The organism is Microbacterium faecale, from assembly GCF_014640975.1.
Taxonomy (GTDB): Bacteria; Actinomycetota; Actinomycetes; order Actinomycetales; family Microbacteriaceae; genus Microbacterium; species Microbacterium faecale.
This window is the reverse complement of the sequence record NZ_BMHO01000001.1, coordinates 253837-311081: the sequence shown is the minus strand read 5'-3', so window position 1 is coordinate 311081 and position 57245 is coordinate 253837. Positions and strand designations below refer to the sequence as shown.

General features: G+C 68.8%; 52 protein-coding genes (2 of these 52 only partly in view). 41 read left to right on the top strand and 11 right to left on the bottom strand.

Annotation, left to right across the window (positions count from 1 at the left end; all coding sequences use genetic code 11):
* From IEW87_RS01390 to IEW87_RS01375, 4 genes are all read left to right on the top strand, one after another.
* Nucleotides 1–545, top strand: the 3' portion of a protein-coding gene (locus IEW87_RS01390; protein ID WP_188710534.1) for a 3-oxoacid CoA-transferase subunit A. Its footprint begins 202 nt before the window's first position; the window shows 545 of its 747 coding nt (coding positions 203–747); the start codon falls outside the window, past its left edge; it ends in the stop codon at nucleotides 543–545.
* Nucleotides 542–1189, top strand: coding sequence for a 3-oxoacid CoA-transferase subunit B (locus IEW87_RS01385; protein ID WP_188710533.1), 648 nt, complete (start codon nucleotides 542–544; stop codon nucleotides 1187–1189). The genes IEW87_RS01390 and IEW87_RS01385 overlap by 4 nt, the downstream gene beginning before the upstream one ends.
* A gap of 1 nt (nucleotide 1190) precedes the next feature.
* On the top strand, nucleotides 1191–2360 hold the full coding sequence (locus IEW87_RS01380) for a thiolase family protein (RefSeq protein WP_188710532.1): 1170 nt from the start codon (nucleotides 1191–1193) through the stop codon (nucleotides 2358–2360).
* Nucleotides 2361–2462: 102 nt separating this feature from the next.
* Nucleotides 2463–3224, top strand: a complete 762-nt coding sequence (locus tag IEW87_RS01375; protein WP_188710531.1) for an IclR family transcriptional regulator domain-containing protein — start codon at nucleotides 2463–2465, stop codon at nucleotides 3222–3224.
* 10 nt (nucleotides 3225–3234) lie between these two features.
* Here the strand turns inward: IEW87_RS01375 and IEW87_RS01370 are convergent, their stop codons facing one another.
* Entirely contained in the window at nucleotides 3235–4314 is a 1080-nt protein-coding gene (locus IEW87_RS01370; RefSeq protein ID WP_188710530.1) for a phage holin family protein, read from the bottom strand.
* A gap of 213 nt (nucleotides 4315–4527) precedes the next feature.
* On the opposite strand from IEW87_RS01370, the gene phnD reads away from it, so the two are divergent.
* From phnD to IEW87_RS15205, 7 genes are all read left to right on the top strand, one after another.
* Nucleotides 4528–5451, top strand: a complete 924-nt coding sequence (gene phnD, locus IEW87_RS01365) for a phosphate/phosphite/phosphonate ABC transporter substrate-binding protein (RefSeq protein ID WP_188710529.1) — start codon at nucleotides 4528–4530, stop codon at nucleotides 5449–5451.
* A gap of 5 nt (nucleotides 5452–5456) precedes the next feature.
* On the top strand, nucleotides 5457–6260 hold the full coding sequence (gene phnC / locus IEW87_RS01360) for a phosphonate ABC transporter ATP-binding protein (RefSeq protein WP_229730821.1): 804 nt from the start codon (nucleotides 5457–5459) through the stop codon (nucleotides 6258–6260).
* 3 nt (nucleotides 6261–6263) lie between these two features.
* Nucleotides 6264–7103: a phosphonate ABC transporter, permease protein PhnE gene (gene phnE / locus IEW87_RS01355; RefSeq protein WP_188710527.1), complete on the top strand. Its 840-nt coding sequence runs from the start codon at nucleotides 6264–6266 to the stop codon at nucleotides 7101–7103.
* Nucleotides 7100–7852, top strand: coding sequence for a tyrosine-protein phosphatase (locus IEW87_RS01350; RefSeq protein ID WP_188710526.1), 753 nt, complete (start codon nucleotides 7100–7102; stop codon nucleotides 7850–7852). Before phnE ends, IEW87_RS01350 begins: the two co-directional genes overlap by 4 nt.
* Nucleotides 7849–8466, top strand: a complete 618-nt coding sequence (locus IEW87_RS01345; RefSeq protein ID WP_188710525.1) for a TetR/AcrR family transcriptional regulator — start codon at nucleotides 7849–7851, stop codon at nucleotides 8464–8466. Before IEW87_RS01350 ends, IEW87_RS01345 begins: the two co-directional genes overlap by 4 nt.
* A gap of 134 nt (nucleotides 8467–8600) precedes the next feature.
* Nucleotides 8601–9386: a hypothetical protein gene (locus IEW87_RS01340; protein ID WP_188710524.1), complete on the top strand. Its 786-nt coding sequence runs from the start codon at nucleotides 8601–8603 to the stop codon at nucleotides 9384–9386.
* A gap of 171 nt (nucleotides 9387–9557) precedes the next feature.
* Entirely contained in the window at nucleotides 9558–9878 is a 321-nt protein-coding gene (locus IEW87_RS15205; RefSeq protein WP_444543207.1) for a type II toxin-antitoxin system PemK/MazF family toxin, read from the top strand.
* Here the strand turns inward: IEW87_RS15205 and IEW87_RS01330 are convergent.
* The 3 genes from IEW87_RS01330 to IEW87_RS01320 all read right to left on the bottom strand — a co-directional run bounded on the left by IEW87_RS01330 (nucleotide 9868) and on the right by IEW87_RS01320 (nucleotide 12543).
* A complete protein-coding gene (locus tag IEW87_RS01330) occupies nucleotides 9868–10782 on the bottom strand; it encodes a hypothetical protein (protein ID WP_188710523.1) in 915 nt (304 codons plus the stop codon). The two genes, IEW87_RS15205 and IEW87_RS01330, sit on opposite strands and share 11 nt — an antisense overlap.
* A 75-nt stretch (nucleotides 10783–10857) precedes the next feature.
* Nucleotides 10858–11232 carry a DUF488 domain-containing protein gene (locus IEW87_RS01325; protein WP_188710522.1) on the bottom strand — a complete coding sequence of 125 codons (375 nt, stop codon included), beginning with the start codon at nucleotides 11230–11232 and terminating at the stop codon, nucleotides 10858–10860.
* Between the two features lie 81 nt (nucleotides 11233–11313).
* Nucleotides 11314–12543: a mechanosensitive ion channel gene (locus IEW87_RS01320; protein ID WP_188710521.1), complete on the bottom strand. Its 1230-nt coding sequence runs from the start codon at nucleotides 12541–12543 to the stop codon at nucleotides 11314–11316.
* 280 nt (nucleotides 12544–12823) lie between these two features.
* Between IEW87_RS01320 and rpsF the strand changes: the two genes are divergently transcribed.
* The 8 genes from rpsF to IEW87_RS01280 all read left to right on the top strand — a co-directional run bounded on the left by rpsF (nucleotide 12824) and on the right by IEW87_RS01280 (nucleotide 18797).
* A complete protein-coding gene (gene rpsF / locus IEW87_RS01315; RefSeq protein WP_229731161.1) occupies nucleotides 12824–13168 on the top strand; it encodes a 30S ribosomal protein S6 in 345 nt (114 codons plus the stop codon).
* Nucleotides 13169–13177: 9 nt separating this feature from the next.
* Nucleotides 13178–13699 carry a single-stranded DNA-binding protein gene (locus IEW87_RS01310; protein ID WP_188710520.1) on the top strand — a complete coding sequence of 174 codons (522 nt, stop codon included), beginning with the start codon at nucleotides 13178–13180 and terminating at the stop codon, nucleotides 13697–13699.
* A 27-nt stretch (nucleotides 13700–13726) separates the two neighbouring features.
* Nucleotides 13727–13981 (top strand): 30S ribosomal protein S18, encoded by a 255-nt coding sequence (rpsR, locus tag IEW87_RS01305; protein ID WP_188710519.1) that lies wholly within the window; start codon nucleotides 13727–13729, stop codon nucleotides 13979–13981.
* 11 nt (nucleotides 13982–13992) lie between these two features.
* Entirely contained in the window at nucleotides 13993–14448 is a 456-nt protein-coding gene (gene rplI / locus IEW87_RS01300) for a 50S ribosomal protein L9 (protein ID WP_188710518.1), read from the top strand.
* A 436-nt stretch (nucleotides 14449–14884) separates the two neighbouring features.
* Entirely contained in the window at nucleotides 14885–16270 is a 1386-nt protein-coding gene (gene dnaB / locus IEW87_RS01295) for a replicative DNA helicase (RefSeq protein WP_229730819.1), read from the top strand.
* A 71-nt stretch (nucleotides 16271–16341) separates the two neighbouring features.
* Nucleotides 16342–17220 (top strand): SMP-30/gluconolactonase/LRE family protein, encoded by an 879-nt coding sequence (locus tag IEW87_RS01290; protein ID WP_188710516.1) that lies wholly within the window; start codon nucleotides 16342–16344, stop codon nucleotides 17218–17220.
* An 89-nt stretch (nucleotides 17221–17309) separates the two neighbouring features.
* Nucleotides 17310–18254 (top strand): CPBP family intramembrane glutamic endopeptidase, encoded by a 945-nt coding sequence (locus IEW87_RS01285; RefSeq protein WP_188710515.1) that lies wholly within the window; start codon nucleotides 17310–17312, stop codon nucleotides 18252–18254.
* A 63-nt stretch (nucleotides 18255–18317) separates the two neighbouring features.
* Nucleotides 18318–18797 carry a hypothetical protein gene (locus tag IEW87_RS01280; protein ID WP_188710514.1) on the top strand — a complete coding sequence of 160 codons (480 nt, stop codon included), beginning with the start codon at nucleotides 18318–18320 and terminating at the stop codon, nucleotides 18795–18797.
* Here IEW87_RS01280 and IEW87_RS15200 read toward each other — a convergent pair whose 3' ends face one another.
* Nucleotides 18798–19157 (bottom strand): ATP-binding cassette domain-containing protein, encoded by a 360-nt coding sequence (locus tag IEW87_RS15200; RefSeq protein ID WP_188710513.1) that lies wholly within the window; start codon nucleotides 19155–19157, stop codon nucleotides 18798–18800.
* Between the two features lie 111 nt (nucleotides 19158–19268).
* On the opposite strand from IEW87_RS15200, the gene IEW87_RS01270 reads away from it, so the two are divergent.
* Both IEW87_RS01270 and IEW87_RS01265 read left to right on the top strand, forming a co-directional pair.
* Nucleotides 19269–20123 (top strand): TniB family NTP-binding protein, encoded by an 855-nt coding sequence (locus IEW87_RS01270; protein ID WP_188710512.1) that lies wholly within the window; start codon nucleotides 19269–19271, stop codon nucleotides 20121–20123.
* 68 nt (nucleotides 20124–20191) lie between these two features.
* Nucleotides 20192–21190 (top strand): hypothetical protein, encoded by a 999-nt coding sequence (locus tag IEW87_RS01265; RefSeq protein WP_188710511.1) that lies wholly within the window; start codon nucleotides 20192–20194, stop codon nucleotides 21188–21190.
* Nucleotides 21191–21192: 2 nt separating this feature from the next.
* On the opposite strand, the gene IEW87_RS01260 is transcribed toward IEW87_RS01265, so the two are convergent.
* Entirely contained in the window at nucleotides 21193–21882 is a 690-nt protein-coding gene (locus IEW87_RS01260; RefSeq protein WP_188710510.1) for a nucleotidyltransferase domain-containing protein, read from the bottom strand.
* A 51-nt stretch (nucleotides 21883–21933) separates the two neighbouring features.
* On the opposite strand from IEW87_RS01260, the gene IEW87_RS01255 reads away from it, so the two are divergent.
* Nucleotides 21934–22413, top strand: coding sequence for an NUDIX domain-containing protein (locus IEW87_RS01255; RefSeq protein WP_188710509.1), 480 nt, complete (start codon nucleotides 21934–21936; stop codon nucleotides 22411–22413).
* Nucleotides 22305–23207, top strand: coding sequence for an HAD hydrolase family protein (locus tag IEW87_RS01250; RefSeq protein WP_308420905.1), 903 nt, complete (start codon nucleotides 22305–22307; stop codon nucleotides 23205–23207). Before IEW87_RS01255 ends, IEW87_RS01250 begins: the two co-directional genes overlap by 109 nt.
* 180 nt (nucleotides 23208–23387) lie before the next feature.
* Here IEW87_RS01250 and IEW87_RS01245 read toward each other — a convergent pair whose 3' ends face one another.
* Complete coding sequence (locus IEW87_RS01245; RefSeq protein WP_188710507.1) at nucleotides 23388–24152, bottom strand: aminotransferase class IV family protein; 765 nt, start codon at nucleotides 24150–24152, stop codon at nucleotides 23388–23390.
* Between the two features lie 112 nt (nucleotides 24153–24264).
* On the opposite strand from IEW87_RS01245, the gene IEW87_RS01240 reads away from it, so the two are divergent.
* From IEW87_RS01240 to IEW87_RS01230, 3 genes are all read left to right on the top strand, one after another.
* Complete coding sequence (locus IEW87_RS01240) at nucleotides 24265–26370, top strand: chorismate-binding protein (RefSeq protein WP_188710506.1); 2106 nt, start codon at nucleotides 24265–24267, stop codon at nucleotides 26368–26370.
* 109 nt (nucleotides 26371–26479) lie between these two features.
* Nucleotides 26480–27343 carry an Fpg/Nei family DNA glycosylase gene (locus tag IEW87_RS01235; RefSeq protein WP_188710505.1) on the top strand — a complete coding sequence of 288 codons (864 nt, stop codon included), beginning with the start codon at nucleotides 26480–26482 and terminating at the stop codon, nucleotides 27341–27343.
* A 48-nt stretch (nucleotides 27344–27391) separates the two neighbouring features.
* Entirely contained in the window at nucleotides 27392–28171 is a 780-nt protein-coding gene (locus tag IEW87_RS01230; RefSeq protein ID WP_188710504.1) for an LLM class flavin-dependent oxidoreductase, read from the top strand.
* A gap of 46 nt (nucleotides 28172–28217) precedes the next feature.
* Here IEW87_RS01230 and aztD read toward each other — a convergent pair whose 3' ends face one another.
* From aztD to aztB, 4 genes are read right to left on the bottom strand one after another with little or no spacing between them, the layout of a single operon-like run.
* Nucleotides 28218–29420: a zinc metallochaperone AztD gene (gene aztD, locus IEW87_RS01225; protein WP_188710503.1), complete on the bottom strand. Its 1203-nt coding sequence runs from the start codon at nucleotides 29418–29420 to the stop codon at nucleotides 28218–28220.
* A 26-nt stretch (nucleotides 29421–29446) separates the two neighbouring features.
* Nucleotides 29447–30403: a zinc ABC transporter substrate-binding protein AztC gene (gene aztC, locus IEW87_RS01220; protein WP_188710502.1), complete on the bottom strand. Its 957-nt coding sequence runs from the start codon at nucleotides 30401–30403 to the stop codon at nucleotides 29447–29449.
* The gene (locus IEW87_RS01215; RefSeq protein ID WP_188710501.1) at nucleotides 30400–31590 is read right to left on the bottom strand and encodes an ABC transporter; all 1191 of its coding nucleotides are present in this window, start codon (nucleotides 31588–31590) and stop codon (nucleotides 30400–30402) included. Before IEW87_RS01215 ends, aztC begins: the two co-directional genes overlap by 4 nt.
* Entirely contained in the window at nucleotides 31587–32465 is an 879-nt protein-coding gene (gene aztB, locus IEW87_RS01210; RefSeq protein ID WP_188712601.1) for a zinc ABC transporter permease AztB, read from the bottom strand. The genes IEW87_RS01215 and aztB overlap by 4 nt, the downstream gene beginning before the upstream one ends.
* A 48-nt stretch (nucleotides 32466–32513) precedes the next feature.
* Here aztB and aztA point away from each other — a divergent pair, with 48 nt between their 5' ends.
* The 15 genes from aztA to IEW87_RS01135 all read left to right on the top strand — a co-directional run.
* On the top strand, nucleotides 32514–33134 hold the full coding sequence (aztA, locus tag IEW87_RS01205; protein ID WP_188710500.1) for a zinc ABC transporter ATP-binding protein AztA: 621 nt from the start codon (nucleotides 32514–32516) through the stop codon (nucleotides 33132–33134).
* 61 nt (nucleotides 33135–33195) lie between these two features.
* Nucleotides 33196–33801 carry an acyl-CoA synthetase gene (locus IEW87_RS01200; RefSeq protein WP_188710499.1) on the top strand — a complete coding sequence of 202 codons (606 nt, stop codon included), beginning with the start codon at nucleotides 33196–33198 and terminating at the stop codon, nucleotides 33799–33801.
* A complete protein-coding gene (locus IEW87_RS01195) occupies nucleotides 33798–34169 on the top strand; it encodes an amino acid transporter (RefSeq protein WP_188710498.1) in 372 nt (123 codons plus the stop codon). The genes IEW87_RS01200 and IEW87_RS01195 overlap by 4 nt, the downstream gene beginning before the upstream one ends.
* 138 nt (nucleotides 34170–34307) lie before the next feature.
* Nucleotides 34308–40541, top strand: a complete 6234-nt coding sequence (locus IEW87_RS01190) for an Ig-like domain-containing protein (RefSeq protein WP_188710497.1) — start codon at nucleotides 34308–34310, stop codon at nucleotides 40539–40541.
* Nucleotides 40542–40580: 39 nt separating this feature from the next.
* Nucleotides 40581–41561: an AAA family ATPase gene (locus tag IEW87_RS01185; RefSeq protein WP_188710496.1), complete on the top strand. Its 981-nt coding sequence runs from the start codon at nucleotides 40581–40583 to the stop codon at nucleotides 41559–41561.
* Nucleotides 41562–41563: 2 nt separating this feature from the next.
* Nucleotides 41564–42856: a DUF58 domain-containing protein gene (locus tag IEW87_RS01180; RefSeq protein WP_188710495.1), complete on the top strand. Its 1293-nt coding sequence runs from the start codon at nucleotides 41564–41566 to the stop codon at nucleotides 42854–42856.
* Entirely contained in the window at nucleotides 42853–45279 is a 2427-nt protein-coding gene (locus IEW87_RS01175; protein ID WP_188710494.1) for a transglutaminase TgpA family protein, read from the top strand. The genes IEW87_RS01180 and IEW87_RS01175 overlap by 4 nt, the downstream gene beginning before the upstream one ends.
* Before the next feature lie 2 nt (nucleotides 45280–45281).
* Nucleotides 45282–46799 carry an RDD family protein gene (locus IEW87_RS01170; protein WP_188710493.1) on the top strand — a complete coding sequence of 506 codons (1518 nt, stop codon included), beginning with the start codon at nucleotides 45282–45284 and terminating at the stop codon, nucleotides 46797–46799.
* Nucleotides 46800–46801: 2 nt separating this feature from the next.
* Entirely contained in the window at nucleotides 46802–48547 is a 1746-nt protein-coding gene (locus IEW87_RS01165; RefSeq protein WP_229731160.1) for a serine/threonine-protein kinase, read from the top strand.
* Nucleotides 48548–48556: 9 nt separating this feature from the next.
* Nucleotides 48557–49342 (top strand): hypothetical protein, encoded by a 786-nt coding sequence (locus IEW87_RS01160; RefSeq protein ID WP_229730815.1) that lies wholly within the window; start codon nucleotides 48557–48559, stop codon nucleotides 49340–49342.
* 108 nt (nucleotides 49343–49450) lie between these two features.
* A complete protein-coding gene (locus IEW87_RS01155) occupies nucleotides 49451–50896 on the top strand; it encodes an RDD family protein (protein ID WP_188710491.1) in 1446 nt (481 codons plus the stop codon).
* A 3-nt stretch (nucleotides 50897–50899) separates the two neighbouring features.
* Complete coding sequence (locus tag IEW87_RS01150) at nucleotides 50900–55399, top strand: type VII secretion EssC family protein (RefSeq protein ID WP_188710490.1); 4500 nt, start codon at nucleotides 50900–50902, stop codon at nucleotides 55397–55399.
* Between the two features lie 117 nt (nucleotides 55400–55516).
* Nucleotides 55517–55816, top strand: coding sequence for a WXG100 family type VII secretion target (locus IEW87_RS01145; protein ID WP_229730813.1), 300 nt, complete (start codon nucleotides 55517–55519; stop codon nucleotides 55814–55816).
* A 108-nt stretch (nucleotides 55817–55924) separates the two neighbouring features.
* Entirely contained in the window at nucleotides 55925–56626 is a 702-nt protein-coding gene (locus IEW87_RS01140; protein ID WP_229731159.1) for a WXG100 family type VII secretion target, read from the top strand.
* Nucleotides 56627–56754: 128 nt separating this feature from the next.
* Nucleotides 56755–57245, top strand: the 5' portion of a protein-coding gene (locus IEW87_RS01135) for a hypothetical protein (protein WP_188710489.1). Its footprint extends 61 nt past the window's final position; the window shows 491 of its 552 coding nt (coding positions 1–491); it begins with the start codon at nucleotides 56755–56757; its stop codon lies beyond the right edge, outside the window.

Here is a 57245-nt window from a genome sequence, read left to right as displayed (position 1 = left end):
CCGGCCGCGTTCGCAAGATCGTGTGCTCGTTCCCGCGCCAGACCGACTCGTGGGTGTTCGACGAGCTCTACCGCGACGGCAGAATCGAACTCGAGCTCGTGCCGCAGGGCAACCTCGCCGAGCGGATCCGCGCCGCGGGCGCCGGCATCGGCGCCTTCTTCACCCCGACCGGCGTCGGCACGCAGCTCGCCGAGGGCAAGGAGACGCGCGAGATCGACGGCAGGACGTACGCGCTCGAGTACCCGATCCGCGCGGACTTCGCGCTCGTGTCGGGCCTCGAGGCCGACCGCTGGGGCAACGTGATCTACCGCGAGACGGCCCGCAACTTCGGCCCGATCATGGCGTCGGCCGCGGCCACGAGTGTGGTGCAGGTCGACCGCGTCGTCGAGCTCGGATCCATCGACCCGGAGCGCGTCGTGACGCCGGGCCTCTTCGTCGATCGCGTCGTCGCGGTCGGCGAGCGGCGCTGGCTGAACGATCGCGAGTTCGTGGGCGGCGTCGATATCGAAGGCCGGTCGCTCGAGGCGAAGGAGGACGCACGATGAGTGAGCTCACCCGCATCAGTCGCAAGGATCTCGCGGCACGGATCGCCGCGGACATCCCGGAGGGCGCGTATGTGAACCTCGGGATCGGGGCGCCGACCCTCGTCGCCAACTACCTGCCGGAGGACGAGGAGATCATCCTCCACACGGAGAACGGGCTGCTCGGCATGGGCGCGGCTCCGGAGGACGGATGGATCGACCCCGACCTCATCAACGCCGGGAAGCAGCCGGTCACGGCCGTGCCCGGCGCCGCGTTCTTCCATCACGCCGATTCGTTCGGCATGATGCGCGGCGGGCACCTCGACGTGTGCGTGCTCGGCGCCTTCCAGGTCGCGCAGAACGGCGATCTTGCGAACTGGTCGACCGGTGCTCCCGGCGCGATTCCCGCCGTGGGTGGCGCGATGGACCTCGCGATCGGCGCCAAGAGCGTGTACGTCATGACCGACCTGCTGACGAAGACCGGCGAGTCGAAGCTCGTCGCGGCGTGCACCTACCCGCTCACGGGCGTCGGCTGCGTCACGCGCGTCTACACGGATCACGCGATCTTCGACGTCACGGACGAGGGCTTCCGCGTGCGTGAGGCGTTCGGATCCAACACGGTCACCGAGCTCGAAGAGCTCACCGGCCTCGATCTCGGAGGGGAATGACATGTCCGGCACCTACATCTATGACGCCGTTCGCACACCGTTCGGCCGGGCGGGTGGCGCCCTCGCGGGCGTGCGCCCGGATGACCTCGCCGCGACCGTGATGAAAGCGAGCGTGGAGCGCACGGGGATCGACCCGGCGCGCATCGCCGACGTCATCTTCGGTGACGCGAACCAGGCCGGGGAGGACAACCGCAACGTCGCGCGCTTCGGCGCGCTGCTCGCCGGATTCCCCACCTCCGTCACCGGCGTGACCGTCAACCGCCTCTGTGCCTCGTCGCTCGAGGCGGTCGTGCAGGGATCCCGCGCGATCGAGGCGGGCGACGCCGACGTGATCCTCGCCGGCGGCGTCGAGTCGATGACACGCGCGCCTTTCGTCGTCGAGAAGTCGCCGAAGCCGTTCCCGGCGGGCGGCAACCCGACGATGTGGAACACGTCGATCGGCTGGCGCATGGTCAATCGGAACCTGCCGACGCACTGGACGATCTCGAACGGCGAGGCCGCGGAGAAGACCGCCCGCTCCTGGAACATCAGCCGTGAGCAGCAGGACGAGTTCGCGGTGCGCAGCCACGAGCTCGCCGCGCGCGCGTGGGCGGAGGGCGTGTACGACCGCGAGATCGTGCAGGTCGACGGAGCCGAGCTCGCGCGCGACGAGGGGATCCGCGACGGCAGCACCGTCGAGAAGCTCGCCGGGCTTCGGGCCCTGTTCGCGAGCGACGGATCCGTGACTGCCGGCAACTCGTCGTCGATCAATGACGGCGCCTCCGCGGTGCTGCTCGGCGCGGAGGGCGTGCTTGACGTCGAGCCGCTCGCTCGCATCACGGGTCGCGGCGCGCACGGCGTGGATCCGGACGAATTCCCGATCGCGCCGATCGAGGCCGCGAACAAGGCGCTCGCACGCGCGGGCCGCACGTGGGCCGATGTCGACATCGTCGAGCTGAACGAGGCGTTTGCTTCGCAGAGCCTCGCGTGCATCGCCGGCTGGCCCGACCTGGACCCGGAGAAGGTCAACATCCACGGCGGTGCGCTCGCGATCGGCCACCCGCTCGGCGCGTCCGGCGGGCGCATCATCGGCCACGCCGCGCACGAGCTCGCGCGCCGCGGATCCGGCGTTGCCGTCGCAGCCATCTGCATCGGGGTCGGCCAGGGACTCGCGGTGGTTCTCGAACGATGACGCGGGGGGCACGGCCCCCTTATGGGTCGCCAGAGTTTGCAGGTTTGTGCGCCGCACACCTGCAAACTCTGGCGACCCATCGTCGGTGGGCGGGGTGATCCGATGACCGAGCAGGGCTCTCGCGAGTTCGTGCAGTCCCTCGCCCGCGGGCTCAGCGTGATCCGCGCGTTCGACGCGACGCACCCGGTGCTCACGCTCAGCGAGGTCGCCCAGCGTGCCGAGATGACCCGAGCGGCCGCGCGGCGCTTCCTGCACACGCTCGTCGAACTCGGCTACGTGCGCGAGAGCGGGCGAGACTTCGCCCTCACCCCGCGCGTGCTCGAGCTCGGTCACAGCTATCTCTCGGCGCTGAGCCTGCCAGACATCGTCCACCCGCATCTCGAACGGCTCTCACGGCAGGTCGACGAGAGCGTGTCCGCGGCCGTCCTCGACGGCTCCGACATCGTCTACATCTCCCGTGTGCCGACCCGGCGCATCATGAGCGTCGGCATCACGATCGGCACGCGCTTCCCCGCGCACGCGACGAGCATGGGGCGCGTCCTCCTCGCGCACGCCGAAGATCCGGGCGAGGCGCTGACGGGCTCGCTCGCACGGGTGACCCCGACGACCGTCACGGATCCGCGAGCCCTCGCACGCGAGCTCGAGCGGATCCGCGAACAGGGCTACGCCCTCGTCGACGGCGAGCTCGAAGAGGGGGTGCGGTCGGTCGCCGCGCCGATTCGGGGTCGCGGCGGTCGCGTCGTCGCCGCCGTCAACGTCTCGACGGCCGCCAGCCGCGTCGACCTCGAACGCCTGACCGGCGAACACCTGCCGGCACTGCGCGACGCGACGCACGCGATCGACGCGGAACTCGCGCTCGTCTAACGCCGCCGCGTCACGACAGGCGCGAGACCACCTGGAGGACGACGAAGACCGCGATGATGATGAAGGTCACCCAGGTGAAACCGCGGCGCTTGAGGCGCTTGCCGGGATCCGCCACGCCGGACGGCGGACGCAGCATCTCCGGGTTCTGTACGGCGGGGATGTCCGAGGAGCCAGCGGCGAGCGGAGCGGCGTTCGCCACGCGCAGGCGTTCGTCGCGCCAGCGCCCCCAGCGCTCGATCTTCTGAAGCATCGCCCCGACCACGGAGAACAGCCACGCCCACCGATCAGCGTTGAGCGTCGAGACGTCGTCGCCCGTGTAGAAGAACAGCCAGTCGTCGACGATCTCGACGTCGAGCTGAGCGGCGTTGCGGATGAAGCGCTGCATGATGTCGGGCGTGAACAGGTACAGGGCGTCGGCCTCGTAGCCGACAGGTGCGTACAGGCTGAAGTGCTCGTCGAAGTTGCCCTCGAGGCTCAGGCGCTGGTCCTTCTTCAGCCCGATCGGCAGGTTCGACCCGAAGAAGCTGTTGTTCCCCTCGGCGTCGAGGACGATGTGCGGCAACGGCGAATCGAGCTGGACGGCGATGTACCCCCACGTGTGGGTCGTGGAGTTCTTCCCGGAGCCGGTCGTATAGCGGTAGTTGCCGAACTCGACGAAACGGGGCGTGTCGCCGCGGACGAGGAGCTGCGAGTTGCGCTGTCGGCCGATGTCGAAGAGCATGCCGGGCAGCTTCGGGTTGTTGAACCCGGGGTGGAACTGCATGCCGTTGGCACGCGCGAAACGATCGAGTCGAAACTGCCGCTTGTCGCTGTCGCCCACCACGAGCGTGCCGATGCCGAGGGCCGCCAACACGAGACCGACGACGGTGAATATGCCGCCCGTGATGAGGCTGGCATCGGCCGCCAGCATCACGATGCCCGCGACGAGCATCGCGACCCCGATGAGGCTGAGCACGATCAGCGCGAAAATGCTGCTGGAGGATTTCCCCTGATGCGAGTGCGGGAACCGCTGGGCGACGGAGGCCTTGAAAGCGCGAAGCTCGTTCCGATCGATCGGCTCGCTGAGGGCGCTCGCGTCGAAGTTGTGCATGCCTCCACGGTACGTAACCCACGCGGTCGATCGCGCCACTGCCGAACGCGGGTCGCGCGTGATGCCGCCGCGCTCGTCACAAGACCGGCGGTTCTGTAACCTGCCGTTCACCGACTCTTCTGTTCTGATACCACCAGTCTCGTAATTCGACGTCACCTTGAGCGCCTTTCATGAGGAGGTCCCCACCCGGAGAACACCTCTGAAAGGCCCTCCATGCGACTTCGTGCTCCTCTCGCCCTCGGCGCTCTCGCCGCGGCGTCCGCGATCCTCCTCGCTGGCTGCTCCGGCACGTCCGCGGATCCTGCTGCAGCCGAAGACGACGTCATCCGCTTCGCCACCCTTCCGCTCGTCGATGACCCGTCGGTCGAAACACCGATCGATGAGATCGCCGCGCTCCTCGAAGAGGAGACCGGGATGAGAGTCGAGATGACCGACGTCCCCAACTATTCAGCGGTGATCGAGGCCGTGCGCGCAGGTCATGAGGACATCGGCATCATGAGCGCTTTCCCCTCCGCGCTCGCCGTGAACACCGGCGAGGTCGACGCGCTCGTCGCGTGGCCCGGCGTCGACGAACCCGTATCGACCTGCCTCGTGCTCGACGATGCGGACATCCAGTCGTTCGACGACATCACCGCCGACACGACGATCGCGTTCGCCGACCCCAACTCGTCGAGCGGCTTCTATATGCCGACCTACATGCTGAACGAACACGGCCTTCGCGAAGACGAAGGGGACTTCACGGTGCTCTTCGCTGGCGGACACGACCGCAGCTTCATCGCGCTGAAGGAGGGCCAGGCCGATATCGCCTGCACGTCGACGATCTTCCCGGCGATGGCTGGCCAGGGGGATCCGATGTTCCCGTTCGACGAGGGAGAGACGCGTTCGATCGGTGAGAGCATCTCGATGCCCGTCTCGATGGGAGTGCTCGGCAGTCAGCACATGAGCGCCGAGAAGCGCGCGGCGCTCGTCGACGCCATCCCGCGCGTCTTCAGCGACGAGAACCGAGACGTTCTGGGGATGTACATGGACGGCATGCCGGAGGGCATCGAGCCGATCGCGGAGCCCGGCACCGATGTGTTCCAGCCGATCGTCGACATCGCCGCCGCAGCGGGCGTCGACATCGGGGACCTCGAATGAACGCCGTGAGTGACACCGTCACCATGCGTCCGGCGGCGGCCACGGGCACCGCGCTCGTCCACCTCCGCGATCTGCGAGTGCGGTACGCGCCTGACGAGCCGTTCGTACTGGACGGCGTCGATCTCGATCTGCACGACGGCGAGATGGTCGCGCTCCTCGGCGCGAGCGGATCCGGAAAGTCCACGCTGATGAAGTCGCTGACGGGCTTCGCTCCCGTCACGTCCGGGACCGTGCGTATGGGCGAGATCGACGTGGCGAATCTGCGTCGCGGGCAGTTGCGCGACCTGCGTTCGCAGACCGGGCAGGTGTTCCAGCAGTTCAACCTGATCGGACGGCTCAGCGTGCTCACGAACGTGTTGACCGGATCGCTGCACCGTGCGGGAGCGGTCAACGTGCTCGGCACGTTTCGGAGCGCAGACCGCAAGAAGGCGCTCGACCTCCTGGACCGCGTCGGCATCGCGCACAAGGCGAACGCCGAAGCGCGGACGCTGTCGGGCGGTCAGCAGCAGCGCGTCGCGATCGCACGCGCGCTCATGCAGAATCCGCGCGTGATCCTCGCGGACGAGCCGGTGGCGTCGCTGGACCCGAAGATGAGCCGCACGGTGCTGGAACTTCTGCAGTCCATCGCGCGCGACGAGGGGATCCCCGTGCTCGTCAGCCTGCACGTGCTGCCGCTCGCGCTCGCGCATTCCGATCGCATTGTGGGGCTGCGTCACGGTGAGATGGTCATCTCCGGTCGAACGGCCGACCTCGATGCCGAGCAGCTCGCGCCCGTGTACGAGCTCGACGACGAGGGCGAGGACGACTAGATCATGCTGACCGTTGAGGAGAAGCGGCGCCGCAAACCTGCCCCGCAACTCGACCCGCGTGCCCGCGAGCGCATGGAGAGAGCGTTCCGCATCCCGCGTGCCCGTTTCATCGTCGGAGCGGTGCTCGCCGTCGCGATCTTTCTGTGGTCGGCGAATGGTGCGCAGTTCGACTTCCTGAAGCTCGGGGACGGCGCGGTGAACATGGGCGAGTTCATCCTGCGCATGTTCCCGCCGGACTTCTCGAAGATCGGTCTGATCCTCGCGCTGCTGACCGAGACGCTGCAGATGGCGATCGTGGGCACGGCGATCGGCGCCGTGCTGTCGCTGATCATGGCCTTCGGTGCGGCGAGCAACATCGCTCCGACATGGGTGTATTACGCGTGCCGATGGACGATGAACATCATCCGCGCCCTCCCGGATCTCGTGATCGCCTTGATGTTCGTCTCCGCCGTCGGCCTCGGCCCGTTCGCGGGCATTCTCGCGATGACGATCGGATCCATCGGCTCGATCGGCAAAGTCTTCGCGGAAGCGATGGAGGCCGTCGACCGCGGCCCCATCACCGCGATGGAGTCGGTCGGCGCGTCGCGACGCCAGATCATCCAGTACGCGATCGTGCCGCAGGCGCTGCCCCTGCTGACGAGCTACACGCTGCTGCTGTTCGAGGGCAACGTGCGCGGGGCCACGATCCTCGGGCTCGTCGGCGCCGGCGGCATCGGCCTCGAACTCACCACCGCCATGAACCGCTACGAATACGGCCACCTGTTCGCCATGGTCATCTGCATCATCGTGCTCGTCACCATCATCGACCAGGCGAGCGCCATCATCAGAAAGAAGATCACATGAGCATCGACACCATCGAACTTCCGCTCACCGCCCCCGTCAACCTGCGCGACCTCGGCGGGATCCGGGTCGCGGGCGGATCCGTGCGCCGCGGGTTCGCGATCCGCGCGGACGACCTGTCGACCTCCGACGCCGACTCGGCCGCCGACCTCGTCGAGCGCGGTCTCACCTCGATCATCGACCTGCGCTCGCACGCAGAGGCGACGTTCACCGGGCGCGGCCCGTTCGGCTCGATGCCCGTCACATACCACCACGTGCCGTTCCTCACGTCGCTGGAAGACGCCACCGAGGACGCGATGAACCAGGCGTCGTTCGAGCGCCTCTACGTGCGCATGTTCGACAGCGCCGCACCGCGCATCGTGCAGGCGCTCGCCGTGATCGCGACGTCGCCGGGCGCCACCGCCTTCCACTGCGCAGCCGGCCAGGACCGCACCGGCGTGCTCGCCGCGGCCCTGCTGCTCGTGCTCGGCGCCTCGCACGACGACATCGTCGAGGACTACACGCACACGGGTCAGAACTCGCCCGCGATCGTCGAGCGCATCGCACCCGTGATGGGGCCGCTCATGGCTGAGCGGGGGATCGACCTCGAGGCGGCGGCGAAGGCCGCCTCGCGCCCCGAGTTCTCGCCGGCGCCGATGGAGGGGCTGCTCGCCCATCTCTCGCGCGAGGACGCGGATCCGCTTCGCCGTCTCCGCGAGGCCGGACTCACGGACGGCCTCATCGAGACGCTCCGGTCCCTGGCGGTCGTGTGAGTTCAGGGGTCAGGGACGCCGGGGCCGCCGTGCGCGGCCCCGGCCGCCCGCGCGCCGAGGGGCATGACGAGAAGATCCTCGCCGCTGTCGACAAGCTGATCGACGCGGACCGCCCCGTGACGGTAGGCGCCGTCGTCGAGGAGAGCGGCGTGTCCCGCGCCGCGCTGTACCGGCGTTGGCCGAGCCTGCCGGATCTCGTCGCCGCCGCCCTCGACCGGGGGCGCTTGGCGCTCGAGGTCGACACCTCCGGCGACATCAAGGAGGCGATCGTCGCCCTGTACTTCGGCGATCCGCGGGCGGCGCGCGGGTCGACCTACAGCGACCGGCGGTTCCGCGCGCGGTTGGCCCTCGTGATGCAGAATCCAGACCTGCAGCACGCGTACTGGTCGTCGCACGTGCGCCGGCGCCGGGTCTCGGTGCACGCCGCGCTCACCGAGGCGATTCGCCGGGGAGACCTGCGCGACGACGTCGACGTCGACGCCGCTATCGACCTCATCAACGGCGTCTTCTACTATCAGTCGGTCGTGCGCGGTGCGACGCTGCGCGACGATGCGGCGCTCGAGCGCTGCCGCCGCGCGTTCGAGATCGCCTGGCGGGGCATGAGCGCGCGCTGACGCGGTCGCGCCTTCGCCGAGCGTCTGGAAATTCGGCGAGCATCTGACGGATTCGCCGGATCCGGCCGAATCTGGCGAGGTTCCCAGATGCTCGGCGGACGAGATGGCGAGAACGGCGCCGATAACCTGGGGGCATGAGGCGGCAGCGGATCACGTGGGGGCGTGCACTCGGTTTTAGCGCACTCGCGGTCGGAGCACCGTGGGCGATCTGCGCCGCGATCGCCGTCCTCCTGACGGTGCTTCCCGGGGACGTCGATGGGTTCCCCGCATTCGTGCTCCTGATCTCGCCGGCGGCCGCCGCGGTCGGAATCCTCGTCGGCGGACTCCTCGCGTTCGCGTGGCCGCCGCGGACGCGCACTGGTGCCGCAGCGCAGACGCTGGCCGCCTGCGTCCTCGCGATCGGAGCGGTCGCTCTCGTCATCGGGGTCATCGTGGCCCCCGGGTCCAGATCTCTGGGCGCTCTCCTCCTCTCTGTGTATGCCTTCGCATACGCGTCGGGTATCTTCCTCGTCGGCGGTGGCGGGATCTGGGCCGTCGCGGGAGGTATCGTCGCCGCGCGGGTGCTCCCCGGACGGCATGCACGTCCACCGGGCTGGGTTCCGTACGTATGGATCCTGTTCGGCGCGCTTGGGGCGATCGGATCCGTGATTTACGCCGTTGCGGCACCCGCCCCGGATGTGTCACCGGCGGGCCCACAGGACCTCCCGATGAGCTCACGTGGTCCATGGCGGTGGTTCCCGCTCGGCTGGGTGTGGTCGCAGGGAGTCCACTACGAGAATCCCGGATGGATCCCGACCCTGGCGCTCGCGAGCGCGCTCGGCATTGTCGCGATCGGAATCGCGATGCGCTTCGGCCGCTCCAGGTCCGTGGGCCATCGCGAGACAATCGAACTCCCGAGCGAGAATCGCCTGGTGCCGTGAGGAGTCGCCGCGCTCGCCGCTGCCGTGCAGCGGTTGCGATTCGGTGATCTCGTGTCGCAATACACGGAGGCGGACAGCGAATGGGGCGACTCGGAGGAATCACTTCTCTGGAGCAACACCGATGCCGACGGTCTGTAGGCGTGGAGACGTCCTGCTGACGATCCTGGATCCATCGGCCCGGAGCGAACAAGGCAAAGCTCGACCCTGTGTCGCTGCGTCGCTGTGTCGAACGATGCCCGGCATGCGTCGATCGCTCAGACCGGGCACGGTGTGATCACCGTCGTACCCCTCACCAGCAACGCTGACCACGTCCTCGCGTGTCAAACGCTCGTCCATCCGGCTCCGTCCAACGGCCTCGCACGCCCGAGCAAGGCACAGGCGGAGCAGATTCGCTCGAGCTCACCCCAGCGGGTTCTGCGAAAACTCGGATCTGTCAGCCGGGAGACGATGGCCGCCATCGATGAGGCGCTGCGCGTTCACCTCATGTCGTGAGGGGGATGTCCTCGCCCGGGCGGATCGCATGCGCCTCGATGGCGGGATCCGTGCAGATCGCCCGAACGAGGTCGGGCGTGCCGGCGACGATGGTGGAGGCGAGGTCGATCTCGGTCACCAGCACCCATTCCCGGCCCTCGGGCCAGATCAGGCTGGGCGAGCGGGTGTGCCCGTCTTCGCTCCACGGCACCGTCTGCGGCCACGACGGATCCGCCCACGCGCGCGGTGCCGCGCGGAACAGCACGTGCTCGCGATCGGGGAGCTCGAGGTGCGGACCGCGCGAGGCCTCGTCGCTGAGGATCCCCGGCTGCCAGGTCTTCTTGCGGAACACGTTGTTGAACGCATCGCGGTAGCTTTCGCGTAGCAGGTTCGCGTGGTGGGAGTCGTCCGTGTATGCGGCGCTGAGCCCCACGCGGGATCCGCGCGTTCCCATGAACCCGACGAGGCCGCCCCATCCGGCCCACACCGCCGCGTGTCCGTCGTCGGGCGTCGCGGTGTGCTCGGCGAGGTGCGCGCCGACGCTGGTGAGGACGTCGGGCTCGAGCGTGCCCTCCTCCGGAGCGTCGTAGCGCCAGCCGTCGGCGTCCACCGGTGTCTCGCTCGGCGGATCCGTCAGGGCGATCCGGTGCCACGCTGCTCGCGCGTGCATCTCGGTGCCGAATGCGGTGGCCGCGTCGCGCCAGCCGATGCGTTCGGCGTCGATCTCGCGCCCGTGCAGCTGCTCCCACACCTCGGTGTCTCCGTCGGCGGGCCAGTCGGTCCCGACCGGCCGCTCGCGATAGGCGGGGTGGAAGATACGTGCGTAGGCGGGAAAGCCGCGCGGCACGAAGTGGTGCAGCGTCCACGCAGTCTCAAGCCTCTCGCGGATCCAGTCCCCGGCCGCGACGTCGCTCGTCCACTCCATGTGCCCAGCGTACGCCGAGCCGTTCAGAAGGAGACGTGTCGTTCCGGCGGATCGAGAGCGCGATCGGATCCGTCGTTACGGCGACTCTTCTCCTGAAGCGCCTGCCTCGCGGAGGTAGTCGCGCAGGATGCGAGCGTGATTCACGTCAGGATCCTTCGCCCCGTAGATGAGGGTGACCGTCTTGTGGCCCCGCACCCGCGACCGCAGATCCTCGACGGCGGGGTTGTTGTCCAACTCCGCCCGGTACCGCTTCGTGAACTCATCGATGCGGTCTGGATCGTGGTTCCACCAGGTGCGCAGGTCCGGCGACGGAGCGATGTCCTTCAGGTGCTCGTCGAGCGCCGCGCGTTCCTTCGACACGCCGCGCGGCCACATCCGATCCACCAGCACACGATAGCCGTCGGCCGTGTTCGCGTCGTCGTATGCCCGCTTGATCCGCAGCTCGCCCATGGCCTTCTTCCTCGGGTGGTGCCTTTCGGAGATGAAGCGGGCCCGGATCCCTCAGGGAACCGGGCCCGCCGCGCATCCGTTCTACTCCGTTGGATCCGCTGCCTTCTTCACCTTCAACTTCTCGAGCGACTCGGCCGCGGCCTGCCGGCCGCCGAGGCCGTAGGCAAGCGCCGCGGCGAGCGCACCGCCGACGACGACCGCGCCGAACGCGAGGGTGATGATCTCGTCGGCGATGCCCATGTAGCTCAGGCCCATCGCCGTGAACAGGGCGATCGTCGCCCACTTGATGACGGTCGCGGGCGTGCCCTTGCCCATGAACTTCACGATGAGGTTCGCGATGAGGAAGCCCGCGGCGATGATGACGCCGCCGAACAGGACGCGGCCGCCGAGCTCAAGGACCTCGTTGAGGATCTGGGTGACCTCGGGGAAGCCGAGCGCGCGCGTGGCCATGATCGCGAAGAACACCATGATCGCGACCTGCACGATGCGCGTGATGATCTTCGTCGCGCTGGCGCCGGCCGGCAGGATCTCGAGCTTCGCGACTGAGCGGTCCACGCCGAGGCCGCCGAGCGTCGTTTCGAGCAGTCCGCCGAGGAACGACGAGATGAGGTAGCCGAGGCCGAGGATGAGCGCGGCCGCGATGATCGCCGGCAACGCCGTGAGGAACATCTGCAGCATCTGCTCGGCGGGATCGGAGATCGCCGAGATGCCGAGGATCTGCAGCGCCGCGATCGCGACGACGATCAGGATGATCGCGAACACGAGGTTGCCGACGACGTTCGGGATGTTCGACAGGCCGGTCTTCGGCGGGGCCGGGTCACCGACCGGGACCTGAGTCGGATCGGCGGGGGCGCCGGACGCCTCGTTCACGACGGTGTTCGCGCCCGCCGAGGCCTTGCGCGTCAGCTTCGTGAAGTTCACCGCGCCGAGCGCGGTTTCGACGAGCTGGCGCACGATCTTCGCCACGACGAAGCCGATGACGAAGACGAACGTCGCACCGATGAGGTTGGGCAGGAAGCCGAGGACCCCCTGGAGCAACGACTGGATGGGCTCGAGGACCTGCGTGAGCGAGAAGAGCTGGAGGACTGCCATCAGGCCGAACAGCCAGACGAGCAGGGAGGCGACGGATCCGATCGAGTCGCCGACGGCCTTGCCGTCGTTGCCTTCGCGCTGCAGGAACGTCACCCGCGAGACGAGCTTGCCGATGGCCCACCGTACGACGGCGGCAAGAATCCATGTCGCCGCGATGATGACGATCGCGAGGACAACCTTGCCGAGGATGCCCACCCAGTCGATGTCAGAGAAACTCATGATCGAACCCTCTCTCGGTCACGACGCCGTGGTCGATCCACGGCCCTTAACGGGCCCCACCATTCCGCTGCATATCGGTCGTGTCAATGGCATCGTGGTGAATCCGCGCCCGCGCTCGCGGCAGCCAGCAGGATCCGCTAGACTAAACCGGTTGTCCGCTGTGCCGCCGTTCGGCCCACATCCGGGCGACGTGCAACACACCCTCCTGATGTCGGGAAATGCCCGGCATCCGTTCGAGTCCGAAGGAGGTGGGAAAGTGACGCACACGCACCAGTACGAGATGATGGTTATCATCCAGCCTGAGGTGGACGAGCGCCAGGTTCCCGCGTACCTCGATAAGTACCTCAAGGTCATCACTGACGCCAAGGGCACGATCGAGAACGTGGACATCTGGGGCAAGCGCAAGTTCGCCTACGAGATCCAGAAGAAGACCGAGGGCATCTACGCCGTCGTCGACTTCACGGCCACCAGCGACGCCACGCATGAGCTCGACCGCCAGCTCGGTCTTGCCGATGACGTGATGCGCACCAAGATCCTTCGTGCGGAAGAGGCCATCGCGATGGTCGCCTCCGAGGCCAAGCGGGCCGAAGCGAAGGCTGCACGCAAGTCTGCGGCGAAGGCCTAAGGTAAGCGCATGGCAGGCGAAACCGTTATCACCGTCGTAGGCAATCTGACCGCCGATCCCGAGCTGCGGTACACGCAGTCCGGGATCCCCGTGGCGAACTTCACGATCGCTTCGACCCCGCGCACGTTCGATCGCGCGTCGGGCGAGTGGAAGGACGGCGAAGCCCTGTTCTTGCGCGCCAGTGTCTGGCGCGACTTCGCCGAGCACGTCGCCGGGTCCATGACGAAGGGCATGCGCGTGATCGCGCAGGGCAACCTCCGTCAGCGGAACTATGAGACGCGTGAGGGCGAGCGACGCACCTCGATCGAACTGGACGTCCAGGAGATCGGTCCGTCGTTGCGCTACGCCACGGCACAGGTCACCCGTGCGGCGAGCAGCGGAAACTATGGCCGGGGCGGAAACTCCGGTCAGGTCTCCGGTGGTCAGCAGGCTCCGCAGCAGTCCTCCGACGAGCCCTGGGCGACGCCCGGCTCGTCCGGCGGTGACGCGTGGAGCACTCCGGGGTCGTTCTCTGACGACACCCCGTTCTAATCTCTTACATTCGTAAAGGATCCATTCATGGCTGGAAAGTCGAGCGGCGATCGCCGCAAGACGCGGAAGGGCGCGAAGAACGCCGCCCCCGCGAAGCACATTCGGGTCGGCGTCATTGACTACAAGGATGTCGCGACCCTTCGCAAGTTCATCTCGGAGCGCGGCAAGATCCGTGCCCGTCGTATCACCGGTGTTTCGGTTCAGGAGCAGCGCCTCATCGCCCGCGCGATCAAGAACGCGCGCGAGATGGCTCTCCTGCCGTACGCCGGCGCAGGCCGGTAAGGAGCCCTCGCATGTCGAAGCTGATTCTCACGCATGAGGTCGACGGGCTGGGTAGCGCCGGTGACGTGATCGAGGTCAAGGACGGGTACGCCCGTAACTACCTCATTCCGCAGGGCTTCGCCGTCACGTGGACGCGCGGCGGCCAGAAGCAGGTGGACCAGATCCGCGCTGCACGCGAGTCGCGCGCGATCGCCACTCACGAAGAGGCCGAGGAGCTCAAGCAGAAGCTCGAGCAGGCCCGCGTCAAGGTGACGGTCAAGGCCGGCGCCGAGGGGCGCCTGTTCGGATCCGTCAAGCCGGCCGACGTCGCGAACGCCGTTGCGGAGGCGGGTCTCGGAGACCTCGACAAGCGTCGTGTGACGCTGCCGTCGCCGATCAAGGCCGTCGGTGACCACGAGGCGCTCGTGCGTCTTCACGACAACGTGACCGCCGTGATCAACCTGCAGGTCATCGCGCAGAAGAAGTAGTCTTCTCGCACTCGAAACCGGCGCTTCTCCCCTGTGGAGAAGCGCCGGTTTCTCATGCCTGGACGGGGCGACACAGGTGTGTTTCTTCCACATCCGTTCATCTGCCGTTCAACCTTCAAGCAGCGGTTCAAGTCGACTGTTATCCACACTGTGTGCAACGGGTAAATACCTGGTCAGAGGTTATAAAAATCACGCAGTATGCCGCATTCCACACCGTTGTCCACAGGCTGATTCCACAGGCCGAGCGGCGTTTTACCCAGAACCATCCACAGGGTTATCCACAGGGCGCGTTGTGGCGCGCAAAATCTGTTCATAAGGTGAGTCGTCGGAACGTGTCGGGTGCCCCGTTCGAATGTCGGTCGTCGCTGGTGACATGACTGTCGCGGTTCGCCCCGAATCGCCGATCACGGAGCGAGATCCGTCGGGAGGAGAGTCTGTGTCGATCAACGACGTCGTGACCGAGCGTCTGGACGGCGGGCAGCCGGCTCACGAGCGCACGCCGCCCCACGACCTGTTGAGCGAGCAGTCGACCCTCGGCGGAATGCTGCTGTCGAAGGACGCCGTCGCTGATGTCGTCGAGACGCTGCGCGGCGGTGACTTCTACATCCCGAAGCACGAGGTGATCTTCGAGGCGATCCTCTCGCTCTATTCGCACGGCGAGCCGACCGACGTCATCACCGTCACCGATGAGCTGATGAAGACCGGCGACTTGCAGCGTGCCGGTGGCGTCGACTACCTCCACTCGCTGACGTCGATCGTGCCGACGGCGGCCAACGCCGGATATTACGCATCGATCGTGCAGGAGCGCGCGCTGCTGCGTCGCCTCGTTGACGCTGGCACGCGCATCGTGCAGATGGGCTATAGCGGCGAGGGAGAAGCCGTCGAGCTCGTCAACCAGGCCCAGGCCGAGGTCTACTCCGTCACGGGACAGGATCAGACCGAGGACTACGTCCCGCTCGAGGTCGCGGTCTCCGCCGCCCTCGAGGAGATCGAGATGGCCAAGGGCCGCGACGGCCAGATGACGGGCGTGCCGACGGGGTTCAAAGACCTCGACGAGCTGACGAACGGCCTGCACGCCGGCCAGATGATCGTCGTCGCCGCACGACCGGCTATGGGTAAATCAACCCTGGCTCTCGATTTCGCTCGGGCGTCCGCGATCAAGCATGACCAGCCCGCGATCTTCTTCTCGCTCGAGATGGGCAAGACCGAGATCGCGATGCGCCTGCTCAGCGCCGAGGGCCAGATCCCGCTGCAGAAGCTGCGCAAGGGCGACCTCGATTCGCGTGACTGGACGACGCTGGCGTCGACGCGTGGCCGCATCAACGACGCACCGCTCTACGTCGACGACAGTCCGAACATGACGCTCGTCGAGATTCGTGCGAAGTGCCGACGCCTCAAGCAGCGCGTCGGTCTGAAGATGATCATCATCGACTATCTCCAGCTCATGACGAGCGGTAAGAAGGTCGAGTCACGTCAGCAGGAGGTCTCGGAGTTCTCCCGTGCGCTCAAGCTGATGGCGAAGGAGCTGCAGGTGCCGGTCATCGCGCTGTCGCAGCTGAACCGAGGATCCGAGCAGCGCCAGGACAAGCGCCCAATGGTCAGCGACCTGCGCGAATCGGGATCGATCGAGCAGGACGCCGATATGGTGATCCTCCTCCACCGCGACGAGGTGTACGACCGGCAGTCGCGCCCCGGCGAGGCCGACCTGATCGTCGCGAAGCACCGTAACGGCCCCACGGCCGACATCGCGGTCGCGTTCCAGGGCCATTACAGCCGCTTCCACGACATGGTGCACATGGACGCGGGCTTCGGTGACGAGTAGCCATCGCACGCGACGTCGTACGATCGCGGTATGACGACGACTGACGCACTCCGATCCAAATGCATCACCCGATGACGGGAACCGACGCCCCGCACGTGCGCGGGCCCGGTCGCTGGATCGGCGACCCCGCGACGTTTCACGGCGAAGGCGCGTTCTGGGACGACGACGCCGATGTCCTGCGGCACGTGGACATGCTCGCGGGTGGCGTCATCACCTGGGACGGCGACGAAGCATCGCGGCGCACCCTCGGCGACGTCGCCGCGGTGATCCGGCGACGCGAGCGCGGCGGCTTCGTCGTCGCCCTCCAACAGGGGTTCGCCCTTCTGGACGACGCGCTCGACAGCGTGCGAGAGATCCCCGTCTTCGACGATGCGCGGATCCGCATGAACGAGGGCGCGTGCGATCCGCGCGGCCGTCTCTTCTGCGGAACGATGGCGTATGACGCCACGCCCGGCGCCGGCACGCTCTACCGCCTCGACGCCGACCTCACGGTCGCGCCGGTGCTGCACGACCTCACGATTCCCAACGGTCTCGTCTGGACTCCCGACGGCCGCAGCGCACTGCACGTGGACACCCCCGCCGCGACGGTGTACCGGTACGCGTATGACCTCGAGACCGGAATCTTCGGCGACCGCGAGGTTCACCTTGACCTCGGCGACGAGCCCGGGAAACCGGACGGTATGGCGGCTGACGACGAGGGCGGCCTCTGGATCGCCCTCTGGGGCGGGGCGTGCGTCCGCCGGTATGACGCCGACGGGCGCTGCACCGACACCATTCCTCTCGACGTGACCAACCCCACCTCGTGCGCGTTCGGCGGACCGGAGGGACGCACGCTGTTCATCACGTCGTCGAAGCAGGGGATCGACGTCGACGCGGAAGCTCACGCCGGGCTCGTGTACGAGATCGAGACGACCCTGCAGGGCGCTCCCGTGCACCGGTTCGCCGGGTAACCGAACGCGCGCCGTCCCCCGCGCGACGGGTACCCGAATTCCCCCGCGTGACGGATGTGCGACGCGAGACTCCGCGCGAGCATGGAGCCATGAACGCCACCGATCTCTTCTCGCCCCATGACAACCGCCCCGGCGTGCCACCTACGCGTGTGCCCTGGGGGCCCGTCGGCGCGTTCGCCGCGATCGCACTCGCACTGGGCTGGCTCGTCTGCCTTCCCCTCTGGTTCGGCGACGGCCTCGCCTCCCCGTTCTTCCAGCTCTTCGCGGCCGGGCTCATGGCCACCCCAACCATCGCGGCCCTCATCATCACGTTCATCGCCGTCCCCAAGGGCGGCCGCGCACGCTACCTCGGCCTGCTGCCGTTCCGGCCCGTGTCGCGCAAGATCTGGCTCATCCTGCTGTGGCCGGTCATCTTCCTCGCCGTCGCCTTCGGTGCGATGTTCCTTGCCTCGGCCCTCGGGTGGCTCACGATCGATGGCGAACTCGCGACGCTCTCCGCCCAGCTGGGCGGCGCCGACGTCGACGTGTTCCTCATCATCCAGTTCCTCTCCCTGCCGCTCATCGTGATCCAGGCCACCATCACTGCCTTCGGCGAGGAGCTCGGCTGGCGCGGCTACCTCACGACGGCGCTGTCGCCGCTCGGGTTCTGGCCGTCGTCCGCGATCATCGGCGTCGTCTGGGGCCTGTGGCACGCGCCGATCATCCTGCTCGGCTACAACTTCGGTCGCACCGACGCGCTCGGGCTCGTGTACATGGTGATCTTCTGCCTGCTCGTCGGCGTGATCCTCCAGTGGAGCCGTTACTTCACCCGCAGCGTGTGGCCGGCCGCAGTCGGGCATGGCGCCCTCAACGCGACCTTCACCTACCCGCTCCTCTGGGCGACGCCTGACCTGGATCCGCTGCTGGGCTCCGCCGTCGGGGTGCCGGGATGGATCCTGCTCGCCGTCGTCATCGGCGTGCTTCTCGTCACCCGGGCGTTCCGCCCCGAGCGCGACTGGACGCCGAAGGCGGATCCGCGCGCGAGCTCCGACTGACGGCGGAGCGTTTTCCTCCCGGAGGGGGAAGTGGCCTACGGCCGGATGCGGTGGAATAGGAACATGCTCGAGAACCTGCAGTCGTTCACCGAAACTCTCCCTGTCGCCGTTCAGTGGGTCGGGATCATCCTCATCTCGGCGATCCCGTTCGTCGAGTCGTACCTGGGCGCGTTCATCGGAGTGATCGCGGGGATCCACCCCGTCGTCGCGCTTGCGGCCGCCATCATCGGGAACGTGGTCTCGATGCTGATCTTCGTCCTGTCCGCGCATGGCATCCGGACGGCCGCGACCAAGAACAACGCGCCGAAGGAACTCTCGCCCCGCAAGCAGAAGCTCAAGGAACGGTTCGACAAGTTCGGCATCGCGGGGGTGAGCCTCCTGGGTCAGGCGGTTCTGCCGAGTCAGATCACGTCGGCGCTCATCGTCAGCTTCGGCGCCTCGAAGAACAAGGTGATCTTCTGGCAGATCATCTCGATCATCCTCTGGGGTGTCGCGTTCACGCTCCTCGCGCTCGGTGGCGTGCAGGTTGTGGGCCGCTTCTGATCAGTGCCGCCAGCGCGGCACCACGAGCGGACTGCCGGACTCCGGGTCGGGGATCACGCGCGCGTCCAAGCCGAACACGTCGGCGACGAGATCCTCGGTGATCACGGTCGCTGGATCGCCGGTGCCCACGACAGCACCGCCCTTCATGGCGACGACGTGGTCCGCGTAGCGCGCGGCGATCTCGCCGTCCTGGCCGACGCGCTCGATGCCGCTGGTGTCGATGTCGCCCATCACGAACGAGTTCTCACAATCGAAGCCGAACAGCGCGTCGGGCTCGATGCCGTACTCGTGCAGCGAGCTGTATGCGTAGCAGTCCATGATGATCGTCTCGGGCTGCGCCTCTGTCCGATGACAAGGCATCTGTAGTTTCTGCCATCGATTCTGTGGTCGTGACAGACGACCTGTAGTTTTCGCCAACCGATCTGTGGTTCTGGGCGTCAGGCCGGTCGTAGATCGAGCACGACCTCCGCGATGGCTGGCCCATCGTCGGCCGCGCGCATAACGGCCCGGTGCTCCGCGGCGATCGAGACCGAGATCCTCCGGCGGCTGATGCTGAACCAGTACAAGTCGCACGGCAAACTCGGCGTCATCGTGTCGGGCGAACCGAACATCGGCAAGACCACGACGGTCTCACACATCGCCCGCCGCTTCGAGCGACGCCGCCGCGACATCGGCCGGGCCGGTGGTGCGAACTCCGTGCCAGTGATCTACGTGAGTGTGCCCCCGTCGTGCACGCCGAAGCTGATGCTCGGCGAGTTCGCGCACTTCCTCGGTCTCCCGATCCGCCCGCATTACAACACCGGCGAGCTGATGAACACCGTCGCGAGCGTGATCTCCGCATGCGGAACCGAGCTGATCATCGTGGACGAGATCCACAACCTCAACCAGAAGTACAAGCAGATGGGCGAAGCCTCCGACACGCTCAAGCAACTGTCCGAAAAGTGCCCGGGCACGTTCGTCTACGCCGGCGTAGACGTCGAAGCCAGCGGCCTGCTCGACGGCACCCGCGGACGCCAGATCAGCAGCAGGTTCCAAATCATGCACCTGCACACGTTTGAGAACACCGGTAAGGGCAAGGCGGCGTGGGCTGATCTACTGGTCGCGGTCGAGAGCTCCCTGGGGCTCATCGACCAGCAGCCCGCGGCGATCCTCCGCCACGCGAGCCACCTCCATACCGCGACCGGCGGCGTTATCGGCGACCTCACCGGGATGCTGCAGATGCTCGCGATCGACGCGATCGACAGCGGAGGCGAACGGCTCGATCTTGACAGCGTGTTCGGCACGGTTCCTGCACCCGTGTCCGGGACGGCATCCGCCACGACATGAGAGGTCCGATACCGCCTGCGGATGTGCGAGCACTGCCGCTGCGTGTGCGGCCGCTTGCGGCGGAGACGGTGACCGGATTTCTCGGAAGGCTCGCGACCGCGAACTCGCTCACGCCGCGTGATCTCCGGCTCCATGTCACCGATCTCGCTGGGCTTTCACCCTCACGTCCGAACCTCGAGCGCGCAGCCGCGTGGACCGAACGACTCGGTGCTCTCGCCCCCGGCCACTTCGACGCCGACGCGCGCCGAAACGCCATGTACGTCCGCTGCCAGCATTACGGCTGGCAACCCGCGCTCTGCAAACGATGCGGCTACACGCAGGCTCCACGATCTGCGTGCCGACGCTGCGCCGACGGCGACCAGACCTCCGTGCGCAGCAGAGGTGGCGCTGTCTGCAACCGCCACCGCCGATGGCACCTCGACGCCGCCGACGTCGACCTCGCGAGCTTTCCCGAGTACGCGCACGCCGAGCGCTGCCTCTCGGGCACGCTCTGGAAGCGAGGCGTCGGGCTTGCGACCGGCGAGCTCCAACTCGCTGCCACGCTCATCCGCTGCTGGATGACCGATGAGCGCCCAGATGCCCGGATCGAGGACCGAATGTCCGCGCTCGAGGTGGGAACGCTCGACGCCGATGCTGTCCTCCTCGCGGCATATCCCGAGGTCGTCCGCTTGGCCACCGTGCTGACCGATCTGTCGTTCGCGAGCTACCTGCTCAGTCCGCGATTCAGTCTCGCCGAGCAAGTATGGGCGCTCGAAGCAGCGGTCATCACGGTCATGCGCGGCTCCACAACAGCGCGACTGCACGACGTCGCCGAGAAGATCGTCACTCGCGGAAAGGCCGCTGTCGAAACGGCGTTCGGGATGCGTCAGAACGCGCACAACAAGCGCCCGGCGACCCTCGAGAAGGCGCTCGTCGCCTCTTCGCAGCGGCACCGCAGCTGTCTGCTTCGCCACCTCAGCACTGTACGGATCCAGATCCTGCCGTATCAGCCTGGGCTCGCTGTCCCGCGGAGTCGCGTGCTCGATCGTCACCGGCCGTTGCCGGATCTTGTGATGGTCGATGCATAGCCTCAGCGAACGAAGCCTGCGTGGACTCGCCCGCCAGCGCGCATCAGTTCCTGCTCAGCACGGTCCGCGAATGTGATGAGATCTCCCTGCAGCAGGGGAGACGTGAGGTGTTCTGTACGGCTCACGCTCAGTTCCCGGAGTCGTCGCGCCAGGTACTTTCCCGTGCCGATCCAGTGTTTGTCGGTGAGCAGCATCAGGTCCGCGACTTTCTCAAAAAGATCCCACGCGACGACGTTCTGCTCCAGTGGATCGGTTGCGTCGCGAAGATCGTCAATCAGGTCCGTGATCGCGTAGCGTCGCATCGCGAGTTCATGGTCGGTTATCGGCGGACCTTCGGCGAGCTTCGCGCCCCATTCCTCACGGAGTCGAGTAAGGGCGTCGCCACCGCGCACTTCCTGCCCGTCGAGGAGCAAGTCGACGATCACAGGACGGTACTGCGCGATCCCGCCGCGCGCCCACTTCGTGTAGGCGTCGTAGGTGTAAGCGAACACCTCGAAGACCTCGCTGTCGTACTCCCATGCGCCCGCGAGGCTGGACGCGCCGTCGGCGAAGACCTCATCGCCGATCAGAAGCAGGTCGATGTCGCTCGTCTTGGTGCGAGTGCCTCGGGCTGTACTCCCGCCGATCACAGCAACCTCGGCACCGGGAAACCTCTCCTCGATGAAGCGCTCAGTCAGCTCGACGTAGTCCATGAAGGGAATCGTAGACGTGACTGAGCGCCGGCCCTCAATAGACTGACCGGCATGCCCCGGTCCGAGTACGTCGAGTCGATCCGCAGCCGCATCGGGCAGGATCTCCTGCTTTTGCCGGGGGTGACCGCCGTCATTCGCGAGGGAGAGAGGTTCCTGCTCGCCCGCCATGAGCACTCTGGACTGTGGAGCCTGATCGGTGGAGCGGTCGAGCCGGGGGAGGAACCGGGAGAGGCTGTGCTCCGAGAGGTGATGGAGGAGACCGGGGCGAAGATTCGCGCGACGGGAATCGTGGGCGTCTACGGCGGTGAGCCGATGATGGTCGAGTACCCCAACGGTGATCGCGTCGGCTACATCACGACCGCGTACGAATGTGAGCTCCTGAGCGATGCGGAGCCAGACATGGAGGAGCTCCTGGAGCTCGGATGGTTCGAAAGATCGCAGATCGGGACTTTGCCCAGGCGAACGTGGATCGACAGGGTGATCGCCGACGCTCCGAGGCGGGAAGACATGGCCGCGGAAGTCGGATGCTGATCGCAACGGATCTCGACGGCACACTCGTGCCGAACGACACTGTCGCGTTGCCGCCGTTCACCGCGAGTGTGCTGCGCCGGCTGGACACCGCAGGAGTGCCAGTCGTCTTCGTCACAGCACGGCCGCTCCGCTGGATGGATGCCTTCTGGCCTCACGTCGGCAATCACGGCATAGCCATCGTCTCCAACGGCGCAATCACGTACGACGCACACGAGCGCCGGATCGTGTCGCTGGTCGGCATCGGCTCGGACGTGGGGTTGGAAGTCTGTGATGCGATCACCGGAGCGCTCCCTGGCGCCCGGTTCGCGATCGAGTGCACCGATGGCATCCGCCTCGACCCTGAGTACGTCGAGCCGTATCCCGCGCCCGGCGCACCGCGCGGCCCGCTCGAGAAGATCTGGACAGACCCCGCGGTCAAGCTTCTCGTGAGGCATCCAGACGTAGACGCCGATCTGCTCCACGATCAGATTGCTGCGATCGTCGGAGACGCCGCGACGGTCACCTGGTCTGTTTCCGGACTGGTGGAGATCAGCGCCGCCGGTATCACCAAGGCGAGCGCTCTCCAGAGCCTGTGCGAAAGCCTCGATGTCAGATCAGACGATGTCATCGCCTTCGGCGACATGCCCAACGACATCCCGATGATCATGTGGGCCGGGACAAGCTATGCAGTGGCGAACGCGCACGAGTCCGTCCAGATGGTCGCGCAGCACGGTGCGCCCTCGTGTGCCGATGAGGGCGTCGCTCAGGTGCTCGACCGGCTCCTCAAAACTACAGTTCCGTTGACAGGCGAATAGGGCCACTGGCGCTCTTGGACCGGCGCTCGAAAGCGGAGATCCCGCGGATCGCCTCCACAACATCGATGACAAGAACTACAGATGCCGTGTCATCGGACAGCCTCGAACGTCATCTCGAGGTCTTCGGTCGGGTGCGTGAAGGTCACGTCGCCGCCTTCCGGTGCGGCCGCGGGAGCCGACTCAGAGGCGCTCGAGGGGAACGGCAGCGTACGCCGCACGGAGCTGGTCGAACACGGGATGGTCAGTTTCCCAGGTGTGACCGTCGATCGAAGCGATCGGTCGGATCCCGACCCCCGAGCTCGTCGCGAACGCCGCGTCCAGCTGGGGCAGGTGTGCGAGCGACACGGGTTCCGAGGTGCCACCGACCAGCGCGCGTGTGATGCCGGGCAACGCGTCGCCATCGGCCCACACGACGGCGTCACCGCGGATAAATCCGATGTTCCACGTCGGCCCTTCCGAGAGCTGCCCGGCGTCGTCGATAAACACGGCGTCGTCGAACCCTGCGCGCTGGGCGAGCCGGCGCTGGTAGAGCGAGCCGAACAGCCCGGTGTGCTTGATCTCGGGGGTCTCGCGACCGAACCGCGTGGAGCGCAGCCGGAGGGGAGCGACCGCTCCCGTCGACGCCGGCCGTGGCGAGACGAGGATCCGCGGCGCGGCATCGGCGCCCGGACGCTCGAGCGTGAGCGCGGGGTCGAAGACCGTCACCCGCACGAGCACGATCGCGGGCTCATCAGCGATCGCGAGGCGGATCCGCGCACGTACGGCGTCGAGATCGAGTTCGGCGTCGAACAGCGCGCGGCTGTCGTGGACGAGCCGGGCGAGGTGCAGGCCGAGGCCGCGGACACAGCCTGACTCCACGCGCATCGTCGTGAAGTGGCCGAGGCCGGCGAATGCGAGCGCGCGCAGATCCGCGGCGGTGGCGGGTGTGCCGTCGAGCTGCTCCATACCTTCATTCTCACCGCACGACGCCGTCGAACCCGCGGACATCGCGGCGGATGTCGGTGTGTTGCGACGACACGGGGCAGAATCGACCGCCTCGTGTTGGGAGAATGGGTAGATGACGCCGCGAACCTCCCCCGCGCGCGTGCTCCTGGTCGACAACCACGATTCGTACACGGGCAGCATCGAACAGCTGCTGTGGCAGGCGACGGGCGCGCGCCCGCACCTCGTGCAGAGCGACGCCGTCGACCTCGGCGCGCTCGACCGCTACACGCACATCGTGCTCGGCCCGGGCCCGGGGACCCCGCACCGCGCCTCTGACGCCGGGCGGGGACTGGAGATCCTGCGGCGCGCGACCGTGCCCGTGCTGGGCGTGTGCTTCGGGTTCCAGGAGATGGCCGTCGCGCTCGCCGGTCGCGTCGACCCCGCCGACCGCCCCGCGCACGGCGTCATCGAGACGATCACCCACGACGGATCCGCGCTCTTCGACGGTGTGCCCGCGCAGTTCGAGGCCGTGCGCTACCACTCGCTGGTCGTCGCCGAGCCCGCGCCGTTTCGCGTCACCGCGCGAGCGAGCGACGGATCCCCGATGGCGGGCGAAGCGGCCGACCGCGGCTGGTGCGGCGTGCAGTTCCACCCCGAGTCGATCGGATCCGCCCACGGCCGGCGCCTCATCGAGAACTTCCTCGCGCTCGGCAGCGCGAAGGGCGACCGGGCCGGTATCGACGCCACGAAACTCGGAGATCTCACGAAACGCGGGCCGATCCCCGCAGACGATCCGAAATACGTGAGATCTCCGAGTTTCGTGGCGTCAGCCGGGGAGACCTGGCGCGTGTGGTCGGAGCAAACCCCACTCGAGGTCGACGCCGAGTCGCTGTTCGCGGAGCTCTACGGCGATGCCCCTACGGCGGTGTGGCTCGACAGCGCGCAGCAGGCGTACGACATGGGCCGCTACTCCATCCTGGGCGCGCCCGACGCCCCGCGCGACCATGTGCTCACCTACCGCGCGACCGACACGCAGGTCACGATCGACGGCGAGCCGGTGGGCGACGACCTGTGGCGCGAACTCGACGTGCGCATCGGCGCGCATGCCGTGGATCCGGCCCCCGGCCTGCCCTTCGTCGGCGGCTACGTCGGATCCGTCGGCTACGGCACGAAGGCGATCGGGCGCGTGCGCGACGCGGGGGAGCCCGACGCGCAGCTCGTGCACCTCAGCCGGTTCCTCGTGATCGATCACGTCGAGAACACCCTCCACGTCGTGGCGGGTGGCCTCGACGGCGACGCATCCGAGGCACGGCGCTGGATCGCCGAGACCGGGGAGCGGATCCGCGGCATGGGCCGGCGCGCGAGCGGGGCGAATCCGGTGACGGCGCACATGGTGGAGACGCGCCCCGCTGCCGCTTCCGTTACCCCCGCGCAGTACCGCCGCGATCTCGCCGACGTGCGTACCTGGCTTGTGGCGGGCGACTCCTATGAGGCCTGCTACACCTACCGGGTTCACTTCCCGTTCGACGGTGACGCGCTCGATGTCTACCGCACGCTGCGGCGCGCCAACCCCGCGCCCTACGCGGCGTACCTGCGGCTGCCGGGTCGCGAGATTCTGTCGTGCTCGCCCGAGCGGTACCTCGCCGTCGCCCCCGACGGTCGCGCCGAGACGAAGCCCATCAAGGGCACCGCGCGGCGCCACGCGGATCCGAAACGAGACGCCGACGTCGCGCGGGCACTCGCCGCGGATCCGAAGACGCGCGCCGAGAACCTCATGATCGTGGACCTGTTGCGCAACGACCTCGGGCGCATCAGCGCGCCCGGATCCGTCGAGGTTCCGGCGCTCATGGCAGTGGAGAGCTATGCGACGGTGCACCAGCTCGTGACATCCGTGCGCTCTCGCGTGCTGACGAGCGGCGTGATGGCCGCCGAGGCGCTCTTTCCGCCCGGATCCATGACGGGCGCTCCGAAGCGTCGCACGGTCGAGATGCTCGACGAGCTCGAGGCGGAGCCGCGCGGGGCGTATGCGGGCGTGCTCGGGTTCTTCTCCTACGGCGGATCCGTCGACCTGTCGGTCGTGATCCGCACCGCCGTGGTTGCGGGAGGCGAGGTCACGGTCGGCACGGGTGGTGCGATCACGATCGACAGCGACCCGGACGACGAGTTCGACGAGACGCTCGCGAAGACCGCGGCGGTGCTGGCGGCGTTCGGCCGCTCCCACCCGGCGGCTGCGAGCTGATGCGCACCTAAATCCACATGTCTCCGACAAGTCCGCTGCGATTCACGCCGGACTTGTCGGAGACATGTGGACCTGGCGGCAGGGTCGCCACATGGGGGAGGATGGCCCCATGCCGGAGATGCCGGAGGTCCAGGGTCTGGTCGACTTCCTCGGCGAGCGCGCGGCCGGCCGCACCGTGCGTCGCGCGCAGGTCGCGGCGATCTCGGCGCTGAAAACCTACGACCCGCTGCTCGACGCGCTCGTCGACCGCGAGATCAGTGACGTGACCCGACGTGGGAAGTTCGCCGTCATCGCGGCGGGAGCCGAGCTACACCTCGTCTTCCACCTGGCGAAGGCCGGCTGGCTCCGATGGTACGAGAAGCTCCCCGCGACGGTGATCAAGCCCGGCCGGTCGCCGATCGCGCTGCGCGTCGCGCTCGACGACGGATCCGGTTTCGACCTGACCGAGGCGGGAACCAAGAAGTCACTCGCCGTGTACGTCGTTCGCGATCCGGCTGACGTTCCGGGAGTCGCACGACTGGGGCCCGACCCGCTCGACGACGCCTTCACGCGCGACGCCTTCGCGCGGATCCTCGCCGGGCGTCGCACGCAGATCAAGGGGTTGCTGCGGGACCAGTCGATCATCGCCGGCATCGGCAACGCATACTCCGACGAGATCCTGCACGCGGCGCGCATGTCGCCCTACGCGCTGGCCGCCGAGAGGAGCGAGGCCGAGATCGATCGCCTGTACGAGGCGATGCGGACGACCCTCGGAGCCGCCGTCAAGGCCGCGTCGGGTCGCCCACCGGCCGATCTCAAGGACGCGAAACGTCGGGGCATGGCCGTGCACGGACGTTCCGGCGAGACGTGTCCCATCTGTGGCGACACCGTGCGCAGCGTGTACTTCGCAGACCGTTCGCTCGAGTACTGCCCGACCTGCCAGACAGGCGGCAAGACTCTCGCCGACCGGCGGCTCTCCCGGTTGCTGAAGTAGCGTCCGCCCAGCCCGCCCCGACGCCGTAACTCGTGGCAGAGTGGGGCCATGCGCCCGAAACACGTATCCCTCGGAATCGCCGGAAAGCTCGGCGCCGACGCGGCCGCGGCCCTCGCGCCGCGCCTCGAGCAGGCCGGCTTCCACGCGCTCTGGATCAACGAGACCCCCGGAATCAACGCCCTGGAGGTCGCGGCCGCAGCTGCCAGGGAGACCGAACGCCTGCGCGTCGCGACCGGCGTCGTCGCGGTCGACCGACGCCCCGCCAGCGAACTGCTCGACGACATCGCGCGGCTCGAGATCCCCGAGGATCGCCTGACGCTCGGCATCGGATCAGGGCAGACGCGGAAGGGCGCGCTCGCGATGATCGAGCGCACCCTCGACGATCTGCGCACCGGCACCGCCGCGCGACTCGCGCTCGGCGCCCTCGGGCCCAAGATGCGGGCGCTCGCCGCGGATCGCTCGGACGGTGTCGTGCTCAGCTGGCTGACGCCGCCGACCGCTGCTGACCAGGCGGCCGCGTTCCACGACCGCAACGCCGACGGCACCGCCACGCTCTACGTGCGTACGAACGTGCACGAGCAGGCGCGCGGCCGGCTCGAAGAGGAGGCGGATCGCTACGCCGGTTTCGGCGCCTACGCCGCCCACTTCGCGCGACTCGGCTTCGGCGCGCGCGACACGGTGCTGCCGGCCCCCGGAGAACGCGAGATCGCTCCGCGGCTCACGGCCTATCTCGACGCCGTCGACGAGGTCGTCCTGCGTGCGATCACGCCCGATGACCGGATCGACGAGTACCTGGAGTTCCTCCCGCTCGCTGACGCGACCGCCTGACGCGGCAGTGGGGCGGTGCCGTCGCCAACCCCGCCCCACCATCTGCCTAGCCGAGGTTCACCGCGATCTCGTTCGGAGCGGATGACAGGCTCTCGCCCTCGGCCAGGACCTCGCCCGTGGTGAGGTCCACCGAGACGACGCGCTGATTCGCGACGTCGGCAACGTACGCGATGTCGCCCGCCGTGATCATCGCGGCGTGCGGCTGCTGCCAGTCGCCCGGGCCCTCCCACTCGTCGACGACGGGGTACGCGTCGTCGAACTCACCGCTCTGCGGGTCCATGACGTGAATGGATCCGTCGGTGCCGAGCACGAAGAACCGGTCGCCGGGTCCGCGGCCCGCGCCGCGCCAGGTGTACTCGACGTCGCCGAGGTTCTGCACGTCGTAGGTCTCGTTCTCGGTGTCGATCAGCGCGACGTCGTTCAGCAGGTACCCCTCGGCGTCGGGATCGTTCTTGTAGTCGCCGACGGCGATGGGGCTCGTCTCCGAGACGTATGCGTTCCCCATGCGGCCGTACTCTTCGGGCGCATCGAACTTGTGGAACGCGCCGTCCCGATACATCAGCGCGCCGTCCTCGCAGCCGAAGACGACGGCTTCGTCCTTCGCGGTTCCCTCGCCGTGGATGCCCGGGCATTGGTCCGACACCGTGAGCTCGTGGTAATGATCGTCGTGGGGTTCGAGCGCGACCGCGCCGGATCGTGCCGCGTCGTCGCCGACGGTCGTGACGAGAGTGCCGTCCTCGAGCACGATGGAGACGCCGTGGTGCGGCGCATCTGCCTGGTGCTGGCGCACCTCCGGCATCGCGCCGTCGGAGTCGACGAGCGCGTGCGAGTCGAAGATCGTCGTCTCGCCCCAGCCGTCGGAGTACAGGATCGTCTGTCCCGCGTGCCGGACGACGTGGCCAGCGGCGTCCGCGTCGAACACCGTCTGGGTCAGTTCCGGTGTTGTTGTGTCGAGGACCTGGAATCCGGCGGATGTCGTGACGAGGACGTTCCGGCCGTCGCCGACCGCGTTGAGTCGCGTGAACTCCTCCGTCTCGAACGTGTCGATGACGGACAGCGTTTCCGCGTCGAGCACTGCTACCTCGCCCTCGAGCGAGACGGCGACGCGCGATCCCGCCTCGACGTCGTGACCGTGCGTGTCGGTGGCGGGCGTCTCGGCGGCTGGGCCCGACGCGCAGCCCGCGGCCAGGAGCGCGATCGCGGCGATGGATCCGCCGCCGAACAGTCGCTTTCGAGTGATGATTCTCATGGGTTCCTTTCCGGAGGAAACGGCGCTCACGGCGTGAGGCCGGTGGTGATGCGGTCGGTGTTCTCGCGCATCATGGCGAGGTAGCTGTCGGCGGCGTCGCCCGGCGCGGTGAGCGATTCTGTGAACAGCTCGATCACGTCGACCTCGATGCCCGCTTCGGAACTGAGCACCTGCATCAGCCGATCGGGTTGCGACGACTCGGCGAAAATCGCCGGCACGCCGTGCTTCTCGATCGCGTCGGTGAGCTCCGCGAGATCCGCCGCCGAGGGGGAGGCGAGAGTCGTCCCGCCGGGAATCGCGGCGCCGATGACCTCGAAGTCGAATCGTTTGGCGAGGTAGCCGAAGACGTGGTGGTTGGTCACGAGCGCCCGGCGGTCGTCGGGGATTTCCGCGAACGCCGCGGTCATCTCGGTTTCGAGCACTTTCAGCTCGGCGCGATAGTCGGCGGCGTTCTGCGTGACCGCAGCGGCGTCGATCGCGTCGATCTCCAACAGACGCTCCTCTAGCGCATCGATGACGTCGAGCATGCGCGCGGGATCCGTCCAGAAGTGCGGGTCGGGCCCCGACGCTTCGCCCGCGTACGAGAGCGCGTCAATGCGATTTCCGGCGACGAAGCGCGGCGCGCCCTGAGCGGCAGCCGCCTCGAGGTGCTGTTCCACGCCGGCCTCGAGGCCCAAGCCGTTCGAGATGACCAGGTCGGCATCCGCGAGGTGCGCGGCTGCTTGAGCCGAGATCTCGAAGGAGTGGGGATCTGCGTTCGGCTTCATCAGCGTCGTCACCCGAGCGACGTCGCCGGTGAGCTCGTTCACGACGTCGCCGAGGATGTTCGTTGTCACGACGATCTCCGCGCGCGGCCCGCCGTCGGTGTTCGCCGCGCATCCCGTGACGGCGACCGTCACGGCCAGCCAGACGGCGTGCGCCAGAAGACGCCGGCGCCGGGCGGCGGTGCCGACCGGGCGCCGTCGCTGCACGAGGCCGCTCATCGTCCCACCTCGACCGCGGCATCGGGGGACGTCGCCGTCGTCAAGACGCGAGCGATGCGCGCCGCGTCGGCGTAGTCGATTTCGTACACCACGCCCTCCGCCGGGGACGCGACGTACGCGCGCTCCGTGTCGACCGTGAGCGTCGAGTTCTCGTGCGCGATCGGATCCGTGGATCCGCGGTCGGATCCGTCGGGGCCGAACACGCGCACGACGCCGTCGGCATCGATTGCGACGACGTTCCCGTCGGCATCGTCAGCGGCGGCGACAGCAACGAGGTCGTGCGACACCTCGACTCGCTCCCATTCGCGCTCGCGCACGTCCAGCAGCCAGAAGGCGCGGTCGCCGGAGAGCGCGGCGACGGTCGGTCGGTTCTTCCGCCCCGCGAATTCCGTGGCGCGTGGCGCGTCGGACGGGGCGGGGGCGCGGTCGAACGTGACCGAACCGGAATCCGTCATGGCGATGAGCGCACCGTCGGCGCATCCGATCACGGTGCCCGCGCGCGTCGCGATCGCACCGGCAGGATCGACGCACGGCGCGGAGGAGCCGTCAACGAGTTCGCCTTCGTCGTCGTATACGACGGCGGTGTCGGATCCATCGTCGACCGCCACGACCGCGTAGTCTCCCGCCGGCGCGACGACGCCGCTGTTGGCCTCGGTCGGCAGGCGGAACCACTCCGAGATCTCGCCGCCGTCGAGCGATGCCATGTCGACGGCGACGGCGTCGCCCGAGCCGGAGAAGAACAGCCCGGTGGCACCGGAGGTTGACAGCGGCGGTGTCGTGACCGACACGGGTCCCTCCCCGGGAAGCGAGCCGGTCAGTCGCGGCTCGGCACGGTAATGGTGGAAGTGGTCGCCGTGGTCCCAGCTCCACACGCCGCTGTCGACGACGTCGACGCCCTGCTGCGTCGAGACGAAGCCGAACCGGCCGTCGCTGTCGATGGCGGTGGGTGCGCCGATCGCACCGAGCTCGCGGGTCTCCTCCGTCAGGAGGTCGAGCAGGCCGACCGTTCCGTCTGCCGCCACGGAGAGCAGCGTGCTCTGCGGCGTAGCCATCTCGATCGCCCCGGCGCGTTCCCCGTGCGGGGCGGGCGCCGACGTATCCGGGGACGGCGGGGCGCTCGTGGCGGCAGGCGCACAGCCTGCGAGCACGAGGACAGCGACGGGCGCGGCGGCGAGGCGGATCTTCATGCGTGGCTCTCCGTGAGGTCGAGGGGGCGTGCGTCGACGTGAGCGCCGCGCGCGAGGCGAAGTCGTCGGGTCGCGCGCGCCGCGACTGACGAAAGGGCGGCGAAGGCGATCGCGGATCCGGCGATCGTGGCGCCCGCGGCCGTCGCGGCAAACCACGAGACGGCGAGCCCGGTGGCCACCGCGACGACACCGAATGCCGTGGCGAGCGCCATCGTGGACCCGATGCTGCGCGTCCAGTGGCCGGCGGCCACGGCGGGCGCCAAAAGCATGCCGACAACGAGGAGCGTCCCGACTGCTTGGAAAGCCGAGACGACGGCGAGCGTCACGAGGCCGGTGAGCGCGACGTGCGCGAGGTGCGGCCGCAGTCCGAGCGTGCGCGCGACACGTGGATCAAAGGCGGCGGCGACGAAGGACCGGTGGAACGCGAGGGCGACCGCGGCGGTGACGGCGAGTGCGATGGCCATCACGACGATGTCCCCCGCGGTGATGGCGAGCACGTCGCCGAAGAGCATGGCCGTCGCGTCGGTCGCGAAGCTGCGCGAATGCGACACGATGATCACTCCGAGTGACAGCATGCCGACGAACAGCAGTCCGATGCTCGTGTCGTAGGAGAGGCGTTCGCGCCGCTGGAGGGCACCGATCGCCGCGCTCATGACGACGGCGCTTGCGGCGCCGCCGATGATCGCGGGTACGCCGAGAAGCGTCGCGATCGCGACGCCGGGAAGCATGCCGTGACCGAGCGCCTCGCCGAGGAAGGCCATTCCGCGGATGACGACCCACGTGCCCACGATCGCGCACGTGGCGGCGACAAGCGCGCCACCGGTGAGCGCGCGCAACATGAAGCCCGCGAAGAACGGCTCGAGAAGGATCACGATCGTCGACGCTACCTGATAATGAGAATGAATATCAATTAAGGTGGAGAAATGTCTCGCGAGATTCTCGTTCGGGCCTCCGGCCTCTGTTTTGCCTTCGACGGGCCGGACGTTCTCCACGACGTCGGCATCGAGTTATGTGCCGGGAGCCTGACGGCGATCGTCGGTGCGAACGGATCCGGGAAGTCGACGCTCATCGAGATCCTCGCCGGCCTGCGCCCGCCGCGCTCGGGCAGCGTCGAACGTTCGGAGTCCGTCGCCCTCGTCGTGCAGCGGAGCCGGATCCCGGAGAGGTTGCCGATCACCGTGCGCGAGACGGTCGCGATAGGGACGTGGGGTGCTCGCACCGCGCGGCGCGCATCGCGACGGGCGGTGGACGCCGCGCTCTGCAGCGTCGGGCTGTCGGCGTTCGCGCGCCGACCGATTCACGCGCTCTCGGGGGGTCAGCGCCAGCGTGCGCTCATCGCGCAGGCGATCGTTCGCGACGCCGGCATCATGCTCCTCGACGAGCCGACGGCGGGGCTCGATTCCGAGGGCCGACGGAGCGTGCGCGAGCTCCTCCGTAGGGAGACGGCGCGCGGTCGCGCGGTCGCGTGGGTCACGCACGACGAGGCCGACACCGCCGCGTCCGATCGGATCGTGCGCCTGGCGGCAGGGCGCAGGGTGGCCTGACCCCTCTCAGGTGGGGCGGAATAGGATGGGACAGCCCCCTTCCATCGTCACAAGGATCCGCATGCCCCGTTCCCTGCAGCCCAGCGCCAGCAGAACGCTGATGGTGCTGCGGGCGGTTGTCGCGGCCGTCGCGGCGGCGATCGTGACGTTCACGCAGGCGCGCACGGGCGACTTCTCACTCGCCGTCTTCCAGTCGTTCGCTCTCGCGACCGCCGTCATCCTCGTCATCGAGCTCGTGCTGCGCCGCGGCGATGTCGCGCGGTTGCTGCTGGCCGTCGCATACGTCGGGGGCGCCGCCCTCGCGTTCATGCTGCCGGGACCGGCCGCGGAGCGCTTCCATCTCGCGCTGCTGATCTGGGCGGCGTCGGCCGGCATCGTCGAGCTCGCTGGCGGACTCGTCGCGCGGCGGGCCGGATCCGTCGACGCACGCGACACGATCACGGTCGGCGTCCTCACCTGCGTGCTCGCGATCGCCTCGCTGCTCGTCTCGCCCGGGTATGCGCTCGACTACTTCGTCGCCGAGGCCAACAGCTGGTTCACGCTCACGGGCACGATCATCGGCGTCGGACTGTTCGGCGGCTGGGCCGCCGTCATCGCCGTCTACCTCGGCATCGGCGCGTTCTCGCCGGCAGCTCGCACCCCCGTCGCCACAAAGGAACCCGCATGACCGACAAGCCCACGCGCCGCGATCTCATGAAGCCTGTGCACCTCCTCGGCTGGTCATTCGTCGCAGCGCTGTTCGCCGGATTCGTCACCGCCTTGTCGACCGGCGCCTTCACCGGGGCCGGTGCGGAGGTCGTCGGCAACGCGTGGCGCCTCGCCGCGATCGTCGCGGGCATCACCTTCATCGTCGTCGTGCTCATGCTCGCGCTGCTGCTGCTCGTCGTGGATCCGCGCGAGGTCACCGACCCGAAGGACGGCCCCGTCCTGCTGCGCGATCGCGACGCCGCAGCCGGTGACGGCGAGAACGCGAGCGGTGACGCGCACGACACGGACGCCGGCGACGACGCCGCGGGCGCCGACTCCTCTCGCTGATCCAGAGCGCTCGGCCTCGTCGCGACGGGCGCGAGCTACGAATGCTCTCAGTGTTCGGAATGTCGCTATCGATAAGATGGGCGAGTTTGATAGACGGATCGCACGCGACTGCCTGGGGGAAGCGGCTCAATGAGTTTCATGGGCTGGGCGAACGAGCGCCGTGGCGCTCTCGCCGGCGCGGCCATTGTGGTCGCCGCGTCCGTCACGCTCGCGGGCTTCGCGGTCGCGTATGACGGCAACCCCTCGGCTGAGGTCGAGCTGGACGCTGGCAGCGTCTGGGTGACCAAGACGTCGAGCGAGGTCATGGGTCACCTCAACGCGTCGTCGGCCCTGCTCGACGGCCAGCTGCGTGGCATCACGAACGATCAGGTCGACGTCATGCAGCGCGGCGATGATGTCGTGATCTTCGATCACGGCGACGACAAGATCGCGCGTGTGAACGGCGCGAGCATGGTCCTCGACGGGCATGTCCAGGTGCCGGCCGGGTCCACCGTGCAACGGGGCGGTAACACCGTTGCGCTCCTCGCGGGTGACACGGGCGCGCTCCACGTGCTGCCCGTCGACGAGATCGGCGCCTTCGACGCCGAAGAGGCCGAACCCGTCGTGGAGGTCGGCACGACGGCCGTCGTGACCGTCGGAACCGACGGCACGGTGTACGCGTACGCGCCGGGCAGCGGCCTCCTCACGACGATCGAGACCGGATCCGACGGATCCGCGAGCGGCGAACCCGACCAGCGGCGGCTCGAGGGCATCTCCGAGAGCGACATCCAGATCTCGTCGGTGGGATCCACAGCGATCCTCCTCGACGAAGCCACGGGGACCGTGCACTCGACCGACGGGCTCGCGACCGAGATCGGCGAGGGCGACTCGGCTCGACTCGCGGCCGATGCCGACGCCAGCGACGCCGTTCACGTCGCGACGGCGAGCTCGCTCGTCTCGGTGCCGCTGGACGGATCCGAGCCGCAGCGCACGTCGAACGGGGGGTCGGCCAGCGCCCCGGCCGAGCCGATCGTCGTCGACGGCTGTGCGTACGCCGCGTGGCAGGGCACCCACCAGGTCCGCCGAGACTGCGCCGGAGCCGCAGACGATCTCGCCCAGACCGTGGAGGGCGCGTCGGACGACGGTCTCGTCTTCCGGACGAACGGCAGCGAGGTGGCCCTGAACGACGCGTCGGCTGGCACGTCGTGGCTCGCGTCCGACGCGATGCAGGTCATCAACAACTGGGATGACCTGACGCCGCCCGAGGGCGACGGCCAAGACTCCGACGAGGTCACCCACACCGACGAAGCCGAGATCCAGCCGCCTGAGCGCACGGCCGAGAACACACCCCCGGTCGCGGAAGACGACGAGTACGGCGCGCGCGCCGGCCGGTCCTCCGTGCTCCCCGTGCTCGACAACGACTCGGACGAGGACGGCGACGTCCTCACGATCACGATCGACGACCAGCCCGAATCCGGCCGCGTGCAGGTGGTGCAGGACGGCCAGGCGCTGCAGCTGACGATGCCGGAGGACTCCGAAGGCGCCTCGGCGTCGTTCGCGTACACGGTCGATGACGGGCGCGGCGGCACGGACAGCGCGCGCGTCGAGATCAGCGTTCGCGACGCCGACGAGAACGCGCCGCCCGAGCAGAAGGACCTGCGCCCGACGGTCGCCGTCGAAACCGGCGGTTCGGTCACCTACAACGTGCTGCCCGACTGGATCGACCCCGACGGCGACAACGTCTACCTCGCGAACGTCGTTCCGGCCGAGGGCGACGAAGTCGACTTCACGGCTGACGGTCGCGTCACCTACCGCTCGCTCTCGCCATACCAGGGGCCGCTCGAGGTCGACGTCACCGTCTCCGACGGCACGGCCTCGGCAACCGGCACGCTGAGCCTCGACGTGCGCCCCGTGGGCACGGTCCGCCCCGTGACCAACGCCGATCATGTCGCGTTCTACGCGGGCGAGATGGCGACGGTCGAGCCCCTGCTGAATGACGTCAACGCGGCGAGCGAAGACCTCATGCTCTCGCAGGTGTCGGAGACCGCCGGCGTCTCGCCGCAGATCGACGCGCAGGGGCGCACGTTCTCCATCACGGGGGAGACCCCCGGCACCTACTATCTCGACTACACCGCGTCGGCCGGCGCGCAATCGGCGGCCGGCCTCGTACGCGTCGACGTGCTCGAGCGCGAAGACGGCAACGCCGGCGATCCCGTCGCTGTGCGAGACATCGCCTACCTCCCGGGCGGCGGCGAAGTCCTCATCGACGTCCTGCAGAACGACCACGACCCGGCGGCCGGCGTGCTCGTCGTCCAGTCCGTCGAAGCGCCCGGCGGGTCCGGCGTCTCGGCTGCGGTCCTCGGGCAGTCGACGGTCCAGCTGACCGACACCGCCATGCTCGGCGAGCAGGTCATCGTGAACTACCGGATCCACAACGGCGATCGCGCCGCGAACGGCGAAATCGTCGTGGTGCCGGTTCCCGCGACGGACAAGGTGCGCCCCCCGATCGCGGTCGATGACACCGCGACGGTCCGCGCGGGGGACATCGTCACGGTCCCCGTCACCGCGAACGACTCGCACCCCAACGGCGATACGTTCTCGGTCTCGCCGGAGTTCGTCGAACGCCCGGACGGCGATGCGGGCGACCTGTTCGTGTCCCAGGACGAGGTGCGCTTTCGTGCGGCGCCCGACGCCGAGGGCCAGGTCTCCGCGGTCTACAGCATCGTCGACAGTAAGGGGCAGCGCGACGCCGCCTCATTGACGATCAACATCACGCCCTGGAACGAGGACAACAATTCCGCGCCCGTTCCCGAGGCGGTGACCGGTCGCGCGATCGCGGGTGCCCAGGCGCGCATCGAGATCCCGCTCGAACGTATCGACCCGGACGGCGACTCTGTCGATCTCGTCGGCATCTCGTCCGCGCCGCAGAAGGGCCGCGTCACCGAGACCGGGGCGGGTCATCTCACCTACGAGGCCGACCGTGGAGCGTCGGGTGTCGACGCGTTCGAGTACCGCGTCGTCGACACGTTCGGCGCCGAATCGATCGGCACCGTGCGGGTGGGAATCGCTCCGCCGCCGGAGGTCAACCAGGCGCCGCACGCGATGAGTGACGAGGTCGCGATGCGCACGGGACGGACAGTCTCGGTCCCCGTCCTCGCGAACGACGCCGACCCCGAGGGCGACCAGATCGGCCTCGTGCCCGACTCGGTCGAGGTCCTCGGCGGCGACCTGACGGCCGTGACGTCGAAGGACCGCGTGATCGTCACGGCGCCGAACGACGAGGGGTCCGGGCAGCTCCAGTACACGATCGAGGATGAGAAGGGCAACGCCGCCCAGGGCGTCGTTCAGGTCACGGTCGCAGACGACGTGCCGCTCGAGGCGCCCATAGCGCGCGACGACCGCGTCCTCATCGACGACGTGACGAGCGACTTCACGGCCGACATCGCGCTGTTCGAGAACGACGAGGATCCCGACGGAACCGTCGACAAGCTCGAATTGGACATCGCCGGCGTCGAGAAGCTCTCGGATGACGGCACCGGCACGGTCCGCGTCGCGATCGAGGACCGCCGCCGCGCGATTCCGTACACCGTCACAGACGTCGACGGCGGCGAGGCCTCGGCCTTCCTCATCGTGCCCGCGAAGGACGACCTGCGCCCCGTTCTCAGAGAGGGCGCGCAGATCGTCGTCCAGAGCGACACGATCGTCGAGATCCCGCTCGCCGACTACGTTCAGGTCGCCGAAGGCCGCGAGCCGCGCGTGGTGTCTGCCGACGGCGTCTCCGTCAAGCACGGCAACGGCGACTCGCTCGTGATGGACCCGCAGACGCTGCAGTACCGGTCGGTGTACCGCTACGAAGGCACCGACGACATCACCTTCGAAGTGACGGACGGCGCCGGCCCCGACGATCCGACCGGCCGCCGTTCCGTGCTGACGATCCCCATCACCGTCACCGAGCCGCGGAACGAGTCGCCGGAGTTCACGAACACGTCGACGACGATCGGCGCCGGCGACGGCCCCGTCACACTCGACCTCGCGCAGCGCGCGTTCGACATCGACGAGGACGACCTGTCGTTCTCGCTCGCGGACCCAGGCGCGGTGCCGAACGGCATGACGGCGACGCTCGAGGGCGCATCGCTCACGGTCGAAGCAGGCCCCGACTCGCGCGGCGATGACGCGACGATCGACGTCCTGGTCGACGACGGCGAGGCGGACCCCGTCGTCGGGCAGGTGCACGTCGCGGTGGCGGCGTCGAGCCGCCCGCTGCCCGCCGCTAACGACGACAAGCTCGGCGAAGTGCACCAGGGCGAACCGGTGGTCGTGCCCGTGCTCGAGAACGACACGAACCCGTTCGAGGACGAGGGTCCGCTGAGCATCGTCGACGCCGAGATCGAGTCGGGGGAGGCATCCATCCAGGTCGAGGAGGGCAGCGTGACGCTGACGCCCGACGAGGACTTCCACGGGTACGTGACGGCGCGCTACACGATCGGCGACATCACCGAGGATCCGGATCGATACGTGCAGGGACGCATCACCGCGACCGTTCTCGGTGTCTCCGACCAGCCCGGCACGCCGAACGCGACCCAGATCGGCAACCGCACGGCGACGCTCACCTGGACGGCTCCCTCGAACAACGGATCCGAGATCACCGAGTACCTCGTCGAGGACTACCTCGGCAGCGGCTACACGAAGACCTGTAAGGCGACGGTCTGCGAGCTCGGCGGCCTCGTGAACGACCGCGAATACCAGTTCCAGGTCACCGCCATCAACGACGTCGGCCCCTCGCCGGTGTCGGACCGCAGCCGGGTCGTGCGCCCCGACGTCAAGCCGACGGCACCGGCGGCGCCGTCCTTCACGCTCGAACCGGGTGATCGGAACCAGCGCCTCGGGATCGCGTGGAACACCCCGGAGAACGAGGGGTCCGCGATCACGGGGTACCTCGTGCGCGTCGACGACGGCACGCAGGTCACGCTGCACGAGTTCGACGGATCCACGGCGACGCGCCGCATCTTCGAGGGGCTCACGAACGGCACGCGCTACCGGTTCCAGGTCGCCGCGACGAACCGTGCGGATGTGCGCGCCGCGGGGGAGTGGGCGTGGAGTCCGTGGTCGGCGTTCGAGAAGCCGGCGACGGTGCCGGACGCGCCGCAGCCACCGGCGATCGAGCGCACCGACCAGCCCTACGGCGAGAACGAGTTCCGCCTGACGTGGAAGACGGGCAAGAGCAACGGCGGCGACGGGATCTCGCAGTGGACGATCCGCGTGCACCAGGGCAGCGACGTGGTTCGCCGCGTCGAGGTCCCGAATGACGGTCCGAAGCACACGATCGTGCTGCCGAACTCTGCCTCCGACTATCGATTCTCTGTCGCGGCGACCAACCGCGAGGGGCGCGGCGGCTTCAGCGAGAAGAGCTCGCCGATCCGCTCCTACTCGCCTCCCGGACCCGTGACCGGTGTCGCCGCGAAGCCACTCGACAATGCGATCGAGGCGCGATGGAAGCAGGCGGACCCGAACGGCGTGCGCCAGGACCAGGTGCGGTACCAGTACCGGGTCAACGGCGGCGATTGGCGAGGCCTCCCGAACGGTTTCTCGGTCGGCGATGGCAAGGCCAAGGCGACCCTCCCGGCCACGAACGGTGAGGATACGACTGTTTCGATCCGCGCCGTGACGTCGGTCGACGGCGAGGGCACGCGGACGGGCGAGCCCGGCACCGCGGAGACTGTGCGCCCGTACGGGCAGCCGTTCGAACCGCAGATCTTCCGCGCTCCAGGTACGACGCACGCGAAGAACGTCGCGGTCGACGTGACGACGTCGTACAACGGCCGCAACATTCGTCGCATCCTCCTCGAGGTAACCGACGCCAATGGCGACAAGGTCACGCGCGAATGGAAGAAGGGCGAGTCCGGCGAGCCATCGCCCGGGATGTCCGAGCGCTTCGACCGGCTTTTCCCGCCGGGCACGAACGCCCGCGTCAAGGCGACGGTCTGGGACACCGAGGGCCAGAGCAGCTCGACGTCGACAGAGATCGGCGTGCCGAGACCGTCGTTCAAGCTGACGCACGAGGACTCCGACCCGACATCGGACCGCGGCAGCACCTTCACCCTCGCATGGCAGAATCTCGCGCCGCCGAGCGACCACTACGGGGGATACACCTTCGTGTGCGAGCAGTGGAACGAGGAAGACGGCAAGTGGGAGCGCGCGCGATACCGGAACAGTTGGTTCGGCTATGCGAATCCGTCTGGGCGCGGCCAGACCACGGTCGAATGCTTCCCGAACCGCGTCGAGCCCGGTGAGTACCGCGTGCGCATCGACGACGACTTCCCGCAGGTTCCGAAGGGCATGCGCGCGTCCAACTCGGTGACCGTCGAGCGCGAGACGACAGACAACACGAACTGACCGCGGAGCAGGATCCGCCATGGAAAGCGAGAAACACACATGACCATGAACCCGCAGCAGGCCGGCTGGTTCCAGGGGACCTTCAACCGCCTGGTGGACAACGTCGACCGTGCGCTGATGGGCAAGCGTGACGTCGTGAGCCTCGTGCTGGCCGCCATGCTCGCGGAGGGACACGTGCTGCTGGAGGACGCCCCCGGCACCGGCAAGACCAGCCTCGCGAAGTCGATCGCTGCGACGATTCAAGGCACGTCGAACCGCATCCAGTTCACGCCCGACCTGCTGCCGAGCGACGTCACGGGCGTGACGATCTACGATCAGCAGAACCACTCGTTCGCGTTCCACAAGGGGCCGGTCTTCACGTCGATTCTGCTGGCGGACGAGATCAACCGCGCGTCGCCGAAGACGCAGTCGTCTCTGCTCGAGGTGATGGAAGAGGCGCGCGTCACCGTCGACGGCGTCACCCACGAGGTCGGGCGCCCGTTCCTGGTGATCGCGACGCAGAACCCCATCGAGACCGCGGGCACATACCGCCTGCCGGAGGCACAGCTCGACCGGTTCCTCGTCAAGGCGTCGATCGGTTACCCGACCGTCGAGGTGACCGAGCAGATCCTCGCCGGATCCGCCGAACGCAACCCGTCGAGCCGTCTGTCCTCGCTCATCACGACCGAGGCCATGGCCGACATGTCCGACCTCGGCGCGTCCGTGCACGTCGACGGCGCGGTGCTGCGGTACGTGGCCGAGCTCGCGGAGGCCACGCGGACCGATCAGGACACGCGTCTCGGCGTCTCCGTGCGCGGTGCCCTCGCGATGATCCGTCTCGCAAAGGTGTGGGCGGCGGCGCAGGGCCGCCACTACGTCATCCCGGACGACATCAAGGTGCTGGCGCAGCCGACGTGGGCGCACCGCCTCGTCATGGATCCGGAAGCGGAGTTCGCTGGCGTGGTGCAGAGCACCGTCGTCCAGCGCGTTCTGAGCGAGATCCCCGCGCCGCAGTCTCGGGCGCAGCAGAACACGGAGTGACCATGACGTCGGCCGTTCCGGAGCCCGCGCGCGACGCCCCCCAGTGGGCGCCGCCGTCGGCCGAGCCTGCCCCGGCGCCCGAGCGCGTCACGGGGCGCGAGGTGCTCGGCTACCTGCTCGCGCGCGCCTGGCGCGCCGTGCAGGCCGTGGCGACGGTCATTCGGCCGATCGGGTGGGCCGCCATCATCGGCGCGATCCTGCTGTGGACCCTCGGCCCGATGTTCGGCTGGCGTGAGCTGACGACCGGCGCGATCGCCTTGACCGTGGTGATCGTCGCCTGCGCGCTGTTCCTGATCGGGCGCACGGCGCACGACATCGAGCTCGTGCTGGCGCGCGACGGTGTCATCGTCGGCGACGTCGCCCGCGGCGAGGTCGCAATTGCCAACACCACCGCCGCGGCACTCGCTCCGGCCCGCATCGTCCTGCCCGTCGGGCGCGACCGCGGCGTGTTCTCCGTGCGGCGCCTCGCGTCCGGCGAGAGCGTCGCCGAGACGTTCGAGATGCCGACGCGGCGACGCGGCGTGCTGCTGGTGGGCCCCGTGAGCGTGCTCCGCGGGGATCCCCTCGGCCTGTTCGAGCGGGTCGAACGCCGCGCCGACCCCGTCGAACTGTTCGTCCACCCGCGCACCGTCTCGTTCGGCGGCGAATCGCTCGGCTTCGTGCGCGATCTCGAGGGCCTGCCCACGCGCGACCTCGCGCGCGACGACATCGCCTTCCACGCGCTCTCCGAGTATCAGCCCGGCGACGACCTCCGGCACGTGCACTGGCGCTCGACCGCTCGTACCGGGACCATGATGGTGCGCACCTACGAAGAGACCCGGCGGTCGCACTTCGTGCTCGGCCTCTCCCGATCGCGCGACGAGTACCGCTCCGACGCCGAGTTCGAACTCGCGGTCTCGATCGCGGCGTCGGTGGCGCGCCGCGGCGTCCGCGACTCGTTCGACGTCGAACTGCGCACCCAGCTTGCGGTGCTGCGCGGCGACGACGAGCGGCGCATGCTCGACTCGTTCTCGCGAATCGAGCACGCGCGGATCCGCGACGGTATCGACGAACTCGGTGCGGTCATCGGATCCGAGGCGCCCTCGGCGAGCTTCGTGACGCTTGTCACGGGGCGCGGCGCGTCGACGAGCGACGTGCGCGCCGCCGTCTCGCGGATCCCGTCGGGTGCGCGAGCGCTCGTCTGCGTCGCCGACGAGGACGCGGATCCGACGATTCGTCGCATTGGCGACGCCGACGTCGTGTCCATCGGCCGCCTCGACCAGCTGCCGCGCGTGATGCGGAGGGTGATCGGATGAGCGAGGCCCGTTCCGCGCCGTCCGCGCGCCGCTGGGTACTGGACCTCGCGGCGCTCGCCGCGATGCTGTCCGTCACGGTTCTGGTGTTCTGGCCGCTGTTCGACGGCCCGCGCCTGTTCGTCGGCGCCTACGGCGGTCTCGTGCTCGGTCTCGCGATCGCCGCGGCGGGAGCGATCTGGCGGTGGGGGATGCTCACGCTCGCGGGCGCAACCGTCGCCGGCTACCTCGTCGCCGGCGGCGCATTCGGCCTGCCATCCACCACGATCGGCGGCGTCGTGCCGACGCTGACGACCCTGCGTGAGCTCGCGGTCGGCTCGGTGACAATGTGGAAGTCGTTCCTGACGACGGTGATCCCGGTCTCTCCCGCCGACGGACATCTGCTCGTGCCGTTAACGACGCTCCTGGTGACCTCGGTCGTCGCGGGCAGCCTCGCGCTGCGGGTGATGCCGCCCGCCTGGACGCTGCTGCCGGTGACGGGATCCGTTGCGCTGGCGATTCTCCTCAGCACTCCGGATCCCCCGGTCTGGTTGCCGTACGTGCTCGGCGCCGCGTTCGTCGTGGTCGCGATCGTGTGGTTGGCGGTACGTGAGGCATGGTCGCCGCGGCGGGCCTCGGTGTCGGTCGCGGGAACCGCGGGAACCGGTACGTCGGGACGAACCGCGACGCGCGTGGTGGCGGGGGCGGCGATCGTCGCGGTCGCGGCCGGTGCGGGGATCGCCTCGCAGCTCCTCGCGCCGCCCCATGAGGTGCGCGACGTCGCACGCGACACGATCGTCCCTCCGTTCCAGCTGCACGACTATGCCAGTCCGCTGCAGTCCTGGCGCTCGATCGTCCGCGATCACCCGACGTCCGACGAGCCGCTGTTCTCGGCGGCCGGACTCCCCGAGGGGGCGCGCATGCGGCTCGCGGTCCTCGACGGATACGACGGACTCGTCTCGCGCGTTTCGCAGGACGGCGATGCACAGTCGGGCAGGTTCGAACCGCTGCGCAGCGAGATGGCTCGCGGGGCCGAAGGGGAGCGGGTCGAGGTCGACGTCCGGATCGAACAGTACGAGGGCCCCTGGCTGCCGGACCTCGGCATCGTCGACACGGTGACCTACACGGGCTCGGACGAGCGCGCCGAACTGCTCCGCCGAGGAACGTTCTTCAACGAGCAGACGGGCACGGGCCTCGTGGCCGGCGGACTGCGGTCTGGAGACGAGTTCACCGTGACTGCGGTCGTCCCCGAACGACCGACGGCCGATGAGATCGGCGACGCGGCATTCGCGAAGGTGCCTCTGCCCGCGGCGGAGGGCGTGCCCGACGAGGCTGCGACGACGGCCGCGGACATCATCGACGAGGCGGACAATCAGGTCGACGGAGCCCTGTCGCCGTATGCGCGAGCGGCCGCGCTCGAGGAATGGCTGCAGAACAGTGCGTTCAGCCACGGGCTGTCGAAGGAGGACACCGGTCGCGCGGAAGATGATCCGATGTCGCGCGCCGGCCACGGCGCGCAGCGCATCACGCAGCTGCTCACCTCCGACCAACGCGTCGGCGACGACGAGCAGTACGCGGTCGCCATGGTGACGATGGCGCGGGCGCTGGGGATGCCGGCCCGCGTCGTGATGGGCTTCCATGCGGACCAGAACGATCCGCACGTGGATCCGTTCATCGCGTCCGGAGCAACCGTGCACGCCTGGGTCGAGGTCGCGTTCGACGGGTTCGGCTGGGTCACGTTCGACCCGACGCCCTCCGAGGACAATGTGCCCGAGGAGATCACCGAGAGCCCGCGTCAGGAACCGCGCCCACAGGTGCTGCAGCCCCCGCCGCCCCCGCAGCAGCCCGCCGATGAGCCACCGCTCGTGCCGAACGAGCGGGGCGAGAACGAACCGGACGACGAGCTGATCTCGCCCGTGATGTGGCGCGTGATCGCCGCGACCGGCATCGGCCTGCTCATCATCGCGCTCCTGCTGTCGCCGTTCGTGATCATCGGCGGCATCAAGCTCGCGCGCCGCCGCCGACGCCTGAGTGCGGCGGACCCGAGCGCGCGGATCGCCGGCGGCTGGCACGAGCTCATCGACCGCGCGACCGACTACGGTGCGTACCGCGGGACGCCGCTGCCCGACGGAGCGACGCGGCACGAGGAGGCTGTCACGATCGCGACCACGCTCGAACAGCCGCGCGTCGCCCAGCTCGCCTCCGAGGCGGACGCGCGCGTGTTCGCGCCCCGCGATCCCACGGACGACGACGTCGCGGCATACTGGCAGAGCGTCGACGACGTCGTCGACGACATGCGCCGGAAGGCGACGCGCCGGGCGCGCCTGCGGGCCCGGCTCGCCGTCCGCGCGATCGGCAGGAACGCACCGTTCCGTCGCGGAATGCGGCGCCTGCGTGAGAAGGTCGCAGAAGCACGAACGAGAGCGCAGGAGGCGTCAACGAGATGAGCATGTCGACGGGACAGGAAGGCTACGCGAGCCAGGCGTACCGGCCGCCCGGCGGCGCGCCGGAACCGCGTCAGAAGCGGGAGGCTCCGCGTGCGGAGACGCGGGCCGTCGCCTCGCTCGGTCGGCGCGCGCTCGTCTGTCTCGTGGACCTGGCCGTCATCGGCGCCATCGGTGGCACGCTCGGCGCGCTCGCCGCCGCGGCGATCGGAATCGACGCGCTCCTGACCGGAGCCAGCGCCCTCAGCTGGCTCGCGGCGATCCCCGGCATCGGACTCGTCCTCATGCTCGCCTACATCGTGATGCAGGCGACGGGCGGTTCGCTCGCGCAACGCTGGTTCGACGTGCGGATCGTGCGCGCCGAGACGGGGGAGCGAGTCGGTTTCGGCCGCGCGCTCGGACGGCACGTGCTCTGGGCGCTCGCGGGAGTGATCGTCGTCGGATACTTCTCGCCGCTGTTCGACGGATCCGGTCGTCGCCAGGGCTGGCACGACAAGGCGACGGGAACGCTCGTCGTCGACGTCTCGGAATCGCGTGCCGCCGTCCGGCAGGTGGCCTTCGCCCCGCTCGCGCCAGAGCGCGATGCGTCTGCGGCGTCGGCTGCGGCACCTGACGCTCCGCCGCAGATGCCCGCCGCCTCGGCGTCCGCGTGGGCTCCTGTCGTTCCCGGCCACCCGGCCGCGCCTGCTCATCCCGCCGCGCCCGTTGCTGCTCCAGCCCCCGCGGCGCCGCAGGCTCCCGTCGCATCGCGGACCCCTGTCGCACCGCAGGCTCCCGCCGCGGTGCCCGCTCCGGCCGTTCCGACGGCTCACCCCGCTCCGCCGGCTGCTCCCGCCGTGCCCCCGATGCCGCCTGCGCTGGCACCCGTCGCGGGCGCGGCGGACTCGGTCCCGGCCGACACTCCCGCGCCGCCGGCGGCCGCCGTGCCGAGCTCCCATGACTCCTTCGCGCCGCCGAGCCCCGACGAGAGCGTCGTGTCGGATGACACGATCGCGCTCCCGCCTCGCGACCGTCGGGCGGCGCCGTCCCCGACACCGACGCCGAACGCCGTGCCGCGCGATCCGTTCGCGCCGCCCGAAGCGCCGGCGGCCGTCGCGCAACCCGACGCCGACCCTGCGCCGGTGCCCTCACCGGCGCGCGACACCGTCTCTCCGCCGCCCACGGATCCCGCACCGCCGCGCGCGGACCCCGCACCGCCCGCGGACCCCATCGATCCGATGACGGTTCCCGTACCGCCCGATGAGGACATCGTCGACGACACGATCGTCCTCAACCGCCGTCCCGCCGCGCCCGCCGTGCCACCCGCACCCCCCGCGCCCGCGGAAGCGTTGCTCTCCGGTGACGGGTTCGCGCTCACGGCCGACGCAGCCGGATTGTCGATCCTGCGCAGCACGGACGCGAGCGATATCTCCGTCACCCGTGGAGGCGCCGCGCTCGACCTCGCGCTCGGCACATCCGTCCGGCTGGCGGCCGGTGACGTCCTGACGATCGGAGATCGGTCGATCACCGTCGGGGGCCCGTGACCATGAAGCGCGCGCCGTCGACGCCGCCGGAGATCCCGGGCTTCACCTATCTGCAGCTGCTCGGCTCGGGCGGGTTCGCCGACGTATTCCTGTACGAGCAGAAGATGCCGCGCCGACGTGTCGCCATCAAGGTGCTGCTGCCCGATCGCATCTCGACGTCCGCGGCGCAGTTCACGACCGAGGCGAACGTCATGGCGATGCTCGGCGCGCACCCCGCGATCGTCGCGATCTACGAGGCGGGCGTCGCCGATGACGGCCGACCCTACCTCGTGATGGAGTACTGCCCGCGTCCGAACCTTCAGGTGCGATACCGCCGCGCGCCCTTCTCCGTCGATGAAGCGCTCGCCACCGGGATCCCGATCGCCGCCGCGGTCGAGACGGCGCACCGCGCGAACGTGCTCCATCGCGACATCAAACCCGCAAATATTCTCGTGTCGGAATACAACCGGCCTGCGCTGACCGACTTCGGCATCGCGTCGTCGGACGTGCATCCCGACGAAACGCAGGGCGTCTCGGTTCCGTGGTCGCCCCCCGAATCGTTCGCGGATCCGCCGCGCGGCGATGCGCGCAGCGACGTGTACCAGCTCGGCGCGACGGTGTATACGCTTCTCGCGGGCCGCTCGCCCTTCGAAGCTCCCGGTGGGGAGAACGGCACCGAGGCGCTGATCGAGCGGATCGAGCGCGCACCGCTTCCCGCGCTCGAGCGCACCGACGTGCCAACCTCGCTCGCGCGCGTGCTCGAGCAGGCGATGGCGAAGGATCCCGCGGAGCGCCACCCATCGGCGCTCGCGTTCGCGGTCGCCCTGCAGGAGGTGCAACAGGAGCTTGGTCACCCGGTCGCGGCGATCGACATCTTCGATGATGGCGCCGACGGCCCGCACGACGTCGTCGACGACACCCCTGACGGGACGACACGGATCCGCCCGTTCACCGAGGTCGCCTCGCGACCCGTCGAGCCTGTCCGCCCTCCGGCTCCGGCGGATCCGTTCATCGCGCCGGTCACCACCGGCGACACCGCCGGATTCGCCCCGGAGTCGTCCCACGCGCCAGCCGCGACGCCGCCGGCCGCGGGACCTCCCGAACCACCGACGTCGTTCGCCGTGCCCGTCGTCGACGATGCGGTCGAGGACGACACTCTCGTGCGTCCGGCACCGGTCGCGGGGGCGGGGGATGTGCCCGTCGCTCGCCGTGACGACCGTGGACCGGAAGTGCCGGAGTATGAGTTCAACGCCCCCGTGGAATTCGCGCGCGGCAGCGTCCCCGTCGCCGACGCGGCACCCTTCCGCGGTGCGGCTGCGACCGTCCCGGCCGTCCCGACACCGGCGTCCGCGCCGACCGTGGTGCCGCGCTCGTCACGGATGCGGCCGCTGCTCGTCTGGGGACTCGTGGTGCTCATCGTCGTCGCCGTCGCGCTCGTCGTGATCGCCGTGATGCAGGCGCTCGCAGTTGAGGAGGTTCCCACCGATGGGCCGGCGCGAGACGTGGATTCGGTCACCGAACTGAGCGGCGTCGCGATTGGCGAGGAGATCCGGTTCACGTGGTCGAACCCCGACGAGGAGCGCGGCGACGCCTACCTCTGGGGCATCTACGACGAGGAGCGCGTCACGGCGCTCGACAGTCGCGCCGAATCCCCCACGGTCACGATCGAACGACAGTCGGGGGAGCAGACGTGCATCGAGGTGCTCATCGAGCGCGCAGACGGGTCGCGTTCGTCGACAGAGGTCGCCTGCGTCGACAACGCCGGATAACGTGACAAGATGACCGACCCCGCCGTCTCCCCCGCCGAGCACGAGTTGCCGGCTGACACCGTGGAGCCCCAGGCCGACCGCCTCCCGGCGCAGGGCGTGGTGCGCGTGGTGTTCTCGGGGGAGGTGCACATCGTTGAGCCGGGCGGCGTCTTCACCATCGGTCGTGACGCAGATCTCTCCGTCGACACGAACCATTTCCTGCACCGCGCTTTCCTGCAGCTGTCGTGCTCGGGCGGCATGTGGTGGCTGGCGAACGTCGGATCCCGACTGTCGGCCACCGTGTCGAGTGCGGGCGGCGCCGTGCAGTCGTGGCTCTCACCCGGCGCGCGTCTGCCGCTCGTGTTCGACGACAGCACCGTTGTCTTCAGCGCCGGGCCGACGACCTATGAGGTCTCCCTGCACCTCGAGTCGGCACCGTACGGGGTGTCCGCTCGCGTGCACGAGTCCGCGTCGGGAGAGGAGACGATCCTCCCCGTCAGCTTCACCGCCTCGCAGAAGCAACTCATCGTCGCGCTTGCCGAACCGATGCTGCGGCGCGAAGGGGTTTCGGTGAGCGAGCTTCCCTCGTCTGCCGCAGCCGCCGAGCGTCTCGGGTGGTCGATCAGCAAGTTCAACCGCAAGCTCGACTTCGTGTGCGAGAAGCTCGACCGCTTCGGTGTCCCCGGCCTGCGCGGCGGACCTGGCCGGCTCGCCACGAACCGCCGAGCGCGGCTGGTGGAATACGCCGTGTCGTCGCAGCTCATCGGGCGATTGGACCTGCCGCTGCTCGAGGCGGGAGACGCCGACGACGGCTGAGTTCGACGAGTGTATGGGGAGAAGTCCCCGCCGCGGGCACGGGCGCCGCGCTCGGCGCTGAGTAACGTGGATCGCGCACGTTCACATGATCGATGAGGTGACAGACGGATGACGGCGATCTGGGAGATCGACGATGGCGAGGAGGAGGTCCCCGGCCTCGATGCCGACGGGCGTCCTGACCCGGCGTACGCCGCGCGTCTCGGGCTCATCCGCGCGCCCTTCCCACGTCGCGCGCTCTCCGTCCTCATCGACGTGGTGGTCTATCTGCTCGTGCAGCTGCCGCTGTGGCTGTTCGCGATGCCGCTCGTCTTCCTCTACCTCTCCGGCAGCCTGAGTCTCTACGGCTTCGTGACGCACCCGAGCTTCCTCCTCGCCGCGATCATGGCCGGCGCCACCGTCCTGCTGACCCTCGTGCTCGGCATCGTGCAGTTCGTACTCCACGGGCGCAAGGGAACGACGATCGGCAAGTCCGTCTTCGGACTGAGGTCGGTGCACGTCGCAAAGCTCGGCCGGCCCGGCTTCTGGCGCGTCGTGCTGCGCAGCATCATCGTCGCGGCCTCGGGGCTGGTCGTGGTCGGCCCGCTCGTGATGGTTCTCTCCCCGCTCTGGGACTCTGAGCGTCGCGGACGCGGCTGGCACGATCACGCGACGCGCGTCTGGCTGATCGATGTCCGAGGTGGGCTGGATCCGTACGACGACAAGCGCATGCGCGTCGCACGCAAGGCAGCGGAGGCGGCTGAGATCGCCGAACGTCCCGGCCTCCCCTCGCTCGCCACCAGCGCGGCAAGCGGAACGGCCCCCGAGTATCGCCCGGCCGCGCGTGTGAGCGCGGGCGTCCTCGGTGTCGCGCGAACTCACGCGGACGACGACGCGCCTCCCGTCGGCCTGCCCGACACGGTCGCGCCGTCGCCCGCGACCGCTCGCGACGCTGCACCTCAGGTCGTCCTCGGCGTCCCGACGAACCTGCGTGGTGCGCCGCCGGAGCGTCCCACGCCCCGCATGCCGGACCGTGTGGAGTCCGAACCAGCGCCGTCTGCTCCGTCGTCGGTCGCTCCGCCGCCCATTCCGCAGGCGTCGCCGCCCCAGCCATCGCCGCAGCCCGAGGCGACCCCTCCACAGCCTGGCCTGACCCCTCCGGCGCCGGAAGCGGCGTCCCCTGACGCGTCGGTTCCCCCTGCTCCGCCCGTGCCGCCGCGGCCGCCCGCGCCTCCCGAGGGCGTGCTCGTTCTCGACACCGGGCAGCGGATCCGTGTCGCCGGGCGAGTGCTGCTCGGGCGCGATCCGCAGGCCCGCGCCGACATCGGCGATGCCCGGCTCATCGCCATCCCCGACGACACGCGATCGATCTCGAAGACCCACCTGTCGCTGCGCGTCACGGAGCTCGGGGTCGAGCTCTCGGACCTCGGCTCCACGAACGGAACCGAGATCGAGCGCGACGGTCAGAGCGCGGTGGTCGCCCCCGGCGCCCCTGTCCTCGCCGCGCGCGGCGACACCGTGCGCTTCGGCGACCGGACGTTCGTCATCCACCTCTCGACCACCGACCGATTGGCGTGATCCGTGAAGGTCAAGCTCACCCTGCATCGCGATGAAGCCGATTCCGTCGACATCGTCGTCACGGCCGACTCCCTCGCCACCGCGGGCGACGTCGCGCGCCACATCGCCGAGACCGACCCCGCCGGCTCGATCACGGTCGGTGACGACGACGTCGTCACGCTCGCCGTCGCGTCGCCGACGGCCGAGCGCATGGAGCCGCTCCAGCACGATGTGCCGCTGAGTGAGGCTCCCATCGGATCCGGCTTCGCGGTGTCGGTGCTCAAGCTTGGCCCGCGCCGCGCGTCGCTCGTGAGCGGGCGCCAGACGATCGCCGTACTGCGCGCGCTGTCCGGCCCGTTCGCCGGACAGGACTTCCCCGTCGCCCGTGGCCACTCGTTCGTCGGGCGCGCGGAGAGCAACGACATCGTCCTCGCCGACCAGGCGGTCTCCAAGCGCCACGCGCGTCTCGAGGTGTCGAGCTTCGTCGAGATCGTCGATCTCAACTCGGCCAACGGCGTGCAGGTCGGCGGCGAGACGGTCGCCCGGGCGCGAATCGAACCCGGCCAGCAGTTCGTCATCGGCAGCACGACCTTCGCGCTGTTCTACTCGGCCGAGGTCGAAGCCGGGTCCGAGGATCCGGTGCTCGAACGCGGCGGCGGGCTGCGGTTCAACCGCAGTCCTCGCGTCGAGGTGCGCTACCCGGGTGAGCAGTTGACGCCGCCGCCGATGCCCGGCGAGAAGCTCACCAAGATGTTCCCGTGGACGATGCTCGTCGCCCCGATCCTCATGGGCGTGGCGATGTACCTCATCACGGATCGTCCGCGCGCACTGCTGATGATCGCGATGACGCCGATGATGGCATTCGGCAACTTCATCAACCAGCGGATCCAGATGAAGAACGCCACGGGTCACGAGCAGATGCTCTTCGAGCGGCAGTTCGAGTCGCTGGAAGAAAAGCTGTACTACGCGAAGCCGGACGAAGAGAAGGCGCGTGGTGAGGAGGCGCCTCCCGTGGCGGAGGTGTTCGAGCACGCGATGCGCCTGGGGCCGCTGCTGTGGACGAGACGGCCCGAGCACTGGAACTTCCTCGCGGTGCGCCTGGGGACCTCGCGCGCGCCGTCTCGCAACTCGATTGTGGAGCGTGAGGAGCAGACGGGTCTGCCCGAGTACATCGATCGCGTGGATCGCCTGCGCGAACGGTATCGGTACGTCGACGACGTCCCGGTGCTCGAATCGCTCACGGCGGCGGGCTCCATCGGCGTCGCGGGAGCGGAAGCCCCGGCGGCGGACGCCATGCGCGGACTGGCGGTGCAGCTGATGGGCCTGCACGCGCCGAACGAGGTCGTCTCCGTCGCGTTCGCGGGGTCGGAGGGCGTCGCCGAGCTGGAGTGGATCAAGTGGCTTCCCCACACCACCAGCGAGACGAGCCCGTTCTCGGCGTTCCCGCTCGCCGATTCGGCACCCGCCGCGAATGCGCTGCTGAGTGCGCTCGAAGAGTACGTGATGAGCCTCGCGAAGGATCCGAAGAATCGCGGTCCCTTCAACGAGGAGTGGAACCCGATGCTCTACGGCACCGACGTCGAGAAGGCCGCGAGCAAGAACGAAGCGCGCCGCCGGCTGTCGGTCATCGTGTTCGTCACGAGCGACGCTCCGGTGGATCGCGCCCGGCTGACGCAGGTGCTGGAACTCGGCGCCGAGGTGGGGGTGCATGCGGTGTTCGTGGCTCCGACGGTCGAGTCGCTGCCCGCCGTGTGCCGGAGCTTCGTCGACGTCACCCGCGGGCTCGAAGACGCGACGATCGGCGCGGTGCGGTCGGGCGAGCGCTATGAGCACGCGAAGGTCGAGGGCGTTTCGAACGCGTACATGCAGATGCTCGCGCGCCGACTGGCGCCCGTCGTCGACGCGTCCACAGTCATCACGGACGAATCCGACATTCCGCATTCGATCGGATTCCTCTCGCTCGTCGGCCCGGAGATCGCCGACGAGCCCGCGGCCATCGTCGATCGCTGGCGCCAGAACAACACGATCATCGACCGATCTGACGCGCCGCGACCGCGACTCAAGAAGGCGGGGGATCTGCGCGCGATCGTCGGTCAGGGCGCGAGCAGCGCGATGTCGCTCGACCTGCGCACTCAGGGTCCGCACGCGCTTGTCGGCGGAACGACCGGTGCGGGCAAATCCGAGTTCCTGCAGGCGTGGGTCCTGGGCATCGCGAGCGCGCACAGCGCCGACCGCGTGACGTTCCTGTTCGTCGACTACAAGGGCGGATCCGCGTTCGCCGACTGCGTGGCGCTGCCGCACTGCGTCGGCCTCGTCACCGACCTGAGCCCGCACCTCGTCACCCGCGCCCTCACGAGTCTTCGCGCCGAGCTGCACCACCGGGAGCACCTGCTCAACCGCAAGAACGCGAAGGATCTGCTCGAGCTCGAGAAGCGGCAGGATCCCGAGACGCCGCCCGCGCTCGTGCTCGTCATCGACGAGTTCGCCGCGCTCGCCAGCGAGGTCCCGCAGTTTGTCGACGGTGTCGTCGACATCGCGCAGCGCGGTCGTTCGCTCGGCATCCACCTGATCATGGCGACCCAGCGTCCCGCGGGCGTCATCAAGGACAACCTGCGCGCGAATACGAACCTCCGCGTCGCCCTGCGCATGGCCGACGAGTCCGACTCGAGCGACGTCGTGGACGACCCGATCGCGGCGTCGTTCCCGCCGTCGATTCCCGGCCGAGCGATCGCGAAGACCGGCCCCGGGCGCCTCACGCCGTTCCAGTCGGCGTACGCCGGCGGGTGGACGCGCATGGACGAGTCGGCACCGGCCGAGGTGGCCGTCGCCGAGCTGCGATTCGGTTCCACGCCCCCGTGGGAGCCCGAGGGTCTCGCCGACTCCGACGTGCATGACGACGACCTCGGACCCAACGACCAGGAGCGCATCGTCGAGAACGTCATCCGCGCACACGAGGTCGCGCAGTTGCCGATGCCGCGCCGTCCGTGGCTCGACGAACTCGCCACGCCCGTCGACCTCGATGACCTGCCGGCACAGGCCGACGCGGAGATCTCGTTCGCGCGTGCGGACGTCCCCGAGCACCAGCGCCAGGATCCCGTCGCGTTCCTGCCGGACCGCGACGGCTCGATGGTCGTGTACGGCTCGTCGGGCTCGGGCAAGTCGACCCTGCTCAAGTCGATCGCGATCGGTGCCGGCCGACACGAGGGGCCGCTCGCCGTCGAGGTGTACTGCCTCGACTTCGCCTCGGGGGCGCTCGGCGTCCTGTCGGATCTGCCGTACGTCGGATCCGTGGTCGACGGCGACGACGCCGAGCGGATCCAGCGTCTGTGGCGCACGCTCGACCAGGAGATGGATCGTCGCGGCACGGAGTTCTCGCGTGCGAACGCGGCGACCCTCGACGAGTATCGCGAGCTCGCGGATCCGGCGAAGTCGCGCATCATCGTGCTGATGGACAACTACCCGGCGTTCCGCAAGGACTGGGAGATGACGGCCAGTCGGCGCTGGTTCTACGGGGTGTTCATGCGGCTCCTGGGCGAGGGGCGCACGCTCGGGATGCACATCGTGCTGACCGCCGATCGCGCGAGCGCCGTTCCGACGGGAGTGAGCGCGAGCATTCCGCGCCGGGTGATCCTCCGGCTCGCAGACGCCAACCAGTACATGCTCATGGGTGCTCCCCGCGACATCCTCGACGATCAGTCGCCCGCGGGGCGCGGCATCGTCGGCAAGCACGAGGCGCAGGTGGCCGTCTTCGGCGGCACGCAGAACGTGGTCGAGCAGGCGAAGGCGATCCGAGCGTTCGCCGACCGGCTGCGCGAGGCTGGCGAGCGCGATGTGCCCGAGATCGGCGCCCTGCCGACGAAGCTTCGCGCGTCGGAGCTGCCCGATACGGTCGACGGTCTGCCGACGTTCGGAATGGCGGACGATACGCTCGCTCCGCGCGGCTTCGATCCGTTCGGCCCGTTCGTCGTTGCCGGGCCACCCGCCTCCGGCCGGACGAACGCGGTCAAGGCGCTCATCCGCTCCATCGAGCGTTTCGACCCCGACGTGAGGATGTATCACTTCGGCAGCCGGCGCGCGCAGTTGAAGGATTTCCGGCCGTGGGTGGCGAGCGCGACGCGGCCCAACGATGAGAAGGAGCTGGCGCTCGAACTTACGGAGCTCCTCGCCGACGAGGAGGATGGCGGGCGGATCCTCATCGTCATCGAGGACGTTCCGCACCTCGCCGACGGGCCGGCCGACCGCGCGATGCGGGCGATGCTGCAGGCCGTCAACAGCAGCGACCACATTCTGATCGGCGAGGCCGATGTCTCTCGCGCGACGAGCGGTGTCGGCGTCGTCGGCGAGTGGAAGATGGGGCGCCAGGGCATCGTGCTGAAGCCGGACGCATACGACGGTGACTCGGTCTTCAAGGTGCCCTTCGGTCGCGTCAAGCGTTCGGACTTCCCGGTGGGGCGAGGCATCTTCGTGCAGGCCGGGCAGTCGGTCACGATGCAGATGCCGCTCGTCGATGACGACGAGGAATGACGGCGAGCACCCGATGGGGAGTTCTCCCCATAGCGTCGTCGGCCTCTCGTCGTTAATCTCGATGAGGTGGGACCGCTGGGGTCCTGCCCGTGCAGCTGAGGATGAGGAGACGTCGAGATGGCAACGCATGATTTCGGTGCAAGCTACGACGAGATGGAAACCGCCGCGCAGAAGCTGCGCGACAAGAAGGGCGAGATCGACGAGGGCCTCGAGGAGGTCATGACCGTCATCGATGACCTCACCTCCGACGGCTTCAAGACCGAGAACGCATCGGGTGCGTACAAGGATGCGGTCGACGAGCTTGCGCAGAACATCAAGGAAGCCAACACCAACGTCGACGAGATGGCCGACGCGCTGGTGAAGATGGCGGACATGATTCGCGACACCGACGGCAACATGGCCGGCGGCGGCGCCTGACCCGCGCTTCTTTTGAGCTAGGGCGGGCCGACGGGGGAGCGGCCCGCCCGATCAATGAACAGACAGGTTCGATTCGTCGCGCGGTGAGGAGGTGTCGTCGTGGCTGTGATGCTGCCGGACGAGCTGGTGTGGGTGCTGCAGAAGCTGGGCTTCGAGTGGCCCGACGTCGACGAGGATGAACTGCGCCGTGGCGCGGAGATCGTGCGCACGTTCTCGAGCGACATGGACACGATCATCCAGTCCGTCGATCGCAAGATGAACGGCGACCTGACGGCGAGCATGCGGGGGCAGACCGGCCCCGCGTACGTGAGTGCGTGGAACACCAACCGCTCACAGAACCTGCAGAAGATGCTCGATCTGCTGGATCCGGCCGCGACCGGCATCGACGCCGCGGCGACGGGCGTCACCGCATTGAAGACCAAGGTCATCATCGAGGTGACCACGACCCTCATCCAGCTCATCCCGCTCCTCGCTGGCGGTCCGTTCACGGCCGCCGGCGCGGCGGGGCTCATCATCGTCAAGAAGCGGCTCATGAACGTCGTCTTCGACCTCGCGATCGAGCAGGTGCTCGCGCAGGTCCTGCCGATGGTGATCGAGCCGATGATGAACGAGCTTCCCGCGATCATCGACGCGGTCCTCGACCATCCGCTGGTCGAGGCCAACGTGGGCGACAGTGACGAGTTCTACGCCGACCTGGAGGCCCTCGAGACGGCAGAGGCCGAGATGGAGACGAGCTCCGCTGACGTGTCGACGGTCACTCAGACGTTCCTCGCGGACCTGTCGAGCCTCGACTTGGGCGGCGACGTCTGATGGCGAGCAAGATGGGGCCTGTCATCCGGGACATCCGTGAAGCAGTCATCACTGCCGCGAGACGGGTGGACGGCGACATGCCCTCGCTGCCGATTCGCCACTCCCGACAGTTGGCGAGTATGCGACGCATGATCCGCGACCGTGACCGTTTTGACGGCGGAACGAACGGTGGTCGCCCCGACGCGCCACCGCACCGGCCGGGGAACACGCCAGCGGGCACCAAGCCGTACGGCGGGCGGAACCGAAACCGTGACAAGGGCGAGTACGGCGAGAACGTCACGGACGGATTCATGCGGGAGCGCGGGTTCGAGAGAGTCAGCCATCGTGACGGCCCGAACGGAATCGACGGGATCTACGCGAACCGCAATGGCGACGTTCTCATCGTCGAGTCGAAGTACAACTCGTCGCGGCTCGGCTGGGCTTCCGATGGGGCTGGCGGGCGAAATCGCCAGATGGACGACGGCTGGTTAACGGGCCACTACAACAACCACGACGTCAACCGCATTCGCGATGCGCTGTTGCCTGACCGCCGGCTTGCCGACGCCGTCGAAAAGCTCTTCAGAAACGGCGATGTGCCGCCCGGGGTCGCTCGGGTGCTGCCTGATGGAAGCGTTGAGGT

Excerpts from the sequence above, each read along its gene's own strand:
- IEW87_RS01250 (WP_308420905.1), top strand. The coding sequence starts at position 22,305 with ATGGTTCGAAAGATCGCAGATCGGGACTTTGCCCAGGCGAACGTGGAT.
- IEW87_RS01235 (WP_188710505.1), top strand. The coding sequence starts at position 26,480 with ATGCCGGAGATGCCGGAGGTCCAGGGTCTGGTCGACTTCCTCGGCGAG.
- IEW87_RS01190 (WP_188710497.1), top strand. The coding sequence starts at position 34,308 with ATGGGCTGGGCGAACGAGCGCCGTGGCGCTCTCGCCGGCGCGGCCATT.
- IEW87_RS01195 (WP_188710498.1), top strand. The coding sequence starts at position 33,798 with ATGACCGACAAGCCCACGCGCCGCGATCTCATGAAGCCTGTGCACCTC.
- IEW87_RS01200 (WP_188710499.1), top strand. The coding sequence starts at position 33,196 with ATGCCCCGTTCCCTGCAGCCCAGCGCCAGCAGAACGCTGATGGTGCTG.
- IEW87_RS01245 (WP_188710507.1), bottom strand. The coding sequence starts at position 24,152 with ATGGAGCAGCTCGACGGCACACCCGCCACCGCCGCGGATCTGCGCGCG.
- IEW87_RS01255 (WP_188710509.1), top strand. The coding sequence starts at position 21,934 with ATGCCCCGGTCCGAGTACGTCGAGTCGATCCGCAGCCGCATCGGGCAG.
- IEW87_RS01285 (WP_188710515.1), top strand. The coding sequence starts at position 17,310 with ATGAACGCCACCGATCTCTTCTCGCCCCATGACAACCGCCCCGGCGTG.
- IEW87_RS01165 (WP_229731160.1), top strand. The coding sequence starts at position 46,802 with ATGAAGCGCGCGCCGTCGACGCCGCCGGAGATCCCGGGCTTCACCTAT.
- IEW87_RS01375 (WP_188710531.1), top strand. The coding sequence starts at position 2,463 with ATGACCGAGCAGGGCTCTCGCGAGTTCGTGCAGTCCCTCGCCCGCGGG.
- aztC (WP_188710502.1), bottom strand. The coding sequence starts at position 30,403 with ATGAGCGGCCTCGTGCAGCGACGGCGCCCGGTCGGCACCGCCGCCCGG.
- IEW87_RS01260 (WP_188710510.1), bottom strand. The coding sequence starts at position 21,882 with ATGGACTACGTCGAGCTGACTGAGCGCTTCATCGAGGAGAGGTTTCCC.
- IEW87_RS01330 (WP_188710523.1), bottom strand. The coding sequence starts at position 10,782 with ATGGAGTGGACGAGCGACGTCGCGGCCGGGGACTGGATCCGCGAGAGG.
- IEW87_RS01155 (WP_188710491.1), top strand. The coding sequence starts at position 49,451 with ATGACGGCGATCTGGGAGATCGACGATGGCGAGGAGGAGGTCCCCGGC.
- IEW87_RS01240 (WP_188710506.1), top strand. The coding sequence starts at position 24,265 with ATGACGCCGCGAACCTCCCCCGCGCGCGTGCTCCTGGTCGACAACCAC.
- IEW87_RS01290 (WP_188710516.1), top strand. The coding sequence starts at position 16,342 with ATGACGGGAACCGACGCCCCGCACGTGCGCGGGCCCGGTCGCTGGATC.
- IEW87_RS01370 (WP_188710530.1), bottom strand. The coding sequence starts at position 4,314 with ATGCACAACTTCGACGCGAGCGCCCTCAGCGAGCCGATCGATCGGAAC.
- IEW87_RS01185 (WP_188710496.1), top strand. The coding sequence starts at position 40,581 with ATGACCATGAACCCGCAGCAGGCCGGCTGGTTCCAGGGGACCTTCAAC.
- phnD (WP_188710529.1), top strand. The coding sequence starts at position 4,528 with ATGCGACTTCGTGCTCCTCTCGCCCTCGGCGCTCTCGCCGCGGCGTCC.
- IEW87_RS01145 (WP_229730813.1), top strand. The coding sequence starts at position 55,517 with ATGGCAACGCATGATTTCGGTGCAAGCTACGACGAGATGGAAACCGCC.
- IEW87_RS01180 (WP_188710495.1), top strand. The coding sequence starts at position 41,564 with ATGACGTCGGCCGTTCCGGAGCCCGCGCGCGACGCCCCCCAGTGGGCG.
- IEW87_RS01270 (WP_188710512.1), top strand. The coding sequence starts at position 19,269 with ATGGCTGGCCCATCGTCGGCCGCGCGCATAACGGCCCGGTGCTCCGCG.
- phnE (WP_188710527.1), top strand. The coding sequence starts at position 6,264 with ATGCTGACCGTTGAGGAGAAGCGGCGCCGCAAACCTGCCCCGCAACTC.
- aztA (WP_188710500.1), top strand. The coding sequence starts at position 32,514 with ATGTCTCGCGAGATTCTCGTTCGGGCCTCCGGCCTCTGTTTTGCCTTC.
- IEW87_RS01160 (WP_229730815.1), top strand. The coding sequence starts at position 48,557 with ATGACCGACCCCGCCGTCTCCCCCGCCGAGCACGAGTTGCCGGCTGAC.
- IEW87_RS01380 (WP_188710532.1), top strand. The coding sequence starts at position 1,191 with ATGTCCGGCACCTACATCTATGACGCCGTTCGCACACCGTTCGGCCGG.
- IEW87_RS15200 (WP_188710513.1), bottom strand. The coding sequence starts at position 19,157 with ATGCCTTGTCATCGGACAGAGGCGCAGCCCGAGACGATCATCATGGAC.
- IEW87_RS01215 (WP_188710501.1), bottom strand. The coding sequence starts at position 31,590 with ATGAAGATCCGCCTCGCCGCCGCGCCCGTCGCTGTCCTCGTGCTCGCA.
- IEW87_RS01350 (WP_188710526.1), top strand. The coding sequence starts at position 7,100 with ATGAGCATCGACACCATCGAACTTCCGCTCACCGCCCCCGTCAACCTG.
- IEW87_RS01320 (WP_188710521.1), bottom strand. The coding sequence starts at position 12,543 with ATGAGTTTCTCTGACATCGACTGGGTGGGCATCCTCGGCAAGGTTGTC.
- IEW87_RS01385 (WP_188710533.1), top strand. The coding sequence starts at position 542 with ATGAGTGAGCTCACCCGCATCAGTCGCAAGGATCTCGCGGCACGGATC.
- aztD (WP_188710503.1), bottom strand. The coding sequence starts at position 29,420 with ATGAGAATCATCACTCGAAAGCGACTGTTCGGCGGCGGATCCATCGCC.
- IEW87_RS01325 (WP_188710522.1), bottom strand. The coding sequence starts at position 11,232 with ATGGGCGAGCTGCGGATCAAGCGGGCATACGACGACGCGAACACGGCC.
- IEW87_RS01175 (WP_188710494.1), top strand. The coding sequence starts at position 42,853 with ATGAGCGAGGCCCGTTCCGCGCCGTCCGCGCGCCGCTGGGTACTGGAC.
- rplI (WP_188710518.1), top strand. The coding sequence starts at position 13,993 with ATGTCGAAGCTGATTCTCACGCATGAGGTCGACGGGCTGGGTAGCGCC.
- rpsF (WP_229731161.1), top strand. The coding sequence starts at position 12,824 with ATGATGGTTATCATCCAGCCTGAGGTGGACGAGCGCCAGGTTCCCGCG.
- IEW87_RS01140 (WP_229731159.1), top strand. The coding sequence starts at position 55,925 with ATGCTGCCGGACGAGCTGGTGTGGGTGCTGCAGAAGCTGGGCTTCGAG.
- IEW87_RS01170 (WP_188710493.1), top strand. The coding sequence starts at position 45,282 with ATGTCGACGGGACAGGAAGGCTACGCGAGCCAGGCGTACCGGCCGCCC.
- IEW87_RS01340 (WP_188710524.1), top strand. The coding sequence starts at position 8,601 with ATGAGGCGGCAGCGGATCACGTGGGGGCGTGCACTCGGTTTTAGCGCA.
- IEW87_RS01230 (WP_188710504.1), top strand. The coding sequence starts at position 27,392 with ATGCGCCCGAAACACGTATCCCTCGGAATCGCCGGAAAGCTCGGCGCC.
- IEW87_RS01280 (WP_188710514.1), top strand. The coding sequence starts at position 18,318 with ATGCTCGAGAACCTGCAGTCGTTCACCGAAACTCTCCCTGTCGCCGTT.
- rpsR (WP_188710519.1), top strand. The coding sequence starts at position 13,727 with ATGGCTGGAAAGTCGAGCGGCGATCGCCGCAAGACGCGGAAGGGCGCG.
- IEW87_RS01310 (WP_188710520.1), top strand. The coding sequence starts at position 13,178 with ATGGCAGGCGAAACCGTTATCACCGTCGTAGGCAATCTGACCGCCGAT.